Here is a 57671-nt window from a genome sequence, read left to right on the forward strand (position 1 = left end):
GGGATTAATAACCTCCTCCTCCGGCACCATATCCAGAAAGTATTTAAAAGACATATCATACCTGGAACGCTCTACGACATCAACATCCGATAGATCATAAATTGCTTTTAACAGCAGATATTTAAACATGCGGATAGGTGGAACTGCATTACGTCCGTTATCAAGACAATATTTATCAATTAACTCTTCATAAATAAATCCGAAGTTTACGAGTTCTTTTATCTGTCGGAGAAGATTATTCCTGGGAACCACCAATTCATATATTTTCATGTAGGAACTTAATACTAATTTTTGTTGTTGATCTACCATAAAAACACCGCCTTTATTTGATACATACATTATATCAAAAATAGACGGTAATATCTACTTTTTCAGTGGCCTCGAGAAAACCCCTAAAATGAAATTTTAAATTCCATCCCCACATTTGTGGGTGGAATTTACTCCTGCACAGTAAAGGTTTACTCTTTCATATATAAATGATATGGTTATCTTTCTTTCTGACAGCAGTAGAAAGAAGGATATCTATGAGTAAATATATTCCAGGAAACCAGAAGCACCTTTCCCTTGAAGACCGCATTTATATCGAAAATGAACTGAACAAAGGGGAATCATTTAAGAACATTGCCCGCTTTCTTTGCAAGGATCCAACGACCATTTCCAAAGAAGTAAAGGCTCACCGTCTATCAGACTGGTATCACAAAGGCACCTTCTATAATGCCCGTAACTTTTGTGTGAAACGTTTCCATTGTAAAAAAACGAATGCCTGCGGCAAGATCATCCTTTGTGGTGTAAAATGTACCTCCTGTCCTACCTGCAATCAGACATGCAGCGATTTTGTAAAGGAACAGTGCAAACGATTAGATAAAGCTCCCTATGGCTGCACAAAGAGGATCAATCATTGCACGATAGCCCATAAATATAGATACGATGCACGTTTTGCTGATAGAAAATACAGGGAAAAACTTTCCCGCTCCAGATCTGGTGTGAACATGACAAAACATGAAATGCACAAAAAGGATAGAATTATATCTCCCTTAATCGAACAGGGACAATCCCCCTACCAGATCATTACGAACCATCCCGAACTGGATATGTCTGTCCGATCCTTATATACCTATCTTGATCAGGGTCTGTTTACAGCCAGAAATATTGATTTGAAACGTAAGCCGGGGTTTAAACCTCGGAAATGCCACAAAACACAGATCACTAACAGAACTGTATTTGAAAACAGATTATACAGCGACTTTTGCGGGCTGCAATTATCCTCTTTTGTTGAAATGGATACGGTTCACTCGTCCAGAGAATCCAGCAAGACCCTGTTGACCTTCTTCTTTACCAAGGACAAGCTCTTTCTTGCCTTTCTCCTGAATCGTTGCACAAAAGGGGCTGTGCGGATCATCTTCGACCGCTTAGAAAAGCGGATGGGAACTTATGAATTTTTCTCTGTCTTCGAGCATATCTTGACCGACAGGGGCTCAGAGTTCGGAGATCCTGTCGCTCTGGAAACAGGAATAGACGATTTCCAGCGAGCCAGCATCTACTATTGTGATCCCATGCGTAGTGGACAGAAGGGTGGACTGGAACAGGCACACACGATGCTTCGCATGGTGCTCCCCAAAGGGACCAGTTTTGAATTTCTGACTCAGTGGGATGTAAATCTGATTGTGAATCACATCAACTCGACTCCACGAGAAAGTCTGAACGGCAGAACACCCTATGATGCTGCAGTAGAGACACTTGGAGAAGAAGCCTTAAACGCATTTCAGCTTAAGCGCATTGAGCCTGATCAGGTCAATCTAACACCTAAGCTGATTCGCATTAACCGTTAACAACCACCTAGAAATCTGCTGTCGGACTAGAAATTAAACTTTCACATTTTTTCAATGTGACCGGTGGAATTTAGTCTAGCACACTACCTTCCAGTGGTCTGTTTTTCATGTCCTGAAATCAACTTTTTTCTAAGAAGTTGCTCTTATTATAACAGAAATATGCGTTTTCGGCCTATAAAACTCCAAGAAAATCAGTAACTTTTAAATAGGTGTGGAATTTACTTCTGCACTGGAATTTACTTTTTCAAGTTAGCCCTCGAGAAAACCAGCTTTGTATCAATAAACTGCATCCCGGAAAGAGAAGGGGGCGGACCATGGCAGGCGTTTGGAAGGCGTATAGCAGATCTGAGCATTTACTTACCTTGCCGGAGTGTTTTTTGGCGGATAGTATTCGACTGGCTCCCATCGGATACTAAGCGGGCAGTGAGCTGCGAAATGCATCAGGATTTCGGAGCGAATGCCCGCGTGCCGCCAAAAAGCGCTCTGGGAAGGTTAGAAAATGCCAGTTCTGCGGTAAGCCTTCCAAACGCCTGCCATGGTCCGTCCCCTTCCTCAGCTAAACCCCAATTTAAGATAAAATTGTTCTCTGTAGTACTAGAACGTTCAGCTACGGAGAAATATATTCAAACATTTCTACCTCTTAACTTTAAACGTCAAAATCTCATAAGGCGCAATCTCTATCTGAAAGCTCTTTTCATTTACAGCTTCCAGTCTTTCTTCTTCCTCAAGCAGATTGCATCTGTAAATCTCACGCATTTCCTGTGGAAATTCCACTGTCACTTTTGTTCTCCGATTGTAGCATTCATACATGCGGACTACCACATCATCACTGTCTTGTGCAGGTTTTACGACTTCTACTATGACATTTTCTGCTGATACGGACACAGTGCTGTACTCCTTCGCCAGGTTTCCGCCTTCCAGCTTCTTTACATTTGCGGTCATGGGCTGGTTCAGCTGATATGCCTGTCTGGGTACATTTCCCTGACGCCAGCCATCTTGATGAGGATATAGGGAATATGTAAATAAGTGCTCTTCCTGATCGGCCTGTGGATTGGGATATATACCGGATTTAATCAGGGTAAATCCTACCGTTCCATCCTGTACATGGACTCCGTATTTACAATCATTCAAGAAGCCGATACCGTATCCGTCTTCCGAAATATCCATCCATTTCTGATAGCAGACTTCAAATCTTGCCTGATCCCAGGAAGTATTTTTTACCAGATCCCGTTTTATATTTCCATACTGGATTTCAAAGGTTCCTTCTTTGCTGTGTATTTCTACAGGGAACAGTGCTTTCAGCAAGGTCTGGCTCTCCTTCCAGTCCACTCTGGTCTTCATATCAATTCTCTTTGTGTGGGAATACAGGTAAATCGTCTGTTCAATAACAGAATCCTGATACTTCCATTCCAGTTCAATCGCATATCGCAGGGGACCTTTTTCACTGACTTCCATACGGATCAAATGATCCACTTCCCAGCTTCTCTCCTGATAGTAGTCATAGATATTCCAACCGTCAAAATCATGGGGTTTGTCCTCATATGCCATAAGTACATTTGCCCGGTGTCCTATCTGCAATAATTCCCGCCCTTCTTCTTTGTCATAAATAGAGGTAAACTGCCCTTTATCATTGAAGCAAAGGTGATACCACTTTGTTTCCACTTCACCATTTACCAGGGCGAACTCTGTAAATAGATTTGCCTGTGCCGCATTTTGCTCCGTAATATCTTGTTTCAATACCTGCGACGACTTTTTATCTTCTGCCATCTCTTCATCAACCGGTTCAAACACACAGTACCCCTTCGCAGGTACATCCGCTGCCAGGAATATCCTGGAACCGTCACTGTTTTCCTGGATGACAGACACGGTACCGCCAGTCTTAAAACTGCTTACTTTCCGGCTTACCGGTTCCGGTATCTCCAGAATGTCTGTATTTTGAAAACTATTCGGATTAAACACAGCGACGATTCCCCTGTCTCCTGCAATCTGATCTGTCATTGTCTGAAGCAGTTTTTCTTCCAGGGCCAGGAGTTTATCACCGAGGATTTCATATTCCCGCCTGGAATCCTCATATACTTCCGCAACGGAAGAACCGGGGAGAATATCGTGAAATTGATTCCTCATTAGAATTTCCCAGCATTCAAGGAGCGTTTCCCTGTCATTTGGAATGGAAAGCAGTGTATTTGCCATAACAGACCATAACTCACTTCTGCCCAGCAGAAATTCTGATTTCCGGTTAGACCTTTTATTTCTTCCCATGGAAGTATAGACACCTCTGTGGTATTCCAGGTACAGTTCGCCATACCACTGGGGCATCCTCTTTTTCCCTTTTACTTCCTGCTCCAGCTCCCGGAAGAACTCTATTGCGGAGGACTGTCTGGTTCTGGGGCATCCGGGAATTCCAAGAGCAAGCCTTCTCTGGGTTTCCAGCATTTCCTGCGTAGGCCCGCCGCCTCCATCCCCGTATCCATAAGACAGCAGTATCTGGCTGTTCAGCTCCTTTTGCTGATACCTCTGCCATGCTCCCTTTATCTGGGCAGGTGTAACATAGCCGTTATAATTTGTTGTAAAGGCAGAGTAATGTTCATTATTTGTTCTCACACTGCGGGTAGGCGAAGAATAGTCCCTGGCACAGATAAAATGTGTCAGCACCTTCGTTCCGTCAATCCCTTCCCAGTAAAACGTATCGTAAGGAATCTGGTTCGTCTCATTCCAGCTTATTTTCGTAGTCATAAAATAATCCAGTCCGCACTTTCTCATGATCTGCGGTAAGGAGGCGGAGTATCCGAATACATCCGGCAGCCACAGTATATGATTTTTCTTTCCGAACTCTTTTTCAAAAAAGCGAATGCCGTACAGACACTGCCGTACAAGGGATTCTCCGTTAGGTATATTACAGTCTGGTTCTACAAACATTCCGCCTTCTACTTCCCATCTGCCCTCTGCCACTCTTTGGCAGATTTTTTCATATACATCGGGAGCATCTTCCTTTACATACTGATAAAGCTGAGGCTGGCTGGACATAAATATATATTCAGGATACCGGTCCATCAGTTCCAGTACCGTAGAGAAACTTCTGACTGCCTTATCCCGGGTCACATCCAGCGTCCAGAGCCAGGCAATATCGATATGGGTATGTCCGACACAATGAACCACCGGGCTTACCCCACCGTTACAGCTGTGATACAGTTCCTCCATAATGCAGGCTTTAGCTGCTTTAATACCTTTGTGAAAATCCGAAGAATGGGGTTTTCTGAGATCCAGATGCCCACATGCTGATTCCAGGGCAGCGATAAGCTTCCGATAGTTTTCCTCGTCTTTTTCCAGAAGGCACGCCACCTGATATGCAACCCGCAGGTCATAGTACAGTTCTTCAACTTCTTTATCCACCTCACGGATTTCTCCACGAAGTAATATTGGCCTGTTCTGGTATTTCGTATAGCTTCTTAATTCCAGATCAAACACTTCCTCTTTCCGTCCATTTTCCGTTAAAACTGCCGTTCTGTGGTTCACATCCATCCCCTGAATCCGTTTCTGATTAACAAATAACTGAAACTGGGGATTTACGGCATCCCATTCTCCTTCTCTTCCGGTAGAGAGACAAAACTCCACATATTTTCCCTCAAAACAAGCCGGCAGAATAATTTTATGCCGAAGAACAGAATGAACACCATCTTCCCATTTCTTATCCACATCAAAATTCTCCAGCAGCACCGTATTGCAATACCGCATGACATTCAAATCTTCCAGTAATTTCCCCAATCGTTCTTCTCTGAAATCCATATATTTCCTCCTCATATTTATAAGTTTTTGCCAATGCCACATAAAGTAAAGAAACCCATCACCTGATCTGCAATGGCTTCCTTTACTCTTTTAATTTAGTAATAACATTTTCTCATTGTCATTACTCTTCAATTTCTATCACCGAAAACAATTTCAGCTCCGGCAGATAAATGGTCGTTCTGCCATCCTCTCTGGTGATTTTAAGTTCGGTATTCTTTTCTGCAATTGTTGCTTTGCTGATCTCTCCCGGTATCTTAATTTCAATATGAAACATCGGTGCTACCGGGGAAGTTTCCTGCTCATTAATCGCTGCATAATAGCGCTTATTATCTTTCTTCCACCCCAGTATTTCTACAAAGGATGGTGCGTTAGACTCAAATTCCAGGTCTTTGCACAGACTCTTTAAGATCCTGCCAACTGCGCGGCGGCTCATGTATGGTCTGGAATTCTCGATTGGAGCGGCAAACCAGAGAATTTGTCCCTCTCCAACTTTTTTCCTCACTGCCACAGGCCTGTCGGTATAGATTCCCGGAGGGTTGGAGTGAATGGATGAAAATTCACATTTACCGGTCATGGTATAAGGCAGAGTCAGCGTAGCCAGTGTCTCATAATCTCCTTTGAAATCCAGAATTTCCATTTTACTCTGTACATTCATTGGAGATTTCTTTGCAAATTCTCCAAAATATTCCTTTCCTGCTTCCGTAGAACTCATATATGTAACGTTGTGTTCCGTCAGTCCCTGATATTCTGCTTCCAGAAGCTCCAGTAAACGCTCATGTCCCACATGCCCGCTGAGATAAATGTTTCCGCCTCCGCGCACATACTCTTCGATATCCTCCATTTCCTCATCATGGATGACTGCCGCATCACAGATTACAAGGGCATCGCTTTCCAGCCCCTTTAACTTTTTGCTGGGGATAACGTCAAACGGAAGATTTTCTTCCCGCAGGATCCTGCCCATGTTGATATGGGTATCCATAAAACTTTTATTGCATTTTTCTCCTGTTACCGGATTACCGTTATCACTCCAGCTGCATTTTGACCTGCTTGGGAACCATACACTGATATTGGTAAGCATATCACCGCTCACATATTTTTCATAGTGGCGGCTTTCATCAAATACATTCTTAACCGGACCGGTATAGACTTCCTCACACAGTGTTCCGTCGGGGTTCGCACCATCACAGATGGAAAATGCCCCATTATGTGCCAGTGCTATGATGGTATGCAGCATAAACTCTTCTTCCGTCTTTGTGGTAGTATGATAGCTCAGTCCCGGATCACATCTGGAAGAAATAAATACAAACGGAAGAGCTTTGCTCAGATTGCGGTAATATTTACACATATACGTCTGCTGCATAAATCCTCCGTATAAGTCACCACCTACATAATCACTTGCCTCTGCCACCAGATCGGTGTGGGCATATTCCCATGGATCAGCCATCATGGACAGATTGTGTTCGATAGTAACCTGCGGTTTGAAAGATTTAATAACATTCGTTGAAAATGCTGCAAAATCACCCATCCACTCTTCACGGATACTCTGCCACTCCCGGAATGCCGGATCACCCCAGTCAATTACTCTGGGCATTTCTCTTCCCGTCTGCTCAAAATATTTCCTGCGGCAGCTTGGGCAGTAACATACTTCCGGGAAAAACGGCATATCCAGAAAAATTGTCTCAAAATCATACATTTCCGTCATTTCAGTCAGACAAGCTTTCACATAAGCTCTGTATTCCTCATTATTGGGGCATACAATACCATATCTGCCTTTTCTGCTCATGAAATCACTTGCCGGATCTGCTTCTTCTCTGGATGTTTTACCGTATCCATTTATCATACGCCATTCCGGGTGATTTTCATATGCCCAATTATCAAAAATTTGAGAAAAATATGCTTTTACGGCAATGTTGCGGCTATGGCATAATTCAATCATCTCTCCTACATAATCTCTGCCTCTTAGCCCTTTGTGCATCCTCCCGATTTTGGTGGGGTAATGTGCCAGCCCCGTATGCGGCCTGCATTTTACTACAATCTGCTGTGCGCCTGCATTTTTCAGCAGTTCTACTAACCCTTTCGGGTCCACATTGGACATAAATTCATCATTCCAGTCATCAATATGCATATCTAAAAAAATCCTTCTGTAATTACCTTCAAACCACATAAAAACCTCCTGTTATTTCATAATTTTTTTAAACTCAACCTTTCACTGCTCCTACCGTCATACCTTTCATAATCTGCTTAGAAAAAATCAGATATATAATCAATATCGGCAGAATGGAAACCAGCAGCGCTGCCATATAAAGCGGGTAATTAATATTATGTTCTGAGTTAAACATACGAATTCCAATTGATATTGTTCTTAATTTTTCATTATTCAATAAAACCAGCGCAAAGGGAAATTCATTCCATGCATTCATAAAAGAAGTAATAATCAGTATGGCAACTGTCGGAGAGCACATGGGGAAAACAATACGGCTCAGCAGGTGAAACGTGCTGCATCCCTCCATATAAGCTGCTTCATCCAGTTCTACGGGAATCGACTTGATATAATTTTCTGTCAGCATAACTGCGAAGGGCATGGAAAACGCCAGGTAAGGCAGGGTCAGCGTCCAGGGCTTGTCCAGCATACCCAGCGTTTTAAACTGTAAGAACACCGGGATCAGCAGCGACAGCATAGGAATTACCATTCCAGAAACAAACAACAGGTAAATTGCCTTTTTAAAGCGGAAATTATATCTGGATATGAAATACCCGGTTACCAGCGCACATACCACTGTTAAAACTACATTTATCACTCCTAATATGGCGGAATTCATAAAGCAATTCAGAAACCCGCTGGATTGTATGGCATCGATAAAGTTCTGTACATACAGACTGCGGGTCAGGCTGATGCTGTCCTGCATAAATTCATTGCTGGTCTTTAATGCTGAATTAATCATCCACAAAATCGGAAAAATGCAGGAAACTGAAAACAGCATGAATATGATATTGACGATCAGTTTCAATATTTTTACGGGAATATTTTTAATGTTCATATGATTTTCCCTCCATTAGCCGCTGTATTCCTATCGTTAATCCCATGGAAACCACCAGAATGACCACTGCCATCGCACTTGCATATCCCATTTTCATCTGCACAAAAGAGGTATTGTAATTATACAGCGACAATACACTGGTGGCTCTTCCAGGTCCTCCTCCTGTCATTACCATAATATGGTCAAATGCCTTGAAAGATCCGGCAAAACAAATCATCAGACAGATTTTCAGTGTATCCCATATCAATGGGATAGTAATATAGATACTTTTTTTGAATCCGGTTGCCCCGTCTATCTCAGCCACTTCCATAATATCCTTTGGAATAGTAGCAACTGCTCCCATAAGCAGTACCAGATAATATCCGATAAACTGCCAGATTACCGGTACTGCTACAGAGAACATGGCGATCTTAGGATCATCCAGCCAGGGTTTAATCCACTGTTCCAACCCAATAGACCTTAATATATGATTCAGAATACCAAAATCGTTGTTGTAAATCAGCTGCCACATAAGACCAATGACAACCGCCGCAATAATACTTGGAAAATACATAACTCTGCGGTGTAATTCTACAAATTTAACCCACTTCATGGTAAAGAACAGGGTAAAGAGAAACGCAATTCCTACCTGTCCAATCACCATAAGAAATGTAAATAAAATCGTATTTCGGAAAGACAGCCAGAATGTATCATCTTTAAATAGCGCAATATAATTTTCAAAACCAATAAATTTCTTTGCCGGACCTCCTGACCATTCAAAAAAGCTATAACCAAATGCGAACAGAGTAGGAATAATGATGATAAAAATATAGACGCCGACCGGAATGCTTAAGTAAGCCGCTAACTTTATGCCTGAGGGCATCAACGGATTCCTATATTTTCTTTTTTTCACATTGCCACCTCCAACTATTTTTTCGCACTTTCATGAGCTTCCTGTAATTTTGCAGCCAGTTCTTCTGCATTGATTGCTCCAATGGACATTTCCTGGTACCCTACATAACTGGCATCCATATATGCCGTTGATAACTGAACTTCCGGGCATCCCACAATTTTGTCGTGTGAATTATACATTTCCAGAAATTCTGCAAAAAACGGATTCAATTTACTTTCATCATAATCAATATTCTTAGCTGTTGCTAAAGAACCGCCTTCAATCAGAAGCGTCTGGATTTCCGGCGCGGACATTTCTTTCAAGAAATTAATTGCTGCTGCCTTCTGTGCATCCGTAACATTGGCACTGATGCTGATTCCCCAGCCCTGACCTCCGACGATCTGGTTTTTCAGGTCTTCTTTCCCTTTTACCGTCGGGAAGATTGTCATATCGGTAGTATCCAGTATTTCCTGAGGCGCTTCACTGATTAAATTGGATACGGACCAGGATCCTTCTATGTACATGGCTGCTTTCTTGTCATAATACAGCTGTCTTGCCTGATTTGGGTCCAGACTGTTTACATTTTCATTAAACAGACCCATCTGCATCAGCTCTTCCATATATTTAATCGCTGCTACTGAATCGGGATCCTCAAAAGAAGCACCATCATAATTTTTTACTTTGTCATACCAGTCACTTTCATTGAATTTCATCAGAATACCAGGCATTACCTGGGAAGCAATTGCATATTTTCCTTTATTTCCAGTAGCCAGCGGAATATATCCTTTCTCCTTTAACTTCTGAACAGCATCTTTAAATTCCACTTCATCTGCCGGGAAACTATCCATCCCGCACTCTTTAAAAATTTCTGTATTATAATAAATAACATGATTTGCGATACTGCACCTTGGAACTCCCAAAATCTGTTCTCCAAAAGTATAATCTCCAAACATACCGTCTGCAAAAGTATCTGCCCATTCCGACTCTTCTTTTAAAATCGGTGCCAAATCCAAGATCTGTCCATTTTCATAGAAAGAACTCATCATGGAAGGCAGCAGCATAGCTAAATCGGGAATTTCATTGGCGGCTGCCAGTGTTTTGATTTTCGTCTCATATCCCGCTTCCTGCCCTACAATTTCCTCTTTCAAGTCCACATCCGGATATTTTGCCTTAAAATTTTCTACAACCTGATGCATCATAATTGATTCAATATCCCCGTTTTTGATGCCTTCTTCCGTCCCCATATGCATGATGGTCAGTGATACCTTTTCTCCCGAAGAAGAGCCCCCTGTTTCACCTTTGCTTTCCTGAGTTCCCTGGGTACTTCCAGTATCCTTAGATGTATCGCCTCCCTGGCCTCCGCATCCCGCTAAAGTTCCACCAAGCAACGTCGCTGCCAATACAACCGCTAAGATTCTTTTTCTTCTCTCCATAATACCTCTCCTTATCCTTTTCTGTTTGTTTTTTACATCCTTAGTATAACGAATGAAACCCACTCCAAAAAACCATATAATCTATGAAAACATCCAATATTCTATTCTTTTATACGTTTAAAGCACATAAAATACCTATTTTTCTATTCCTTTGTCTATATTATACAATCACTTTTTCAATTAAGCAAAAAGATATGATCAGGTTTACAAATTTTTTAACCGTGGGTAGCTCAATTGTCAGAAAAGTATCATGTCATACTCATTAAGATTGACAAGTAAATTTTAAAGTGATAATATTTACTATATATAGGAAAAAGAAAGAGGTGAATCCATTGGATTCTGAAAATAAAGTTTATTATGAGTAAGCGACGGGAGGTTGAGTCTATGAAGAAAAAATATGTATTTCTCAATATCATAACTGTTTTATTTCCAATAATATTTTCTGGGCTTATTCCTATTTTTATATTGGATAAACTGGATCGATTAGCCCAAATGACCTATAATCCCTATCCAAGATATTTGGCGAATAGCATTAGCGGGATTATATTAGGATTATTGTTAGCTTTATTGTTCTTTCAGTATATTTCAAAAGCAAGTCATTTAGTTGTGGGATTCCTGATTGCTTTTATAGTGTCCTTGTTACAGGAAATTAATTTATACACCCTTATCGTTACATTCAATGGAAGTACAGGCTCGCCAACATTGATTCATATGTTTTTAGGTATGTACTTATTTTTACTTATATATTCAATATATAAAAAGAAACAGGAAACCAGATAGGGGTTCCTATACCCCATCAGAATTGTGCCCGTGCCGGGTACATATTAAAATACCGTCAGCCAATCGGCTGACGGTATACAAAAATTCAAATTATTAAAGATTTAGCTTACAGAAAGTTCGCAACATTTCCGGAATTCTCCCTCTACTCCTCATACTCCACTAACGGCTGTATCACCCTGGCTATTGTCCCTCCACACGGCGCCTCCTGAAAGAATAGCCCATAATTCTCCCCAAACTGCAGTTTAATCCTCTGGGCAATACTGCGGATAGCCATGCCCTTCTTTTCTTCACTCTTGATATCCGCCAGCATCTTCTTCATTTCTTCCATATCTGCCGTTTCACCGTCATCCTCTACTTCAAAGTAAAGCCTGTCATCCCGCTGGTAAATCCGGATATAGATATTGCCCTCTCTTCCGGTGGGCAGAACTCCATGCTGGATGGCATTTTCCACCAGCGGCTGTATTACAAACCTCATAGTCGCCCATTTTTTCACTCCCTCCTGGATCTCAATATGGAATTGGATCTGGTCTGACACGCGCAGTTCCTGAATGACAATGTAATTTTCCATATAGCGCACTTCTGTTTCCACAGAAATAAGCCGGTGTCCCGAATTCAGGGTCAGTCGGTATAAATCTGCAATAGCCAGTACCACTTTTCCTGTCTTCTCCGCTTTTTCCAGCCTGCTCATCCAATATGCCGTATCCAGATTATTATATAGAAAATGAGGATCTACCTGTGCCTGCAGTGCATTTAACTCAGCCTCGGTCTGCAGCACTTTTCCTGTCAGCACTTCATTGACCAGTTCATTCATGCGTTTTGTCATTGCATTGAACTGCCTGCTCAAAATCCCAATCTCGTCATTGCTCTCAAATTCCAGCTGAACGTTGTAATTATCTTCCTTTACTTCCACAATCTTATTCGTCAGCAGCCTCAGCGGCCTTAAAATACTTCTTGCAAAAATAAACGTAATCCAGAAACATAACATCGTACTGACTGCAATTCCCAACAGTAAAAGACTGCGTATCTTACGGTTTTCTGCCAATAATTTAGTAATATCAATACCACTCATAAGGGTCCATCCGGTATCCGATATATCAATTCCATAAACTAAAGTATTCTTTCCACTGTTAATAAAGGGCATCTTTTTAGCACTGCGCACATCCTTTATGTCAGATTCCACCATCTCTGTTTCCCCTGCATTTAGTAATATTTCCCCCTGGGAATCAACCAATGCAATATAACCAGGATACGTGTCTATATACTCCTGAAACTGTTTCTCCGTTTTTGAGACAGGAATATTAATCCACTGTGTTCCCAGTGTTTCTTTCAAATTCTCTGTATTTTGGATGCTCCTCAACAAAGTCAGGTATTCTGCATTCCCATTTTGATCCCTTTCCCCGGTTCCCGTCCATAGAATTTTCCCTTTCATCGCTTCAAGCTGCTTCTCTTGTTCTTCTCCCAGATCATAGGAAGTAAGCCCTCCGGCACTTAAGATCAGACCATTCTTCCCCTGTATAAAAATAGATTTCACAAAATGATTCTGTCCGGTATAAAACATCAGGCTTTTTGCCACCTGGTTCTGGTGGCGTACCCGCTCCTGTTCTGTCATGGATTCAGCCAGCAAGGTGGCACGTACGTCTTGATTTTGAATGATAAAAAGAGACAGGCTGTGGGCATAATCCGTCACATATGTTATATTTTCAGAGATATTATTGAGTATATAGAGAGAGGCCGCCTCCTGCTTCTCCCTCACAATTTCCAATGCCTTTTGATATAAAAGTGTTCCTATGATGGCCATTGGAATCATTGACATGGCAATTGCCAGTAAAAACACCTTAATATTCAAGCTTACAAACCTGGATTTTATCTTCTTCAAGTTATTTTTCCATCCTCTCGCAAGTCAATGTGATTTCTATATTCTTTTGGTGAGTATCCGGTATACTTCTTAAATACCAGGTTGAAATATTTGTAATTCTGGTAGCCTGACTTTTCCGAAACCTGATATATTTTTAAATCCAGATTTTTTAGCAGCTCTTTTGCCATATCGATCCGGAACTGGTTCAGATAATCGCTGAAATTCATTCCGGTCTGGGATTTAAATACCTGGCTGAAGTGATTTGGCGTGATATAAAGTTCCGCTACGATCTGGCTGATGCGGATTTCGTCCATATAATGTTTAGCTATGTACTGCATAGATTTCTGTATAATCAAATTATATTTCGCACCTTCTGTAGAATTTAACACCTGTACAGTTTCCCGGCATAGATTCAATATATACCGCTTTAAAGCCGAAAAGCTTCCGATGCCTTCCATCTCCCTTAAGCAGTCCCTGCTCTCCCCCGTCACTTCCAAAGGATTGATGGACATCTCTTCTAAATTAGAAGCCACAATCATCCAGATACGCACACATGCTGTTTTCACCTTTTCAAATTCTGTTTGTTTCTGATAGGCTTCTTCAAAAATGTTCTGAACAATCTCAAGCATTCTGTCCCCATCATACTGAAGCATCGCCTGTACCAGTTCATTTTCTTTCTTCTGGATATTCAGATAAGTTTTCCTCTCTTTTCCCATACTCTCATGATAGTGAATCATATACTCTCCCGGCATATAAGGTCTGCACCGCAGCGCCTGCAGTGCCTCCCGGTAAGATTGCCTTATCTCTTCTATCTTATCTTTACGATCTCCCAGAGATACCGTAATATAGAATCCCAACTCACCCTTTATTTGCTGATAAAGCCTGCTCAAAGCTTCTCTGTCCGCCTTTTCTTCCTGTCCCTGCTCCATCAGGATCACCACAAAATGCGTGCCATTGTCCCGGAACACCGTCTCCTGAGACGACAGTCCCAATATATTTCTTATGGACTCCTCTATGGATTCTTCCAGGCAGCGCCTTTCCTCCACAGAATGCTGTGTCAAAAGGAAAAAATCATCCACCGAAATCAGTAAAACCCGATAACAGGGACCTGCAAACTCAAGGCCCAGCTTTGAAAGCTGCCCTGTCACCTCTTCCCTTCTCGCCTGATCCGTCAATTTCTCACTGATCAAAGCATTCAGCAGCCTGCTGCGCACATAATCGTAATTTTCTTCCACAAAAGTCTGCTGAAAAATTTCCCGTTCCTGACGCGCCTTTTCTTTTTCTATTTCTTTTTTTAATTTTACAACTGTCTCCAGCAATTCATCGGCGTCAATTGGTTTCAGTAGATATTCAAAAACTCCAATCTGCAATGCCTGTTTCGCATAAGAGAAATCATCATAACCACTTAGAATTACAATTTTCATCCACGGGTAAGCACTGCGGATTCTCTTGGATAAGGACAGCCCATCTTCTCTCGGCATCCGAATATCCGTCAAAATAATTTCCGGCTGTAATTCTTTTACTAACTCAAACCCGCTGACTCCATTAGCTGCCTCACCGCAGATCTGAAATCCTTCCTTTTCCCAATCCAGGGAAAGAATAATGCCTTTTCGTACAATAAAATCATCTTCCACAACCAGTATCTTCATAATTTTTAATCCTTTCGGTCCGCTCAGAAACAGACTCCCCGGTTAGTCCACAGTCTCCATTGTAACGTTCCGGATGCTTTCCATCTCTGCATGTTCATATAAATTTACTATAAAACAATCATTTCATATTTGCAATATAAACATCCTTTTCCATGCCACTCTTATCTTTTGTGCTGCACTTCTTACCACGGCTATTGACGAACGGTTTATTCTTCATTATACTTTAAGAAATAAAAACACCACAAAGCGTGTTAAAGGCGGTGAATCTTATCATGATCGGAATCTATTTTAGCGGCACAGGCAATACCAGACATTGCGTAGAAAAATTTACAAAAGCATATGACCCTGAAGCAATCGTTTATTCGATTGAAGACATTCGGCTGCCAGAACTAATCCGCAGTGAAACAGAGATTGTATTTGGATATCCCACACAATACAGCAGCATGCCAAAAATACTGCGCGATTTTATGATCCAAAATCAGGAGCTATGGCAGGGAAAAAAAGTTTTCATTCTGACAACCATGAGAATGTTCAGTGGAGACGGAGCAGGTGTATTGGCAAGACTGCTGGAAACTTTTGGTGCAGCGGTAACCGGCGGTTTACACTTAAAAATGCCAGACAGTATCAGTGATGAAAAAGTTCTGAAAACTACATTAGAAAAGAACAGACAGCTTGTCACAGAATCAGAAGAAAAAATAAAGAAGGCAGTACAAAAATTACAGATGGGCAAACCTCCGCAAGAGGGATTAGGTGCTTTCAGCCATCTTGCCGGGTTGTTTGGTCAAAGGCTGTATTTTTACAATAAAACAAAACGATATACAGACAAGCTAACCATACATTCCAAAAAATGTATCGGATGCGGTAAATGTGTTAAGTTATGCCCTATGAAAAACATCGTTATGGAAAATGGCATTGCCAAATCGGGAGATCAGTGTACTATGTGCTATCGCTGCATTAATCATTGTCCAAAACAGGCAATTACATTATTAGGTCATCGTGTATATGAACAAGGCTGGATAGAAAAATATCTGCAAAAATAAAATACGGAGGAAAGTCTATATGCATACCTTACTCATTTTAAATCTGATCATGCTATTCATAATAAATTTGATTGATTCATGGTACGTGCGAATTTAAGTTACAGTTGTCAATTTTTCAATTTCTGATTTACCTTTACTAACTTGAGAATCCAAAAAAGCATATCTCCAAATAATATTAGTATGAAAGCCGGCAGAAACAGTGATGGTAATTCAATCACTAATTCTGTTTTCATTGTAAGATATCAACCTCTCCAGAAAAGTTATGATGCATAGGTACATTTTCTGGTATATTCGTCCAATTCACTATCAGATATATGGCTGTCCCTATTATCATAATAAGACACAACATATTTATAGCAATATCAAATTTACTATTCTTTATCTTCAACCCATCGCCTCCATAACTTCAAAATTATAGGTATATTCTACCATTTATCAATACCATTAGCAACGATATTATGTACTTACAAAAATACACAAAAAACTATTGACCTTCTCGTCGCGTCAACTTGTATGATAACTATAGATCAGATAGAAAAGGAGCAATAATATGGAAATCAAGAATATACGATCAGATGTAATTTACAAGAAAATGATATCTGTCCCTATGGAAAAAAAGAACGACATATATCGTTATGAAATGATGAAACCCTTTGAGAAAAAATGGGCTTGTTACTGCGTACCGCTCAAGGCGAAGCAGGAAAATGGTTATGACGTAATTATGGCAAGTAATATGTTAGGATATCTGAATCCTTCAGAAATAGATAAGAGCCAGGAAGAAAGCGTTCAGCTGCTGTCTGATGACGCATTTTGGAAAAGCTGCCAGCACTCCATAGAAGACGCACTTGGCCGGTTTGAACATGCCGGTATTGAATTACCGGTTCAGAAATATTTATATACTATTCTGCTTGCAGATCCCCAGAGTCCATATACCATACTTAGCGATGGCTATTCCGGCGACGGCGGCATACCTGGATACATTTTTGGTGCAATTACACCAAACGAATACACCATTGGGCGTATACCGGCTGCCCTCGCTCATGAGTGCAACCATAATGTGCGGTTTCAATTTGAGAAATGGCATGATGATATATCCCTGGCAGGTATGATGGTCACGGAGGGTTTGGCTGAAAACTATGCCACCTTCATCTACGGAGAAGAAAAACTGGGGCCCTGGGTCAGTAAAATAGATATGGACACTCTGGACAACTATATAAAACCACTCATCCGAGATGCCCTGGACGTGAAAGGAATGGATAACTTAACATCATATCTCTATGGGGATGAAATTGCAAAAATGCAGGGTTATTTTCCTGTGGGTCTGCCCTTTTGTGCCGGCTATGCATGTGGGTATTATATGATTAAGCATTATTTAGAAAAGACGTGTAAAACCATTATTGAAGCAACACTTATCCCTACCGATGAAATACTCAGAGAAATAGAGGATTTTTGGGAAGATTAAGGAATGTCAATTGTTATCAGGGCACAGGATTCCATTGTCCTGTACCAGCTTTGTATCAATAAACTGGATCCCATTGGATACTAAGCGGGCACTGAGCTGCGAAATGCATCAGGATTTCACAGCGAATGCCCGCATGCCCCAAAAAGCGCTCACCCCTTCTCTTTCCGAGCACCTAATTCTTTCAACAGTTATTCTAAAGTTTCTCGTATGAAACCAGTTCATCCACCGGGATACGTGTTTGGCTGTGCCGATTGGGATCCCCTTCTTCTTGGGCAGAATATCCAATCACCAGTATATTAATCGGCTCCAGGTTGGAAGGAATATGAAATTCTTCACGCAGGATATCCGGTTTAAAATAGCAAACCCAGACACTTCCCAGTCCAAGTTCAGTCGCCTGAAGCATCATATGGTCTGTCAGAATTGAAGCATCAATATCCCCTGTCTGCTTTTTATCAAATGGGCGAACCCATGCTTTATTGTGATCTGCACACACAATAATCGCCAACGGTGCATGAAATACATTTGCTGCCTTTTCAATCTTTGCCATACCTTCCGCTTCCTGAACAACCAGCAAATGAACAGGCTGAAGATTTGCCGCAGTCGGCGCTGCATGTGCTGCTTCCAGAATCTGATCCAGCTTTTCTTTTTCTACCTTCTGTTCTGTATAAGAACGCACAGAAGACCTTTTTTTCGCAATCTCAAGAAAACTCATAATTACCTCCTTTAATCAGGGTGTTAAATTGTAGTAAATAGTATCTGCCTGCAGGCAAAGGTTGATATATTTACCAACTTCAGCTATAATTATAGCATTAATATTCATTAGAACAAGTATGCACTTTTATGGTATATAGTACCCAAAAAGATAGTGTAAAAAATACAGAGGTGAAAAAATGAAATGTCCAGGCACATATAACTGTCCCGTGGAAGCCACACTAGAACTGATTGGCGGTAAATACAAAGCACTGATTTTGTTTCATTTGATAGAAGGGACCCTTCGTTTCAGCGAACTGCACCGGAACATTCCAAATGCTACTCCTAAAATGCTGACACAACAGCTTCGGGAGCTGGAACGTGACAACCTGATTTTGCGTACTGTCTATCCGGTTATCCCCCCTAAAGTAGAATATCAGCTTACAGACTTTGGAAAAAGTATTATTCCTGTTCTGGAATCTATGTGTGACTGGGGGAGCAACTATCTTAGCGGGCTTGATCTGACAGTTACTTCCGCGTCATCCGAAACAAAATAAAGCAAAATTCAAAAACCTGTTATTCTATAATCTGAGATTTTCTTTTCTTCTTTTTCTCTGCCTTTTCCTGCCTTTCTTCATACATTTCCCGTATCCAAATTTTAACCGGAGCTTTCCACTGCTCCTTCTTATTTGGGATGTTTTTTATCAGACTTTTCGGATTTAATCCCATTTCTTTTGCCATTCGTATCTCTTCTTCTGATATCCTGCATTTTTTCTTTGCCTCATCCCACAGCTCTTGTTTGTATGCCATTCCAATCCCCTTTCTGACCGTACATTTCTATTTCTTCTTAACTTTTTTTTGATTTTAAGGATAACAATTGTTGGTGTTATTATACCATTCATTTCCAGATAAAACAATTGAGAAGAAGACCGTCTTTTTATTTTGCAAAGAAAACTTTGCAAAACTTATTGACAAGTACGCTTGGCAGATGTATGATAGTAATGTAAAGAAAACTTGGCAACCTAATCAGGAGGTATTGTTATGAATAAAGAACAGATTTTAGCAAGAAGCAGAGCAGAAAAAACAGATGAAGGCATGCAGCAGGCAGAAAACAGAGGACGCAGAATAGGTATCAGCGCCTTTTGCCTTGTATTTATTTTTATAGCTATATTTAACGTATTTAATGGACAGCATAGTTACGCACCCTACGCAATGTTCTGGGCATTTGTTGCAGCCGAGGCATATCCGAAATACCGTTTCACTAAAAATAAGGCATACTTAATATCTACCGTTGCCGGTGCCATTGCTTCCATAGCTTCACTGGCAAGCTTTGTTATAAGTGTGTTGAGGTAAAAATATGGATGAAAAATTAGTACTAAAAAATAATCTGAAAGAAATACGGTCAGAACAAAAGCTCTCACAAAGCCAACTGGCGGAAATGGTGGGCGTATCCAGAAATACCATTAGTTCTATTGAAACAGGGCAGTTTAATCCAACTGCAAAATTAGCTTTGATTTTATGTATTGCATTGGATAAAAAATTCGAAGATCTCTTTTATTTTTAGCAGAGTGGACCGTCCCGCACAGAGATTAAGGTGCCGGATGGTCCATTTACATCCTCCCTTAATCCTGGAACGAATAGCCGGTAATGATATGCTTTGAGTATCTTCTGCAACTTCCAATGGGACGGGAATACTTTACCCATCCGCCATGGAAGCTTCTTACAATCTCCTTATATTTTTTACAGTTTGTAAAATCAACTTTCAAATAACATTGTTATATTGCTTTATCCGGTATTATCAGATATAATAAATGCAAGATAGCTTTATCATATTATATCTAAATTACTTTCTGAAAAGGAGTCCGAATATGGAGATGCCATTTATTGAAAAAGAATATGATATGTTTATAGAAACAATTGAAAACAGCGCAAACAAATGTATTTTTGATACCGATATCACTTTTCTTTACGGTAATATAAATTTTTATCAGAGTACTGGCTATACAAAGGAAGAATATTCATCCCTTTTCCCGAATCTCCGTCAGTATTATAGAAATCATACAGATGAATTTTATAAAATCAGAGATTCTTTAACTCATGCTCTTTCCCGGGGCAAAAAAGGTTTTTCTCTGGATTGCCGTTTGCCTGTTAAGAACGGCGGCTTCATTTGGATACGTATCACTGGAACTATCACAAAGGAAACCGTGGATGGACATCCGGTTTTTTATATGATCAACTCAGATATCAGCGATTTGGTTCGGTTGAAAGATGAAAAAACAGAGTATTTTGAGTGGCTGATGGATGAGTATATCGGGAATATCTATATAAGTGATATGGATACTTATGAATTATTATTTATAAACCGCACCGGCACTGAAACTATGAATACAACTTGTGAGGAAGTTATTGGGCGACCTTGTTATGAAGTAATTCAGGGAAGAACCTCACCATGCCCTTTCTGCACCAATGACAGATTACGGACAGATGAATTTTACGAATGGGAATTTTTCAATCCGGTACTCAACAGAACTTTTATGATTAAAAACCGTCAAATTAACTGGTACGGCCACAAGTCACGTATAGAACTGTCCTATGATATGTACAGTTCCGAGTTTAAGCTGGCTAAAAAAGAGCGTGAACGTGAAATTCTACTCCGGACTCTTCCGGGTGGATTTGCCCGTCTGGATGCCAGAGATTACAGAACCATTCTTTGGTATGATGCCGACTTCTTAAGGATGATCGGTTATACAAAAGAACAATTCGAAAAAGAATTGCATTCGACATGTGAATATTTGCATCCCGATGACTTAAAACGTATTGAGCACATGCTAAAAGAAATAGAGGGAACCGAACAGAGTATTATTATGGAAGCCCGGATTATCACACGCAGTGGAGAAACCAAAATCCTGACCGTTACTTTATGCTATGCAAATGGGGAAGACAGCTGGGATGGTATCCCTTCTTTCTACACTGTTGGCATTGATGTGACAAAAGACCGTCGGGAACAGGCACGCCAGCAAACAGCACTGGAAGAAGCCTACATGGCGGCACGGATTGCGAATTCAGCGAAAACTAAATTTCTGTCATCTATGTCCCATGACACTCGTACCCCACTGAATGCTATCATTGGCATGACTGCTATTGCAAGGGCAAATCTTATTGCACCTGAGAAAGTGAATGATTGTCTGAACAAAATTAACACCTCCAGTCAATATCTTTTAAGTCTGATTAATGAAATATTGGATATGTCTCAAATTGAATCCGGAAAAATTGACCTTCATCCCGAAGAAATCAGCCTTCCGAACCTAATACAAAATGTTTCAGATATGTGCAGATCGTTGCTGGAAGAAAAGCATCTGGAATTTGAGGTTTATGTTGGAAAAGTACTCCATGAAAAAATTATAACTGACGGTGACCGCCTGCATCAGGTTTTTATGAATCTGCTCTCCAACGGGATCAAATATACCCCTCCCGGCGGAACCATCAGTCTCAGTATTAATGAATATCAGCCTTTTAGCCAGAATCAGGCCCAATATGAATTTATAGTTACAGACAATGGCATTGGAATGACAAGTGAATATATTCCCCATATTTTTGAACCCTTTTCACGTGCTGAAGATTCTCGTATCAGCAAAGTTCCCGGTACCGGGCTGGGAATGTCTATCACCGAAAATATCGTAAAAATGATGGGCGGCTCCATTGAAGTAAAAAGTGAATTAGGTAAAGGAAGTAAGTTCACGGTTTCCATTCCTTTTCATCTGGCAGACAAAGAAGAATCAGTAAACCACGAGCTGGCAGGGCTGCCTGTTCTGATCATAGAAGACGAGCAAAAAAACTTGTGAGAATATTACAGTATTTTTAGAAAAGCTTGGGATGCAGGGATACTGGGCATCATCCTGTGCAGAAGCACTGGGCATCATTTCAGCCGCACATGCCCGTTCAGATGAATTTTCCGCAGTGCTTCTGAACTGGGAGATGCATGAAAGAAATGGCTTGGATACAGTACAAAATATACGCAGATGCCTGGGAGAAAGTATACCTATTATCATTATCACATCCTATAATAACCCAAATATAGAAGATGAGTTCTTGAAAGCAGGAGCAAACGCATTTATTACCAGACCACTCTTTATTTCAAAGATTATAGATGTTTTCCAGTTGTTCTGTTCTGATCATAAAACAGAAGATGATATTGTTGAAGAAGACACAAATATTACTTTGGAGGGAAAACGGATTTTGCTGGTAGAAGACAATGAACTGAATCGTGAAATTGCATTCGAGCTGCTTAGTATGCAGGGAATGCTTATTGAAACAGCCGAAAATGGCCTGGATGCCGTTCAAGCCTTCCGCTCTTCTAACCCAGGATATTATAACGCAATCCTGATGGATATTCAGATGCCCGTGATGGATGGCTATGAAGCAGCCGCAGCAATTCGTCTTCTGGACAGGGATGATGCAAAGACGGTACCCATCCTGGCAATGACCGCTAATGCCTTCATAACCGACATCAGCAAAGCTTACAGTGTCGGTATGAATGATTACATAACAAAGCCTATTGATGTGAATGGGTTAAATAGAACCCTGGAAAAATGGATCCATCAGACTGATAATCACTTCTTATGAAAATACCATTACAATGGGCCGGAAGTCTTATTTGACTTCCGGCTCTTATCATTCCTCTTTTCTTACCGCAATCTTTTGCAATACCCTCTTTTTCTATTGTGAACACATAAAATAAGCGTATTTTATTTAATAGTAACTTTTCTGGACGATGAATAAGATCCGTAAACCTTTGTTTTAGAAGTTGGCTGCATATATCCCCGGATTTTAAATGTATAAGTCTTGCCTTTCTTTAAACCTGATTTTGTATAGGAAGATTTATTTCCATTTTTAGTGGAGATCCTTGTGTATTTTCCATTTCCCGTTTTCATATAAACCTGTACCCTGTTAGAACTAATTTTCTTCCATGTAAGTTTCGCCTTATTTGATCCGCTTCTCGTTACCTTCAGCTTTGGTTTTACAGGTCTGGTGGCCGTAATAAACGTGGAAGAATGTGATCCTTTTCCTGCGCTGTTGTATGCTGCTACACGGTACTTATATTTTGTTCCGGATTTCTTTTTAGAATCGGTATAAGAAGCCGCTTTTGTTGTCTTAAGGCTACTCCATCTCTTCTTCTTATCATCATAACGGTATACCTTGTAGGATGTGGCACCAGATACCTTTTTCCATGATAACTTAATACTGTCTGTTGTCAGCTTAGCAGCCGTTATGCCGGTGACTTTTCCTGGTTTTTCGATTACTTTTTCCCATTTTGCAGTTAATGTGACATTTGATGTACAGATATCGTTGGATTTAACCATCTGATTACCCATGTACCATCCCACAAATTTATATCCGCTGCGCGTAGGGGTTGGAAGCACTCCATAAGGCTTTCCATTCTGCACTGTAATTGTGGACGGGTTTACCTGACCTCCTGCTGCGTTCAATGTTACTGTATGTTTTACCGGCTGAGGAATATCTTTTGGCGTGACCGTAACAAGGCAGCTTGCAGTCTTGTTGTTATCTTGTGTCGTAACTGTAATTTTTGCTGAACCTTGTGACATTGCCGTTACTTTCCCATTCACATCAACAATTGCCACCGATTTGTTGCTGCTATCCCATTTTACTGCCTGATTGGTTGCATTTTGAGGTGTTATGGCTGCCTTTAAGACTGTATTATTTCCTTCAATGAGAGTGAAATTTGTGGGATCAACTGTTATACCGGTCACATCTACATGGTTCTTAATCTTAATTTCTGCTGATGCTTTAACCTCAGTATCGGCTATTGTTCCCTGAATATGGAAGATTCCTGCTTCTTTCAGAACTTCTTCCGGGATTGTATCCCACTGTACTTCTTTTTCGGTCATTGTTCCATTATTCAATACTGCCGTGATGACAGACGGAAGCTTTGGCTGCACTCCTATATTAGTAGCTGCATAGACTGGTTTGCTGGAAACGATAAATGTCTTGCTTAAATCAGTTGCAAGAGCAACTTCAATTTCAGCCAGTCCCCGTTCCGGTTTCTCCCCATTTCCGCCATGATAATACTTCAGCTCCGGATCTATTGTGAATCTTAATTTCTGTGCACTGAGAGGTTTCTCTAACTTCACTAAGTTATCAGGCTGTCCCTCCCATTGAATGTCAGAAACAATCTGTTCGTGAACAAGGTTTCCAGTGCTGTCAAAAAATTCCAGCTTACCTTCACCGATTTCATTGACTTTATGACCACGGTCAATCAGATTCAGACTTGCGATCATCTGATCCTCCCCAAAATCCAGTTCTATCCATGGTGACTTATCTCCTCCACGAGCTGCCCATGCAGTCGATTTGTCTCCATCAACAGTCTTAACACCAATATATCGCTCATCCTGATTCGAACCATTTGGATCTCCGTTCTTGTCACGTACAGAAGAAACCGAAACCACAGCATTATCTGCTACATTGGTACCTAACTGGGTAAGGATCATTTTATTACTTTCCACCGTAACTCCATCCACTGTCACCTTTACCTGAATTGTCGATTCAGAGGATCGCGGAATACTATCCTTCATGGTGATTACAGATGACCCTTCCACAACTGACAAATTATCACTGTCCAGTATAAATGTAATCTCTGCGTCAGAAAGATCGGCCGGTTTTCCGTTATTATCCAATGCTTCAATCTCTGATACCACCGGTGATCCAACAGCTATCTTATTTTTATCCACAGAAAGATTCACCTGGGACAAATAATTAACTAATTGCAGATTTCCGTCAGCATCTACATCGATATATATCTGTTTTGATACCGTAATCCCATTTAGCGTTACATCTATGAAAATCTGGGCCCGTCCTTCCGATACGGACAGAGCCTGATTTGCCTTATTGATCTCTACTATTTCAGGATTAGTGCTCTGTATCTGAATCTTCGCCTTGCTCAGATCCATCTCTTCTCCGATTCCGGAAATACCCGTTAGATGGAAAGCTGCAGTCTTATCATCTAAAAGTTCTGTCTCTACCGCTACATCTCCCAGCCTTTTTCCCTGATCTATTCCCCGTACCCTTACTTCAAGCACATCCATCAAATCGTCTCTGGCACCGCCCGGGAAACTGATGCGCAGATATCTGCCTTTCTGATTGAGTGGGTATGTATACTTGTCTGAATTATAACGGTATTTTGTATCATTGTCCGGAACGGCTCCCTGTTCCACGGGTATCTCCCAGTTTTCTCCATCCTCACTCGTTTCTATCCGGATAGCACTTGGCGTGTTCCTATAATACCGGTCTTTGTTATTAAAATAAACACTCACATTTGACAGATCGCACACTGAATTTAAATCCATTGTCATGGCTGGATTCTCATCCTCTTTCGCCGGTGTCCATCTGGAGGTATTTCCACCGTCAGAACTGGTTAAAATGTTATCTGTAAGATCGGCTGGATTGCTGCCGCTTGTCACTTCTGGTACGATATTATTACTTAAAACAGTATTCGGTAATATTCTCAGATAATTTCTATTGGTCGTATAGGTTACTCCATCAACTGTAATATCAGCCCAGATTGCAACATTTTCCTCTTCTGAAACGCATCTGTTAAAAACTACTTCGTCATCTTTAACTGCCAGAAGGTCCAGATCTTCAACCTCATGTGCCTGCCAGTAGATATCCGGATCCGAGGTCTGTCCTCCTGCCTGGCCGCTGCAGACTCCATAATGCCATGTGATATTGTCATAAGAAAGGAGGTTCACTCCGCCCCCTTTTTGGGTGCGTCCTTCAAAAGTCACCGGCATATTGATGTCAGATGAAAATTTACCAAATGCCTCTTTTCCATCAGTCCGCAATACTACACCTATTAGTTCTTCATTTGAAGTGATACTTCCATCTTCTTTTACCTGAACATGATAAGTGTCGACTGCTGCCTCTCCCTCATACTCTGCTGTTACACGTATGGTTGTATTTCCAGGATGCCCGGCTGTTACCAGTCCATTCTGATCAACTGATGCAACCGATGCATCATCACTGCTATAGGTAAGATCTGCATCTGCGAATACATTGGTAAAGTTCTTCAGATAGGCTTCTGCACGCAACTGCAGTTCGGATTTGTTTTCCTGGCTGCTGAATAATTTCACACCAGTAAGCTTGAAACTGCGGGTGTCATTATCCGTGGTGATTTTGATAATGGTATCCACAGGATCTTCTTTGACCGAAGAAGTATCGATGGTGATGTAATTCTTTCCATCCTTTGACTCTACACTATAGGGCAGTGCTATTCCTTCATTAAGCCACTCCACATTGGTTACATTATAATCAAATGGCCCTGCATAGACACTCTCCTGACCGGTAAATCCTTTTTTTGCCCTGCCATTTCCAATTGTATTCTCTACCATATGCATATACACAAATTGGTCTCGGGCAACGGAATATCCCCATTCAGGCCCCTCCCCGTATTTTGCAGTCAGGAATGGCTCTTTATCGGTATTCTCATGGTAGCCTTCCTTTTTTTCATAAGTGTCAAAATAGTACGGCATTGTTCCAAACAGGGATTCGTGCAAGTCAGGCTTTCCATCATTGGCCATCCACAAGTTTACATTGTCACGTATTTCCAGGAAACGCTGTGCATTCAGTGGTCCCTGATAATATGCGTCTTTAATCCCACTACTATAATTCTTGCCAGCCCAGTCAACACCCCGGATAGCGATGATCATCTGATCGTAATTTGGCACCATACCATGTCCGATATTATTGATGATGAATTCTGCCCACAAACGCCAATCATCTCTTGTATGTCCTCCCGCATATCCTGACCAGGCATCCATCTCATCAATAATAGGGTGCGACCATGCCTCATCAACCGTATATTTATTCTGATTCCACATATTCGTTTCCCAATGACCCCCATGGGTATATGGCATTGCTCCGGTATACTCCGTCTCCAGAATTGTCAAATCATTATCGCTGACTTCATTTCGGTCGTTTGCCTGTATAAGGGTATAGTCATTGTAAGCACGCACAGCGCTCCACATAGCATCAGTATTTCCTTTTCCTTCCGGATTCCCGTCAAAGAACAGATACTTAGGATCATAACGAACCACAAGATCCTCCACATTCCGGAAAAATCCGCTGGAGTTGTTGACACGGGGATCTTTGGTCTGATTAGACCCCTCGGAAGCATAGTACAGACCAAACCTCATTCCATGACGTTCTACTGCTTCTTTTGCCTCCTGCAGCATGTCTTTTGGCTGAGCTACCCCTTCCTCATTTAGTTCCAGTGTGTTGGGATGCTGATTAACAGCTGCACCATTTGGGTCACCTGGATAGGCACCAGGCGCCGGCCAGTAATATACACCCTGTACCGCTTCCGTAGACAGCATCGTCATGCCTGCTTTTTTTGCACGTTCTGCCCAGGTATCAAATGAAAAATTTGGATCCCAAAACTGGGTATATGCTCCTGTATCATGGGACAATGCGGACATTTTCCCTTCTTCAAACCACTTGCTTGGACGCTCTTTTACGATTATTTTCGTCTCTTTTACTGCTGTCCGTTTATCCGCATCCGTCACCTGAACGGTAAATGAATACTCTCCTTGTGTTTCACAGAAACCATCGATAACCCCTTCTTTATCCATCGTCAGGCCATCCGGTAAATTACCCTCTGTGATCTCCCACTCATACCCCGGGCTGCCACCTGCCGCCTGGAACCGAAACCTTGAAGCCTGCGGTCCCTCTTTTGCATTCGTCCTGTGAATAGCTTTATTCCATACGTATGGGGATTCCACATATCCGTAAGGCATCTCATTCTCAGGATACAGATTTGCAGCAAGATCTGCATTACGATTTTCAAATGCTTCCCTGTCGATGTCCAATCCCTGAGTAACAATCTGAAGCGCTGAAACAGTATCGCCTTCCACCGAATACTCCAGATCGGGAATCTCATTTCCGGAAGCATCACTGATTCTGGCATAGAATCCCAGATAATATACCCTGTCATGTTTGATTTCAAACAAAACTTTATTCCAGCCTCTATTCAGCGTGATATCGGCTTTGTATTTGTCTTTCTCCGTTGACTCCACTGCATTTGTATTCTGATCCACCAGAGCATCGTTCACATAGACTTTATGCAGACCACTGGTCACAAACTGCAGTTGAGCATTCTGCTCTTTGGGACTGTATATGTAAGTATGTGCATAGGTATACTTGCCTTGAACATCCAGTCCTTGCTTTACGGTAAAATATCCATACAGATCCTGATAATCATCGGTATTACGGTTGAAAATACGGTCATCCAAGTACTGCCACTGCGTACCACTGCTGCTAAACTCTTCTCCCAGGGTTGGCCTGATGCCTTCCTTCTGCAAATTTTCTCTGTGTTCTTCCGTAGTCTCAAGCATCTCCACTGCCTGGACATCGGGAGTTTCATTTTGATCTTCTTCTGGTTCAACTCCGTTCTCTTCAATAGTATCACTGTTCCCGGCTGTTTCTTCCATGACCTCATCCGTTTCACTCTGGTTCTCTGTTTCTACCATGACTGCAGCGTCCTCTTTGCCGATAGTCCGTTCCGAATTAATTCCCGCTAATAAGGACGTATCACTCGGCCCAGCCACCAACCATGTATTAATAAATGGCGCGGTTCCAACTACAGTCATAGCGTGGGCCTTCAGCCCGATTGTTCCTGCATCGATAGAGGTGACTGTAACCATTGCCGCCAAGCCAATAGCAACAGCACGTCTCACCAATCTGGAACGTTTCTTTTTCACTTTCATTTTTTATCTCTCCTTTTTCCTTAAAATGTGGATACCGCATATCCATCCTGTATGTCATCCCCCATCCACTTGTACCGGATTCTAACACTCCACTTTTTCTTTTTCCACATCAATTTTTAATTTCCACATAGTTTTTTAAGGATTCTAACACTCTATTTTTTAACAATGACTCTATTTTTTAATACTTGTACCAGAATTGATTGGTATAAAGACAATAAAAGGCCGCAGACATAAATTGTCTACGGCCAATATGATAACTTATCTATTATCTAATTCTTAATAACACAACCGGATCCTTTTCTTAACTATCTCTGAAACTGCCTCCCTTCCTGCTCCCAGATATTTCTTAGGATCTATGTTATCCGGATTTTTCTCCATATTTAACTTCACTGCCTTTGTAAATACATTTCTTAAATCTGTTGCATAATTTACTTTGCAGATCCCATTTTTAATACATTCTTTTACGATCTCATCCGGCACGCCAGATGTTCCATGTAATACCAGGGGAATGTCAACTGCTGCTTTTATTTCTTTCAGGCGCTTTATATCCAGTTTAGGTTCCCCCTTATAAAATCCGTGCGCCGTACCGATTGCAACAGCCAGACTGTCCACCTTTGTTCTTTCAGCAAATTCAACCGCTTCTGCTGCATTGGTGAGCAATACGTATTCAGATGTTAAACCGTCTTCTTTTCCTCCGACACTGCCCAGCTCTGCTTCTACAGATACCCCAAGAATTTTACCCAGCTCGGAAACCCTGGAGGTTAAAGCAACATTATCCTCAAAATTTAATTGCGAGCCGTCAATCATCACGGAGGAATATCCTTCTTTCATTGCCCTGGCAGCTAATTCATAGGACGAACCGTGATCTAAATGCAGTGCGACGGGAACTCTTGTATTTCTGATTGCATTCCTGGCACATGCTGCGAAAAAGTCCAGTCCTGCATAATTTACACTGGAGGGGGTTGTCTGTAAAATTACGGGACAGTTTAATTCTTCTGCTGCCTGTATGACTCCCTGTACCGTCTCCATATTTTCCACATTAAACGCAGGAACAGCATATCCATTTTCCTGTGCCTTACAGAGAAGTTCTTTTACCGATGCAAATTCCATTTCATGATACCTCCATCTTTTGAATTTTTATCTGCTCTCTATATTTACAGAAACCTTCCTGGCTGCACATCTGGGTTCCCTTCAAAACTAAAGAGGCTGCAGAAGCTGCCATTCCGTAACGGAGCATTTCCTGTATAGGCAGCTTTTCTTCTAAGGCCGCACAGATTCCGGCAACCATAGAGTCTCCTGCACCCTGGATACCCTGGATTTCCAACAGAAGTCCCTGGGAATAAAATGCCTCTTGTTTATCACATATAACGGCTCCTTTTTCACCCAGTGATACACACACTACCTCCACTCCCTTTTCCAGTATCTCTCTTGCCAAACGCACTACTTCTTCTATTGATTTACACTTTTTACCAAACGCAGTCTCTAACTCAAATAAATTTGGTTTTATCAGGTATGGTTTCGCTTTGATTCCTTCTAATAGAAAATCTTTTTCTGCATCTAAAATAATTTTTACAGGATATACAGACAACTCTTCTAAAATCTCCCTGTAAATCGTAGTGTCTACTCCAACAGGAGCACTTCCGCCTATGACTACAAGACTGCTTCTTGCTGCATGTTCTTTTATTACAGACTTTAGTTTATAAATGTCTTCTTTTGTAACTTCACTTCCATATTCATTTAATTCTGTCAGTATATTCGTTTCCCGGTCTAATATCTTTGTGTTTGTCCGAAGCCGGCCTTCTACCCATACAAATTCAGATGTTATCCCATAATCATCTAACGTATTTTCTAAAACCTTGCCGTTTCCTTTATAATTGAATCCCAGACATTCCACGTCTTTGCCAATTCTTTTCACTGCAATGCCAACATTAATTGCTTTGCCCGACGCTTCCTCACAGGAATCCACGACACGGTTCAGCTGGCCATATTGGAATCCTGATACAAGAATGCTTTTATCAATGCAAGGATTTAGATTTACAGCAGTAATCATATTCGTTCTCCCCCTTTCCTATGCTTCATATATTCCATACTCTAAGACAGTATCTACAAATGCCTGAATGTTTTCTGCCGGTACATCAAATTGTGTATTATGTATGGGCGTAAATACGCATCCCCCTCCCGGCATTAAGATATCCAGCCTCTCTTTGACCTGATTTCTCACATCTGACGGTGATCCGCCGGGATATACCGTCTGGCTGTCCACACCGGCTCCCCAGAATACCAGATCATTTCCAAATTCTGCTTTCAGCTCTGCAGGATCCATACGATAGGAATTTGCCTGTATCGGGTTTAAAATATCACAACCGGCTTCTATAAAATAAGGTATTATATTTCGAATGGAACCACAGCTATGGAACATAGTCTTTACATCGGAATTCTCATGTACACAGTCACACATCTTTTTATAATTTGGCATATAAAGTTCCTGAAATACTGCGGGACTGAACAATTCTCCTGTCTGTGTTCCAAAATCAGTAGTTGAAATTAAAATGGTATCAATATAACTGCCAACTGCCTGAAGATACATTTCTATATTTTTCACTGCCATGTCACCTGCTGCTCCCAGTATTTCCTCTGCGTATTCCGGTTCGGATACCAAGATACACAGCCATTCCGTAAAAGGATGGCCTGCAAATATACCAGTGGTTCCCAGTTTCCCTTTTAAAGCTCCCCCATGTATGGAATAGTCTGTAGTCTCATACATCAGTTTTGCTCTCTTTTCTAAAATGCGCAGTTCTTCATCCGTATAAAGGGTAACTGATTTCTTAAACTGTTCTGTGTCCATCATGGTTATTTCCTTTGACAAATCCAACGGCGGATTAGCCAGCCGTTCAAAATAGCTGCCTGTTGATGCCATATTTGCCACATGCCTGCCATTTATATCAAACAATGCAATATCACCATTATTTTCGATTTCATATTGAAAATCCCCCGGCATTAAAATAGTATTTCCAGCCGTATTTTTCCAGGGCTTCCAGTCCGAATTGCGATATCCCCAGGTCTCATACAGATTTTCTAATTGAAGTACATCACTATGGAGCCATCTTCTGACGGGCTCTTCTACCCGCGCCAACATTTGAAACTGTTCATAACATCTTGGGAGCTCAGTATCAATCCCCAGGTACTTACCGATTTTAATATATTCATCCACATGTATTCCTGTTGTTTTAGTCCCTCCGATATCAATTGGAACACGGTCCGGCTCCTTATGCGCAATTGCCGCTCTTACACGTTCTCTGGATGTCATCATCATTTATTCTCCCCTCTCATTTGAATATACCTGCTCATAGCCTCAAAAATAATACTTACAGAAACTGCTCCCGGGTCAGGCAAGCCAATGGATAATTTACCATAAGATTCTGCCCTTCCTTTCTTCGCACAATATTTCTTACTGGCTTCTACGCCATTTTTTGCTGCAGTCCAGGCCTGCTTCACACCTTCTGACAGACTTAACTTATTTCTGCTGCATTCCTCCAGTGCCTGAACAGCCGGCTCATAACTATCGAGCATGGTCTTATCACCCACTTTTGCCTTGCCTCTGAGCTTGATATTATCCAATGACTTTTGCATCATTTTACTTAAGGTATCCAAATCCAGTACATTCGTCTGCGGAGCGGCACCATAGCCGCTAATGAACATAGTTCCAAATATCACTCCGGAAGCACCGCCCATGGCATCTAATAATGTCATACCGATTTCCTTGAAAAGTTCATTTACCGTATCGAATTCCATCTTGTCCAGTGCCTCATCAACAGCCCGAAATCCTATTGCCATTCCGATCCCATGATCACCGTCTCCGATGATTTTATCAATATCAGTCAACTGTTGTTCACTGGATATAATCTGCCGGGAAATAAACCGGAACATCTCTTTAACCTCTTTTATTTCCAGATAATCCTTCATTTTATCTCCTCCCCCTTCTATACCTTTGCCCGATAAGTATACATAGGCGTATAAGAATCCAGGTTATAATACTTTTTTAAATGAGGATCCAGTTTCATGAGCGTCACACTGATTCCTCCCATTCCGGGTGCTGTAAAGAAATTTCCCACTTCTGTTTTAAAAACCGTTATTTCTTTATGGCTTAAATACTGATGAAGGCTGTTACTGATTATGGAGAGTTCCATATTAGAAGTTGCTCCTTTGCCATTTACCAACAGAAGTACTTCATCTCCCCCGGTAAGATTCATATCTGCAATCAGGTAATCCAGAATCTTTTCTGCAAGCTGGTCTGCTGTGGGCATCTGCATTTTCAGAATACCCGGTTCCCCATTAAATCCCATACCAATTTCAACGGTTCCAGCTGGCATTTCATACATGGGCATTCCGGTTTCAGGGCGGTATCCCGGCCAGAAAGTAACAGAGACACTTCCAATCTGATCCCTGGCTCTGATGGCTGCCTGCTCCACTTCCTCTAAAGTCAGGCCGCAGGCTGCTGCTCCTGCCGCAGCTTTAATCACACACATAATACCGGCAATTCCCCTTCTGTTCTCCTGGTTTTCTTTGGGAGCATGTAAGATATCATCTTTTACAAATACTGCCCTGGCCTTAATTCCCTCATAACCGCATAATTCTACAGCGAGTTCATAATTGAGAACATCACCTATATAGTTTCCCGTAATCATAAGTACCCCATCCTCATGATACATCTGACGTATGGTCTTCAGCAATGCAGTTGCAGAAGGTGCTGCATAAATATTCCCGCTGACAATGGCATCTGCCATCCTTTCCCCTGCATATCCTATATACATTGGCTCGCAGCCTGCACCTCCACCTGCAATGACCATGACCCTGGGGGCTGTATTTTTAATACGAATCGCTTTTACACCCTCCACTTTTTCCAGCAGGTCACAATTGGAACGGATGTACCCCTCTATCATCTCCTCTACCATATCTTCCGGCCGGTTCTTTATTGTATTCATATGACATCTCCTCTTCATACAGGCTGTAACTTTCCTTCTTTATTCTGCCTTTATTTTTAATCGGTCCATAATTACTGCGAATGCAATAATGACTCCCATTGCCACCTTCTGCCAGTAGGAATTCACCTGCATTAAGCTTAATCCATTATTGATAATCCCTATGGCAATAATTCCGATAATCGTGTTCGGGATTCCTCCAGTACCTCCAACCAGACTGGTTCCTCCCATAACAGCTGCTGCAATGGCAAATTGTTCATATCCTTCAGCTGCTGCCGGCTGTCCAGTTCCTATTTTAGCCGAGAGGCAGATTCCTGCAAAAGCGGATAAACCTGCACAGATCATATAAACGGATGTTTTGATTTTATTAACACCGATTCCGCTTAATTTTGCTACCTCTTCATTGCTTCCAACTGCATAAATATGCCTGCCATATGCGGTCTTGCTGAGTATAATGTGGGATACCACCAGGACTATTACCGTCAGGATTACAATGAATGGAACGGGACCGACATATCCCTGCCCAATCCATAAAAAACTTTCCGGCAGCTCATATACGGGCTTGCTGTTGGTTAAGAGGTAACATACGCCTCTTGCTGCATTCATCATTGCTAACGTGGCAATAAAAGGTGCCACATTGAACTTGCAGATAATGACTGCGGATATTCCTCCAATTACAATGGCTACCGCAGCGGAAAGTAGGATACCAACGAGTAAAGTCATCCCTATATTCATTGCAGGCAGCTGTTTGCAAAGAAGAGCACCCAGAATACCATTTAAGGCACATACCGGTCCAACCGATAAATCAATCCCTCCCGTTAACAGAACAAACGTCATCCCGGTTGCTATAAATGCATTAATTGAAATCTGAATCAGCACATTAATTAAGTTTTCTTTAGAAGCAAATCGTGGCTCCACTATGAAAATGATGAGACACAAAATCAGGAGAAATCCAATCAGCGCATATTGTTTTGCTATTTTTCCCATGTTTATTTTATTCTTTCCCATTGTTCTACCTCATTAATTTAAGTATTATTGATATCATCATTGTCAGGATACTGCTGTACTGGCTAAATGCATGATAACTTCTTCTGTTAATTCATGGTTGTCCAGGCATCCGGTAATCCTGCCTTCACACATTACATAGATGCGGTCACAGATTCCCAGCAGCTCCGGCAATTCGGAAGAAACCACTAAGATGCTTCCACCGTCTTTTGTAAACTGATTCATCAACGTATAAATCTCAAATTTTGCCCCGACATCAATTCCCCTGGTAGGCTCATCCAGTAATAAAATCTTAGATCCAGCCAAAAGCCACTTGGCAATGACGATCTTCTGCTGGTTGCCGCCGCTTAAATTCTTAGAAACGGTATTACTGCCGGGCGTTTTTATCTTCAGCTTCTGAATATATTCCTCGCTGCTTTTATTTTCCCAATTGACATCTACAAATCCCATCTTCGTTTTCTTTTTTACACTGGGCAAGGTGATATTGTCCTTTACGGATTTCTTTAACATCACCCCTTGCATGCGCCTGTCTTCCGGAACTAAACCAATTCCCCTTTCGATTGCCTGCATCGGCTGTTCGATCCGCACCTCTTTCTGGTACAGCTTCATTATACCGTCTTCAAAAGGCTCTGCCCCGAAAATCCCTCTTAGTACTTCCGTTCTGCCGGCTCCAATTAATCCTGCAATCCCTACGATTTCCCCTTGTCCCACCTCAATACTTACGTTTTGAAATGCCTTATTCCTGGATACTTTGATTAATTCCAATACAGGTTTCTCAATCGTTTTACCGCTTCTGTCTATGTACGTTTTGATCTCTCTGCCAACCATCAGCGAGACTAACCCCTTTTCGTCTATATCCTGCATAGGGACGGTCTTGATATAACACCCATCCCGCAAAATGGATACTTTATCAGCAATTGTAAACAATTCCTTTAATCTGTGGGAAATGTAAATTATTGCCACCTTCTCTTCTTTTAACTTTTTAATAATGCGAAAAAGGGCTTCTACCTCCTGCTCTGAAATAGAAGAAGTAGGTTCATCCATAATGACCACCCTGGCATTTTGGGATATCGCTCTTGCTATTTCAACCATTTGTTTCTCAGCAGCACTTAATTTTTTTACCAGATCATTCGGTTTGATCTTCAGCCCCAGCATCGATAAAATATCCTGCGACTCTTTTTTCATCCGGGTTTTATCCAGAAATCCATTTTTCTGCTTCGGCTCTCTGCCCAGGTAAATATTCTCGGCAACCGTCAGATCCGGTATCACACTTAATTCCTGGTGTATTACGCTGATTCCACTGTCTAATGCCTGCTTCGCATTATCAAAATTACACGTTTTCCCCTCATAGATCATTTCGCCACTGTCTTTTTTATATACACCGCTGATAATTTTAATCAGCGTAGATTTCCCGGCTCCGTTTTCACCCAACAAAGCGTGTACCTCTCCTGCATAGAACTCCAGATTTACATCTGTCAGGGCCTTTACACCCGGAAATTCCTTTACAATATGTTTCATTTGAATCATCGGCTGTTTTTCCATCCCGTGTACCTCTTTGTATTTTCCATAACCTTATTTTATAAAGACCCGATCTGCAAATCGGGTCTTTCACTGCCTGTCTTTCACTGTTAATTCTTCTATTTTTGAAACTCACTGACATTTTTGCTATCGATAATATATGGCTCAATATATTTCTCTTTGGGAATTTCTTCTCCATGAATTACTTTGACTGCACTATCAATCATAGCCTGTCCTATCCCTTCCGGGTCCTGAGCCACATCAGCAATCCAAATACCGCCTTTTGCAATTTCATTGACTGCTTCCGGATTACCGTCGTAACCGATTACCTTAATCTCTTTTCCCGCACCATTAATAATAGTATAAGCGCTCATAGCTGCGGGATCCCCTACTGCAAATATCAAATCCAGGTCCGGATACTTTAACAGGAAATCCTGCGTAATGGCAGACGCTTTTTCTGCATCTCCCTGATAATTCTGCTCATCAACAACCTCTATATTTTCGCAGTTTGCTTCCAGATATTTCTTACATCCTTCTGCACGCAAAACACAATTTTCAACGTCATCATAAGTAATGATTGCAGCTTTTCCGCCCTCCGGCAAAGCCTTTTCGATGTATTTGCCTGCCAGTTCACCTCCCACATTCTCATCCGTACCAAAATGGCAGATAGAATCTCCATCCGATTTTGTAAATGCCGTTAACAATGGAATGCCCGCTTTGTTTGCCAGTTCCAGACAGCTATTGCTTCCCGCAGTAGATACCGGACAGATAATAATGGCATCCACCTTCTGTGTAATAAAATCCTGCACCTGTGACAATTGCTTTTCACTATCCGTATCTGCATCCATGAAAATGGCCTTTACTCCAAGTTCCTCGCACTTCTTCTCCATGGCTTCTTCTACCCTGTTATAAAACACATGGGTTCTGGTAAATATAGAGATACCTAACGTGATATCCTTGTTCTCCTTATCCTTCCCAGCCTGTGCCGCTGCCTCAGTTATGATTTCTTCCGCCTTTGTTTCTCCCACGGCATCTGCTGCTTCTGTTTTAGCGGCTTCTGTCTTATCTGTTTCCGCCTTATCCGTTCCTGCTGCTTTTGCCGCCTCTGTCTTTGCAGCCTCAGTACCTGCTTTGGTATCCTGTGTCTGCGTTCCGCCTGAACATCCGGACAATACCCCCGTCATCATAACTAATGCCAACCCAATTACACCTATTTTTCTTAAACTCATATCCTTCTCCTCCATCTTTCTGTACTTTTACATCATAGTTTCATCTGATGCCCCATTGTATTTCATTATTTCTTCTGCTTTGTATTTCATTATTGTTCCTATCTAACTATTTAACTTTCAATCTTAACAGCTTCCACATTCCCTCCTTTTTCTGTGATTTTAGCCATATAGGATTTGCCTATCCCATCATCCGTGATGATAAGATTCAAATCTTTAAACTTGCAGATGCAGTATAAAGAATTTGTTCTGAATTTACTGCTGTCCGCCAGCACATATTTTTTTCTCGCTGACTTAAGCATACATTGTTTTACCCGGCACTCTTGCATATTGGGTGTAGTTAACCCATGCTCGGCGCTGATATTATTCGAACCCAGGAACACCCGGTCCACAACCACATTTCCTAACATATCTTCTGTAAACATGCCTACACAGGAAAGAATCTGGGATCTGACAAATCCTCCTGCAAAAATCAATTCCACCTTTTCACACTCCATAAGTTCACTGGCTATGTTAAACGCATTGGTGATTACAGTAAGATGATTCTTCTCTCCGGTCCTGATTAGCTTTGCCAGTTCCTGAACTGTGGTGCCGGCATCCAGTATAATTGTCTCGTGCTCCTTGATTTCGTCATAAGCTCTTTTCGCTATTTCTCTTTTTTCAACTATTCTTTCTTTTTCTTTCGTTGCCTGGCTTTGTTCAAATGCTGTTTCTTTTACTTTTACAGCACCCCCGTGGGTACGGATAATTAATCCTGCATTCCCTAATTCATTTAAATCCTTTCGGATAGTAACCTCCGAAACCCCGAATAAATCACACAATTCATTCACTGTTACCGATAAATTCGCTTCTACCGCTTTAATTATTTTTTCCTTTCGTTCTTCAATAAACATAAACTCATCTCCCATTCCAGTACTTTCAAATCCTTACATTTAATTTCGTTGTATTACGTTTGTTTTTGTTTGACCTTATAATATACCTTTCGGTTTTATTTGTCAAGTAATATTTACTATATTTTATCTCTATTTTTATATTTTATTATGCATTTTTACCAAAACGAAACCTTTTTATCTTTCGTTTTATTTTTATATTCTGATGTTTCTCTTAAAAACCTACTATTATCGTTCATTAGGCTTTCGTTTAAATTCTCGTGATGTTTCGATATTCTTTTTAAAACCGGAACGAAACTTTATCGGCTAACATAGCATTTAGCAGGTACCTTTTCCTTTCTTTCAAAAAAAGCAGATGGATCAGCACGAAAAAGTACGCCATCTGCTTATGTCCGTTATATTGCATAACAAATAAAAGACCGTAGACAAAACATCATCTACGGCCAATATGTTATCTTTATAACCCTTATGAAAAAGTATCAAAGTTTCTTAGAAAACCAATTTACTCCAGTAAACGTCCACCTATACAAGACAATATTCTTTATATAAACTTTCTCTGGAGCCTTTATCCGTTACTGCTCTTTTTAAATCGATAGTACGATCATCATTCATTAAATATAATGTTAACTTAGCTAATAATTCTTCTCCTTCTATCCTTCCTTCTAATCTACCTTCACTTCTCATATCTTCAAATGCTTTACACATGTCATATTCCTCCTTATCTTCTACCTGTGCCTGTTCTATAATCTCTGTTAACTTTTCATTTTCGCCCAATAAGATGAAAATGATTTCTATCGTTTCTCTACTTAACCTGCTATATCTGACCTTATTTATCTTCACATGGGTTTTCATCCGGTTTTTATCATCTGCATACTTAATAATACCAAATACTTCTCTTAAATCAGTTTGAAAATATTCCAGATGTTCTATTTTTTTTACATCCAGAACGTGTATCCTATAATTTGGCAGGTATTGGCGTAAATTCTCCATTTCCTTAGGTATATCCAACATACTATGTAAATCCATGCAGCCATCCCAAGGTTTTTCACCAAAGTATACAATCAATGTAAAAACCGGCAGCAGTTTATCCTGTTTCTTCATGCCTGATAAAAATTCATCTGTACTGCCATAATCTCCTGTTTCTCTATATTTCTTTTTTAATTGCTGCACCTGATCTACATAATTCAAAGCATCATACAACATATTTCGAATTACCATTGCATAATGAATATGTTCCTGGTTCTCGCAGGCCAGGATCATAAAATTTGCGCCCGAAGCTGCCATTTTAATTATATCCCGGTTTCTTCGAACTACCCTTTTCCCAACTTCCTGATTACCCGGTATGCATTCCTGTGCGGAGTCCAATGGGGATAAATCTTCGAGATGTATGATTTGATTTCCCTCAAAACAAGCCCCATTATATAAGTCCGCAAAATGTTCCGGCTTTCCAAAAAATATCTTAGCTGCAATATCTCTTTCATGTGTCATAGATTCCTCCTTTTCATTCCGAATACAAAGACACAAAAATGAATGTAACGATTCTAAAGGGAAACGGTACGGAATATGTACCAAACGAAAAATAGAATTTTAAGAACTTTAGAAATAAGAGTTGATTCAATGAAATGTATCTATGTATTGCTTTTCTTTATTATACAATAAACCATTTTAAAATTCAAGCAGTATTTTTATATTTTGTGAAACGTGATTTCTATTTTAATTTCATTATATATTATATGTGATTTTTGTTCTTGCCAGTTCATAGGTTTATTGTCATAACAACTCTAAAGCCGTTATCATAAAACCGATTTGCATTCTTCCGGTTTCTGTGAAATTGTGGTCATAACTTACTTCCTTTTGTTATAATAAATTCTATGAGTTATAGCGCATATAACCTGCGCTATAACTCACATTTTATCGTATCGTATATTATTTTTTTATCTCAAGTAAAGGAATGGCGAAGTATTATATTACTGTTATATCAATCTCTGCTTTCTTACCATTAAAAGTTTTTGCCGTAATTGTTGTTTTTCCTTTCTTTTTTGCTGTTATTTTCCCAGTAGAGGACACAGATGCCACATTCTTCTTGCTTGAACTGTAACGCATTTTATAGCTGGCTGTCTTTGATGGGAAATTCACTTTTAATTGATATGTTCTGCCCTTTTTCAAAGTCTTTTTTGATACTTTCAGGGTGATTTTTTTAGGCGCTTTTCGTACTGTTACTTTGCAGGTTGCTTTCTTTCCATTCTTCGTCACAGCAGTTATCGTAGATTTTCCTGTTTTTTTGGCTGTGATTTTACCGGAAGCCGATACGGATACTACAGATTTTTTATCTGACTTCCATGTCACTTTCTGTGATGCCGTTAACGGAGAAACCACTGCCTTAAATGAAAATTTTTCCCCAACACCCAGCGTAATCAATGACTTATTCAATTTTACTTTAACAGGTGTTTTCGGATCTGGCTTTACAGGATTCTTTGTAAATTCTGCTGTCACTGTGAGATTATTCTTCAGCACATCACTTCTCTTCGCTGTTGTCACTCCATCGCTCCATCTGCGGAAACTATAGCCTGCTTTTGCCACGGCTGTTATTTCTTTCGTTGCGCTTCCTTCTTTCACTTTCTGCACTGATATACCACTGATGGATCCTCCTATGCCTGCCAGATAAGACGCTGTATATTCTTTTGCTTCCGGCTCTTCGTTCATTACAAATTCTGCAGTAACTGTCAGATCCTTTTTCATTACATCACTTCTCTTTGCCGTTGTCACTCCATCGCTCCATCTGCGGAAACTATAGCCTGCTTTTGCCACGGCTGTTACTTCTTTCGTTGCGCTTCCTTCTTTCACTTTCTGCACTGACATACCACTAATGGTTCCACCTTCACCTGCCAGATAAGACACTGTATATTCTTTTATTTCCGGCTCTGCGTTCTTTACAAATTCCGCAGTAACTGTCAGATCTTTTTTCAGCACATCACTTCTCTTCGCCGTTAGCACTCCATCGCTCCATCTGTGGAATATATAGCCTTCTTTTGCCTCGGCTGTTACTTCTTTTGTTGCGTTTCCTTCTTTCACTTTCTGTACTGACAGTCCAGTAATGGTTCCGCCTTCGCCCGGAAGATAGACAGCTGTATATTCTTTTATTTCCGGCTCTGCGTCCTTTACAAATTCAGCAATAACTGTCAGGTCTTTTTTCAGCACATCACTTCTCTTCGCCGTTGTCACTCCATCGCTCCATCTATAGAAACTGTAACCTTCCTTTGCCACGGCTGTTACTTCCTTCGTTGCAGTTCCTTCTTTCACTTTCTGCACTGACAGCCCACTGATAGCTCCGCCTTCGCCTGCCAGGTAAGATGCCGTATATTCTGTTACTTCCGGCTCTTCTGCCTGTTCATTTTTTATCTCCTCTGCGCTTAATGCTCTATTGTAGATTTTCACATTGTCATAGGAACCTTTAAAATATGGATCCGGATAAAATGATTTACCCAGGTATGCATTCAGGTTCTCGCCCAGTTCACTGATATTACGGACACCCACTCCACTTGTTTCTCCTGCCTTTTCTCCATCTACATAGAGATACATTTTGTGATTTTCCATTACTACAGATACACGCATCCACTTATTCAGAAATTCATTTCCTTTTAGCTTAACTTCTTTTTCCAAAAAATTTCCTCTGGCCGTAATGGCATTTCGAATTTCATTGGGTCTTACTTTCAGGAACATATATTTATTAATATCCTTCCCAATAGCGAAGTCAAAATGGTACTCCTGGGTAGACTCGGCCTTAATATCCATTGATATTGTCAAATTATCCAGGCCATCAAAAAGCCCCGTTGGAAGCTGTGCATAAGTTCCTTCTGAACCATCCAGATACAACACATTGCTGCCCTTTTCTGCATCATACCTATATGCAGCCTTGCCAAAAAGCTGTCCGTCATTATTTTGCGCTTTGTCTTTTACTATACCTTCTTCGACCTTTTCTTCAAAATCATAGTTTAAAATAGCCTCGGTTTTTTCTTCAGCATATTTTTCATTATTGACTCCCCATTTTGCCACAAGGTTATCATATTCTTCCTGTGTAATAGGTATCACAGAACCATGTTTTGCACCATCCGTTAAGGTATAAGTGTTATCCGCTGCAACTTTCACACTATTTGGTTCATCCAGGTTATTTGTAAAGAACGGAACATATCCTCTTGCTGTCGGAAATCCATATTCGTCTACCAGGATACACCACTCATTACGGTCAGAGAACTTAAACATAGTAGGACCTTCGTAGGTACCCCGGAAAGTCTCCAGACATCCCGGCGCAGTATTTTCAATGTGCTGGAATTCCATGCCTCTTGCTGTAAAATCTCTGCCTCCGATATTATAAACAGGCGGCTCTGTATAATCCAGTAACTTTGGTGAGGATTGCAAATATACATACCCTTTGGCAGATTCCTTCAATAGCCGGTAGTAACTGTCTCCCTCCTTATATATATCTGCATCAATAGTATTAATACCAGGATCTGAATAGAGTTCCGCTTCTGTAAAGGTTACAAAATCTCTGGTCTTGGATACAAAAATATACCCGTGTCCGCTGTCTCCAGTCAGGCCAGTCAGCGGGCTGGACCAAAATACCAGATATTCACCGGTTGTTTCATCATAAATTGCAGCCGGTGCCCATGCACATCCGGCCCCTATGCCAGAAGCCACATCTGCCGTCCTGCTCTCTGTCCAGTTGACTAAGTCAGTTGACTCCCATATTACCAATGCATTGCTGCCTATACTTGCCATCAAACCCCAATTACCGCCATATTTAGGATGGTGGATATCAAGATCTGTTCCAATCAGATAAAATTTATCTCCTTCCGGTGAACGGACGATGTAAGGATCTCTTACGCCCAAATCTCCCACGGCAGACTCAAGAATCGGAGCGTTATCATTTAACGCCGTCCATTGCAGCCCATCCTTACTTACACCAAAATAAATTTGCTGTAGGCTGGTCCCTACCACAAGCTCATTAAAATGGACATAAAGATATGCTGCATATTCTTTTTGAGCCGCTTTTTTCTTTACGGTCAGGTCAAACTCTTTCGTATCACTGATGTCTCCCAAAGTAATCGTAGCTGTAAGCTTTACCTGTTTGTCCTTCTCACCTCTGGTGACCACGCCTGCCGGAGTTTCAGCATATTCTTCATTTTCAACAGCTTTATCCGTTATTACATTTGTATCCGAACTTTCCCAGGTAATGGATGCCCCATTTAACTCTGTTGCAAGCGTAATATTTTCTACAATCGGATCTGCATTGTCTATGGTTAATTGTTCGATTGCTTCTGCGACTATAGCGGCATTTGAGATCACCATGAAATGAAAATCTCTCGTTTTTTCTATGCTTCCATAAATTACGGATGCTGTTAATGTTACCTCAGTATCTTCCGCTGGTTTTGTTACAATTCCTGTTTCCGATATGATCTGGGGATGTGAACTTGTCCAATTAATAGCTGCTCCATTCTTGCCGGTTGCCGGAAGATCCAGATCCCCTTTTGCTTCTCCTTCTTCCAGTGATAATTCAGAGATATCCATCTCCGCTTTTTCTTCGTCAGAGAGTCCCTGCTGCTCCGCATAGTTTCTCCATACCTGATCAGCATCCAGAGCATTATCATATACGCGGAAATAGGCGATGCTGCCTACAAATCCGGGATCCGGATCAAACAGGGATTTTCCCAAATATCCAATGCAATTATCTTTTTTTGCATTGTTTATAATAGTCTGTACAGAATATCCATGACTGATACTGCCTGACAGTGTTCCATTTATATAGAGATCCGCTGTGCTATTGTCATGAAATACCATTGTCGCCCAAGTATCTGCACCGGGTGTAACCACATTATTTTTCATAACAAACTTTTCCCCTGCCGGTTTCTGTTTGAGGGCAAACACGGTATTTCCTTCACTGCGCATAGGATTCAAAAATACATAATCCGCAGTATCTCTGGCACCCAGATTATATACCCAGGCATATGCCTTCTGGCTGGTATTAAATTTCAAATCGATTGTAAAACTTTCGTCGTCACCAAATGTACCTTCCGGGAATTCTATATACTGACTCTTATTTCCGGTAAAAATAAGATTTCCCTCATTGATATCCCCTTGTCCCATGGATACCATATTTGCATTATGCCCGCCTGCCTTATCCTCTAATTTTCCATCTTCGGTCAGCGTCATCTCATAATTTGTAATTAACTGGACAGCCTCATTGGCAGATGCCTGACTTTCCTGCTCCTCTGCCTCCACTTGCATACTTCCCGGTATCGAAGTCAAAATCATAGTTGCTGTTAATATCGCCGGTATTACCCTCTTCACCCATTTTTTCATTGGTTTATCTCCTTCATAAATCAATTTAAATACCTTTTTGGGACAAGCACTTCTATATCATGCCTGTCCCTAATCAGACTACCTCACTTTAACAACGCACTTTGCTCTCTTACCATTGCTGCTCTTTACTGTGATTGTAATTTCTCCTTTCTTTAACCCTTTTACCACACCTTTGGAGCTGACAGAAGCAATCTTCCTGTCAGAACATGTCCACTTTAGCTTTTGTATGGTAGTGATTGGATTTCTCGTTACTTTCAAAGTCAGTCTCTTTCCTCGTTTCAGGCTCACTTTCTTACTTATTTTTAAACTCTTGGTTGCAACCTCTTTCTTTTGAACATGCACCTTTACTTTCGCTGTTCCACCCTTTGTACTGGTAACCGTGATTGTTGCCGTACCTTTTTTCTTTCCGGTAATCTGCAGGATGCCTTTTTTCAATTTTACACTGGCTATTTTTTTATCGCTGCTCTTTGCTGATTTTAACTTATCTCCTTTGATTGAAGAAGATTTTATTTTAACAGCACTTGTTGTTTGTTTGATACGCAAAGGGATTGAAGCTGCATTTAATTTTATCTTCGATTTCGTAACCGGTTTTACATCCGGCTTTGGAACTGGTTTTGGGTCCGGTTTGGGCGTTGGCTTCGGGTCTGGTTTTGGTGTTGGCGGTATCACTGTTTTTGCCTTTACTGTTATTGCACATGAGGCTGATTTTTCGCCGGCTTTTACCGTAATCATTGCTTCTCCTGCCTTTAAGGCTTTTACTGTTCCATTTTCTACCGCAGCAATATCCGGTTTGCTGCTGATCCATTCCACACTCGGATCTGTTGCATCCTCCGGTGAAACCTGCGCATTTAAGGTAATACTCTCACCGATTTCCATAACTGCACTCTGTCTGTCTAAGGAAATATCACTTACTTTAATTTCTTTTTGGTATGGTACCTTGATTACAGAAAAAGACATAGCCGGAACCAGATATTTTATCTGTGAATTTACAATACTCTGTGTAGTTTCAACCGGTTTAATCCACTCATCACCAATTCTGTTTTCTCCACCAGCTTCTCCGCTCAGACAGATTATCTCCGCCTGATCAGATGCTAATTGGCATGGATAAGTAAGGGTGATATCCTTATCAACGTTGTCATGATTTACCAATTTCAGATATATGTACTCATCATCTTTGGAACAAACCTGGTAAATGTCATTTTGATATGGTTTTAAATTCCCAGAAAAATCATTGGATTTATCCACTGTATCTGATACATACCCGGCTTCTATTTTACCGTTTACACCATAATTAAAGGTAACTTTCATTTCATCATTTACAAGAACCGGAGTAAAATCTCCATAAAAACTATTGCCAATAACTACCTTTCCACGTCCGCTTCTTGCACGCTCAACAGCCGTCATTTTATTATCCCAGCCGCCAATATTGTACCAGAAATAATTCTCGGTATCTTTTGCTCCTGCCCCTACCAGGAATCCTTCTCTTCCGGCAGTTTTCACTACGGTTGCTTCCACTACATAATCGTACCACTCCGGATTATTAATCGCCTGTGGAATCCATACTGCATTCATACCGCTTCCCTGTGAAAATGACATCTTCCCATTTGCGATATTAAAGCTGCCGGTAGATCCCGGTACTGCCTTCCAGGTCATCCCTGCTGCCCCGTTTGCAGTAAAGTTATCGTCCAGCAATACCTTACCATCTTCCCTGGTTACTTTTACATGAGATACATAGCCTTCCGATAACCAGGTTCCAATAATTGGGCTTCCTGTATTCTGAGAATAATTTTCGCCCTGCTTTTCAAGTGTGGTATTGACCACTTGGGTACCATAATTTTGTGCAAACATCTGCTGTGTATAATAGTTCGGTGTTGCAAAACTGTCATATTCATCAAAATGTATCATATTCTGTGACCAGTTAGTGCTTCCGATTTTTTCAAACAATGGTGCATAAGATGCATGGCGGACAATATCTCCATTTCTTTCAATACCGGTCATATACGCTGCATCACAAATAGCAGATTCTAAATTATTATTGCGGTTGTCCTGAAGATGAGTTGCATACTCTCCAAGGAATACGTCACTTCCTCCATTTTCTTTTCTGGCATAGTAGTCGTAACGGTCGTCAGAATTCAGCATGAATTCCTTCGACTGATAATAGTGCTCATCTACCAGGGTTTCTCCCGGATTTTTTTCATTAAGCCAATCCCACGCAAAACGATAACTCTCATCTTCTGCAGCCGGACCGGAAGAAGAAATTATGGTAATCTTTCTGTCCGGATAGTTGGCACTAACATAACTTTCCACATAGTTTTTAATGTACTCAAAATTATTGAGGTATTTTTCTTTCCAATTTTCATTTCCGATCCCGATGTAGTTTAAATTAAATGTATCTTCATGTCCATTTTCTGCTCTTTTTTCTGCCCACTCGCGCTGCGTAGGATCACTGCTCGATACGCTTCCCCAGCAGTAGTCAATTAAATTTGTCGCATGCTGTGCAAATTTATCCAGTTCTTCTCCTTGTGCCGCCGGTGCATTATCCCCATTTGCGAACTGACAGAAGACACCTGCACTTAAAATTGGAAATGGTTCTGCCCCTAAATCTTCACATAATTTCAAAATTTCGTGGTAACCAAATCCATAGGACTGCATATACCCATATGTATTGGTGTAAGAGCCATTGTCACTTGCCCACTGGTTTCCAATTGCTTTCCTTTCCTCTAAAGGCCCAATGGAATTCTCCCAGTTATAGTAACTCTCTCTGCCCGCATTTCCCTCAATGATGCAGCCTCCCGGGAATCGGATGAAACTTGGATTCAACCCCTGTAGCTTTTCAACCAGATCTTTTCTGATTCCTTTTCCATATGCATAGTTGGTATCACCATATCCATAGGTATTCTGCGGACTTAAAGAAACCATATCCATATTCAGCACAGCTCTGTCTTCTGCACCGCTGATAGAAAGAACCAGCTTGCCTTTCTGGGTCTTCTTTGATTCCAGAGTTGCCGTTGCTTTATGCCATGTTCCATCGTTTACCAGATCAATAACTGCTTCCTCTGTCAGATCTTTGCCTGTTTCACTGATTACTTTTACCTTCAACGTTCCGGCATAATCACTATCAGCCTTAGTCCAGACAGAAAAGTCGAAGGGTTCCCCCTTCACCATTGGCATTGCAGCAGAATTCGGGTTATTCATTGGAGCAAACCCGCCATTTTGCAGAATCATGTTTCCGGTAATCTGTGCATAATTTGTATTCTTATCGTTTAATCCGCCATTCTGGGATACTACGAAACGGTTATCCGCATCGCTGACCCAGTGTAATTTCCAAGAGTACTGATTTCCTCTTCCAGGTTCGGATATACTGATTGTATTGAAATAATTTTCAAAAGAATAATTCTTTACCATTTCCGGATACAGTCCACCGTCTGCTGCACTATTGATATCCTCAAAGAATAATCCAATCATCTGCTGGCTGATATCCGCTCCCTGATCGTATGGATCCACAACCATAGAATAAACGGTATCTCCATTTGGAATGACCGTGATATCAAAGTTTTTTGCATCACTTTCGGATCCGCTGGTCAATCTTGCTGTCAGATGTACCGTAGTTGTTTCTGCCGGGTTTATTACCGTACCATCTGCCGCAATAATGTCCGTACGATCACTTTCCCATTCTACTTTTACGCTGCCATCTAAAAGGGTATCCGTGAGCGTTATCTTTTCAACAAAGGAACAATTCACCTTACCATTCCTGATCTCAGGTATTGTCAGTTCTTTCTTTGCTCTATTCAATAAATCTCCTGATGAAGTACCTCCGTAGTAGAGATCCGCAATTTCCTGCTCCGAAAGTGCCGTATTATATATTCGCAGGTCTTTAACTCCACCTTTATAAAACATATCTTTATATGGCGACTTACCAATGTAAGATACCAGATTTGATCCAAAATCGGAAACAGTCAGATTCAACGGATATGTTTTATATTTTACTCCGTTTAAGTATCCTGTGATATTATCCGGTGTAATAACAATGGAATAAAGCTCCCAGTCACTGCTGGTAGCCGGTCCATCAGATGGATTGCCGGAAGCTCCCAGACCGATTTCCGTACTAAAAGGCGCAGATGCATTATAAGAATTTGTCATAACTGCCTTCATGACTCCCTTCGGATTCATGGGATCCAAAATAAAATACTGGGTCGGCATGTCCTTATTAACACTATTTGCCTCTGTTCCAAAATAAAACCCCCCATAATTTCCTGCACCTGTTTTATTCTGCAGCCATAATGAAACTGTCAGGGTATCCTGACCATCAAACAATCCTCTCGGCAGTTCAACATAACCTGCCCCACTTCCATAATTTCCTCCCGGAAATGCCAGAATACTGTCTTTTGCTGTCAGCTTGTTACCTCTGGCTACAGCATCATGATTACTGCCTGATACATCTTTAATTGTAGTACCATTTGGCACATTGTCAGACAGCTCTTTAAAATCATAATGAGCTATCAGACCGGACACCGCTTTTTCCTCTGTCTGCGCAAATGCTGTAGCCGGCACACCAGTCGCCATGACACAGAAAGCCAATGCAAAACTCAAAACTCTTTTTGCCTTTTTTTTGAATCCTTTTGTCCTTTTTTCCTCCATAAGACTATCCCTCTCTTTATAATAGTTTTCCAGATAGATACAACACAGAGTTTATATTTATCTTATTTAAATAATATCACTCTCTTATTATATATGATACGGAGTATTTTATGATTTTTGTTTGAATTTTTATCAGAATATGTTATTTTTTATGTTTTCAAATGATTTCCTGACTATTTCCAAGACGAAAGAAAATATATTAGAAGTGGGAAAATGAAACTCAATTATTATCATTATAACCTACTTGAAAAGTTTATGTATTTATAAAAATCACTCATCTTTGTACACTTTTATGATTTGTTTTGAATCTCTTCGATGCTGAATTGAAGGATAATTACCAGGCACAAAAGTAGTCGGGCAGTGATAACACCTCACCGTGCTAAATCTACCCGACTTCATGATAATTATCATTTTACAGTTATCTATTGTATTCCGACATTTCCACTGTTTACTCCACCGTTCTCCTTATCAAGAGGCAGCCAGTCCAGGACTTTTTTAATATACCGATTCCAAAAATCCCACTCATGGCCTCCCGGTCCCTCTTCATAACAGCAGGTAATTCCCTTTATTTTCAGAAACTCTGCAAATTCCTGATTCTTTGCCCGCAGAAAATCTTCCGTTCCACAGCACAGATACACTTCCGGTATATCAATTCCTGATACTGCAGCCCGCTCTGCAAGTGCAAAGTAATCACCGTCACTGCCTTCTCGCTGCTCTTGCTCTCCAAATACTGTCCGGTAAAAATTCTTACCGAAAACCGTCTGTGCCAAATCCTGCTTATCATTACATATATCATCAAAAATAAGTGCACTTGACAATCCGGCTATCCTTCCAAATGTACTGTGGTATTTCAAACCATTGATAATTGCCCCATAGCCTCCCATCGACAGTCCGCCAATAAAAGTGTCCTCTCTTCTGGATGAGAGCGGAAATAATTCTCTCATTTTTTCCGGAAGTTCTCTTCCGATAAACTCTCCGAAACGTTCTCCATTTGCCTTGCAATCCACATAAAAATGATTCTCACCAGATGGCATAATCACTGCCAGATTCTTTTCTTCCGCCCAACGCTGTATACAGGTTCCGCTGATCCAGTCTGTATAACTCCCAAAAATACCATGGAGCAGATATAAAGTCTGAAAAGGCTTTTTCTCCCCTGGCGCCTCTCCGGGCATATAGATCTTATCAAAGGGTATAACTGCATTAATCGTTACCGTCCGCATCAGACATTGTGACATAAAATTTACTTGTATAAGTGCCATACTTCATCCTCCTATTAAACAATACAACTTTTCCGGGACTTACCTGAAATACAAAGTATTACATTATCCCCATTTTTCCTGCATCAACCCGTATATTTCCTCATTCTGCATATGATTTTCCATATTTGTAACAAGGCATACGCGCCTGTCCGATTCCGGATATAAAAATTCTCTTTGCCATTGATAAAAATGCGGCCCATCACCAAGATTTCTCAAATGACTCATGAGCATATCCAGCACCCAGGCAGTTTGTTTCATATCAGTCAAACAGTCATTCTCATAAAATCCATTCCATTTTCCACTTTCCGTAATTCGCATACTGTCATTCGCCATACGGTAACTGTCCCTTGCCTTCCCCGTCAGATAAAAAGCCTTTGCATAGTTTCCTTTCTCCGACTCGGAAAATGCCTGGCAGACATTTACTCCCCCCTCATAACAATAAAAATAAATCTCAGCCTGTAAAAGAATAGTATGTTCAAAGAATGTTCTGGCATGTCCCGACAGCTTCATACGCGTGACCTGGCATTTTTCCAGATATTCCCCATAAGAAATCCTTGCTTTTTTACACAGTCTTTCATACCAGTTCATCTGTTGTTGCAGGGAATCTGCTTTTACTGCCCATCTAAGTTCATCCACGGGATTTCCGGTGTTTTTCATCCATTGGCTTACAAGCATACGGGTTGTGTAATTGGCGAATTGCTCTCCCGCATGTTCATCCTCCTGATCTCCGTATGGCAGGGCATATTCTGCATACTCCCGGATACGTTCTTCAATTTCCAAATTTTCTGCTGACTGACAGTAATATTTTTTCACATATTCATGCCGGTGATCAGCAGCCTCTGTTTTTCCGTACTTCCACATAGCAGCCAGAAAATCCAGCACATATGTATGAGGTTTCACATTCGAGCAATTAATAATCCAGTAATCATCCACACCACGGTCCAAAGCCTGCTGAAGTTCTTTTTTTACAAATTCCATGGAATTCACAAACATTGTCATATGATTTGCTGCCTGCAGATCGTAAAAAGATGCATGATAATAGATTCCATGGCATCCTGTCAGCTTTCCCGGATTATCCGGTAAAGCCATTATACGCGGGTTATGATTATTCTGACGTCTGGATACCATTTTTCCATAGCCGTTATCAGCCCAGATTTTAATCACGTCTGTTGGCATATTCATAAAACCTTTCTGATAAAGTTCCATGGTTTCTCCATAGAGATTTGTACAACACAATGCTTTTGGATCTTCCGCCCTGACCAGATCGTACTGCAAACGAATTAAAGAACTGATTAAAGCCCCCCGTTCTGCTTCTGTTACATACCTGGAATCATGCTCCCAGAACGGGCAGTCCCCCTGACCTCGAAAGCCGAGATTCCACACGACTTTCTGCCCTCTCTGATTTTCTATTGCTTCCTTCCAAAGCCCCTGAAACAATTCCGGATACTCATCATAGGATGGATTCAGATTTGGATAACGTCTTGCAAACATTTCTGCACCCAGCGGCTCTGCATGATGATGTGTAATGTAAAGCCCCATTTGAGATGCCAGATGACAATAAATTCCAGAGTTTTTATCTGTTCCTGGTATTACCATATTTCCGCCAAGGCGAAGCAGTGCTTCGAATACCATTTCCCATGGCTTTGCTTTATCCCGGTCAATCTGCCATCCCTGCAGCAAAACCTCATCATTGATGAACCACCCTCTCAGCTTCACCCGGAAAGGTTCTGAAGCATAAGCAAAACCTTCTTCTATATTTATGAAAGGCTTCGGTTCCAAGCGCTGTTCATTCCAGAACCAGAAGTTTTCCACACCAAGGAAACGACGGCTGATCTCATAAATTCCATAAACAAATCCAAGCGTATCTCCAGCCTGCAGTACCAGATTTCCTTCCTTTTCCTTTAAATAGAATTGTTCCTCTTCCATATGCCTTTCTGTCAGTATAACCTCGCCTGACTGTTCATCAGAAGGGAGAAATACATCCTGTATATCTCTTTTGAGGTTATCAATGGCATGGTAAATAGCCGTATCCACCTTAGAACAGTTAATCTTTGTGTTTCTGTTGAAGAACATTGTCTCACTCTCCTTTATGATTCTTCCATAACTCAATTTATTTACGCTGTGATAGGTAATAAGAATATCTGTTTGTACCTGACCGGTTTTGCCAATTTATACTCAAGCACGATTGGTTCTGATCACAGGCGCCCTTAATATTCCCATAGGCTTAAGCTGATACTCCTCTGCCCAGGAATTGCCTTCAGTTCTCCAGGAATCCGCACCAACCCATGCTAAATCATCGCCAATCAGATGTACCTGTCCAAATCCATTAAACCGGTTTCCCAGACAAGTAATCTCCAGGGTATTTTTTCCAACAGGTACATCGGTAATCAAGATTTCATCAGGCAGAAATGCAATGTACCCCTTTTTTACTCCATTTAAAGATACTCTGAGTGCCGCGCCAGCATAATATGGCACCCCCACGAGCATATCTTGTCCGCCGTTATCTACTTCCATTTTATAAGTAAGATTTCCTGTATAGAACGGAAATCCCTGTTCTCCATAATTTCCAAAGTATAATGTTTTCAGTTTCTTACACAATTTCTTTTCCGGTCCCATAACCTGTACGCCAAATTCTCCAAGTAGATACATCCACTCCAGATTTGTACGTTTTCCAAATTGCATGTGCAGTACCAGTTCATTTTCTCCGGCTTTTACATCCGTTAGGGGAATTGTCTGAATACATTCATCTACATAGTAACCATCTGGATTCCTGTCTATTTTATTTCCATTCAGCTCTCCTTGGGTATATGCAGCTTCTTCCAGTGCCAGACGGCACCCACTCACAGCTTCTTCTGAGAAAAACCGGAATTTCAGATGCAGTACATGATCTCTGATATCCGCTTCCTGATCCACATATGGCTGAGCTACAAACTCGCTGCGCTTTTCATATCCCAGCTGTTCCCTTAAACGATTATCAATACTTAGCATGTCGGACTCTTCATGATATGTTCCATTATCTAACACATAATTACATCTGTCCAGCAAAAAGACATTCGGTTCCTCATTTTCATAACGTACAGGTTGCGCCGCTAAGACACAATTGCAAACCTTTGTTTAAAGCGAATTGCCATTCCTCAATCAAAAAATATTTTTTCTCATCTGACATTTAAGGACCGTTCCGTTGCCATGTCTCAAGTATGCTCTATCAACATAAATGATTATTTCTATTATAAATGCTTGCTTATGTATTTTCTATGTGCATATTTTTACAACAGTTGCTCCAGATTACCTCTTTATTACTTAATTTTCAGATCACTTTATTCTGCCGTGATTCACCTGCACAAACGCCAAAAGCCTGAGAAAGTTAAAAGACTCCTCCTCAGGCTCATTTCTTAATATTGATATACTTTTATTTATTCTTCAAAAACACTTTTGCCACACTTGCAAATTCTTTTGCATTTGTCAACATAGACGGGTGCGCACCATCCGGAAATAAATGCAGTTTTCCATCTGGTATTTTTCTTAACATGCTCTGGTATACCTCTTCAATATCCATAATAGCTGCGTATTCATCATCTTTAAGACTGACAGACATCATAACCGGCACTTTAAGCTGGGTTAAATCTTTATGAAAAAAATTTTTAATAAACCTGTCATGTCTGATTATAACTTCTGTATCATTATCTACAACATTTTCCCAATCCTCGCCATGACAATATTCCCAAAGCATACATACAAACTCTCGCGTTTTCGATTTATTTCGTTCCTCAGATATAGTACTTGTCCATGCGTTAAGGGGGGTTTCTCCTTCCAGGCTGTCTGCTATCACTTTGTTAACTAACTCTTCATGCTCTAAAGCGACATTTAACGCAGTTAATGCACCGCCACTTGTACCAATTAAATTAACTTTACCATAGTCGTTGAGAGTTATGAGCTGTACAACCTGCATGGCTTGGTCATACCAAAAGTCGATCGGAAACTGTTCCAGCCTGTCAGAGTTTCCATGCCCCAAAAAGTCGATTAGAATCACTTTGAAATCCGCTTTGTATAAATCAATAATTTGAGTAAACATTTTTGATGATAGGGTATTACCATGCAGCAATATTAATGGGAAGCCTGAACCAACTTCTTCATAGAAAATATTCCTATCTCCATACTTAAAATAGGCCATTTATTTGTTCCTCCTATTCGATTTTTTATTTTCATTATATCAGTAAAAGTATGGATACAAAACCTCACGTTCTTTCTTAAAACAAAAATGTGCCACTGTTATCATGGCACATTTCTAATTATATATTATTCTGTTTAATGATCCTTTGTATGCTTTTTGTTGTCAAAAAGTATTTCTCTGATAATCGCTGGACACTCATTCCATTTTGAAAATCTAAGTACATTTGATGGTTGCGGGAAGCCAGCAATTCTTTAGTATCTGTATTTTCTCCCCAATGTTTTTTGTTAGCTTTCTTTTTGGGAATATAAATCACTTTGCCCTCCACATATTTCTGCACTTGTTCTAAAAGCTCTTTCGGCAATAAATTAATTGAGTTTTGATAGCTCATTCTGCATCCTCCTGATTCCACTGATTTCAAATCTTTTTGGATTAACAAAGGCTATTATTACTCACGATATACAATATATTTAGCTGTTACGTGCAGTAGCCTTTGCTATGCACAAATTCTCATTCCCATAAGATACCCCTCTTTCTTTATGTTAAAAATATTTTAGCATATTTACTAACAACTGTCTTTATTTTTTATTTAAGAATTAACACCAAAATTAAACAATTCAGATAACCTTTCCACCCCTTACCTGAAGATTTATTTCCTTCTTTTTAATAGACTTTCCTATGGTATACAAATTTTGGACAAAAGTAAGCCATTGAATATGCGTATATGAATATTCAATGGCTTACTTTTATTTTATATTTATCATTGACAGTAAATGTACTTTTGTCGTAGAAGTCGAATAGATAAACAAGGTCTTTCAGTGCCTTGTTATTTTTATGCCTATATAAGAATACGAGGCACAGGAAGGAGAAATCAAAAATGAAAGCAAGTAATCAATTAACAATACTTAATATAGAAGAACATACCTACGAAGACATCTGTACCCACGACACCACAACCGGACTCATCGAATGTACTCACGCACAGGATCAGGGATGTGTCAGGGTTACAGAAATACAGGGGAAGTCGGAGCAGGTGCAGAGTACGCTGGGGAAGAATTTACTGGATTTAACTAAGTTAACTCCAAAAGTCGGAAATGACATCGGTATATCATCCTATAACGTCAAAGATGCATTCTCACTCACATTAAGCTGCACAAGCCCAAAAATGTATTCACTTATCTTTTTTGAACTTAACGGATTGACAGTTGGAAAAACATATAAGCCGTCTTCGGTTTAAACTGGGAAAAATACTGGAATAAATTTGGATGAAGCAACTGATAAAAATTTTGAGAATAGAACTCTTTCAGGAGTATCAGCTATAACAATAAAGCAGGTTACTTCTATCGGATAAAGTTTTATGCAAATATTTTTGGCACCAGTTCCACAGAAACTTACACAAATACTTACACGAATATCCAGTTGGAAGAAGGTTCCACACCAACAACCTACGAACCATTTACTCTCAACAGCCCAATTATCCAAGCGTTATTAATTATTGCGCATTTGCAACCAAATAGCAGCATTTACGAATATATTATGCCACTGTATGGTAGCATAACCAAGAGGTGAATTTATGTTCTTTAGAAGAATAGGTGATTTTAGAATTGATCATGATGAAACACAGGAGCAAATAGCTGAATTGCTAATGTGTCAAAGAGAGGTTTACAGACGATATGAGCAAGATATCAGGGAAATTCCGGTGTGGGCAGCTATAAAATTGGCAGAGCATTATAATTGCAGTGTGGATTATCTTTTGGGTGTCTCGGATATAAAGAGACCATTTGGGGAGTAGGTGAAATTTAAAGGGCACGTGCGCAAGCGCTCTATTCACAAACAAGAATAGGGACGTATCATTTACGCCCCTTACTTCTTCATAATTCTATTAATTAAAATAGAGGTATACAAACATATACGTCTACTGTTACCGCTTATCATTTGTTTGCATATCTGTACTTTCCGTCCTCACCTGCTTCATATACTTCTTCAAAATCTTTCTGTTCTCCTAAATTAGTAAAGATCATTTTCATTTTAGGTGGTAGTGGCTCTAATAATATACAACTTTTCTGTGTATACATATTTTTAATTGTAATTTCCGATTGTTGGTATACTGGCTGAATATAATATTTTACAATTGCACCACTTGGTAATTCATGCATACTCAACCCATCAGCTGCATTAATCTCATATATTGATTTAAGTGAAAGCGATGAGATAATGTAAGATGGAATACCTTTATTTTTAGAATCATCATAGGTGTATTCTCCAATTGTAAAAGCCGATTCTCCATCTTCCTTTATTGTGATTTCTCTTTGGAATTCCCAATCTCCATATGTTATTGATAGTGCTTCTTTTTTTGCCACTTTCCAAAACAATCCACTAATTATTATCAAAATAATTACCACCACTATTATAACTATTAATAAAGT

General features: G+C 40.6%; 41 protein-coding genes (1 of these 41 running past the window's edge). 11 read left to right on the forward strand and 30 right to left on the reverse strand.

All coding sequences use genetic code 11. The features are described from left to right. The coding region (locus RHS_RS05270) for a transposase (RefSeq protein WP_047832538.1) at positions 1–309 on the reverse strand (309 nt) is incomplete at its 3' end. A gap of 215 nt (positions 310–524) precedes the next feature. Here RHS_RS05270 and RHS_RS05275 point away from each other — a divergent pair. Then, entirely contained in the window at positions 525–1829 is a 1305-nt protein-coding gene (locus RHS_RS05275; RefSeq protein WP_047832539.1) for an IS30 family transposase, read from the forward strand. Positions 1830–2462: 633 nt separating this feature from the next. Here RHS_RS05275 and RHS_RS05280 read toward each other — a convergent pair. The 5 genes from RHS_RS05280 to RHS_RS05300 form a co-directional block, all read right to left on the reverse strand. Then, positions 2463–5612 carry a glycoside hydrolase family 38 C-terminal domain-containing protein gene (locus RHS_RS05280; protein WP_047832540.1) on the reverse strand — a complete coding sequence of 1050 codons (3150 nt, stop codon included), beginning with the start codon at positions 5610–5612 and terminating at the stop codon, positions 2463–2465. Between the two features lie 121 nt (positions 5613–5733). Beyond that, complete coding sequence (locus RHS_RS05285; RefSeq protein WP_047832541.1) at positions 5734–7776, reverse strand: alpha-amylase family protein; 2043 nt, start codon at positions 7774–7776, stop codon at positions 5734–5736. A gap of 34 nt (positions 7777–7810) precedes the next feature. Continuing rightward, positions 7811–8650 carry a carbohydrate ABC transporter permease gene (locus RHS_RS05290; RefSeq protein ID WP_027292591.1) on the reverse strand — a complete coding sequence of 280 codons (840 nt, stop codon included), beginning with the start codon at positions 8648–8650 and terminating at the stop codon, positions 7811–7813. Beyond that, positions 8640–9542 carry a carbohydrate ABC transporter permease gene (locus RHS_RS05295; protein ID WP_242849038.1) on the reverse strand — a complete coding sequence of 301 codons (903 nt, stop codon included), beginning with the start codon at positions 9540–9542 and terminating at the stop codon, positions 8640–8642. The genes RHS_RS05290 and RHS_RS05295 overlap by 11 nt, the downstream gene beginning before the upstream one ends. A gap of 14 nt (positions 9543–9556) precedes the next feature. Beyond that, entirely contained in the window at positions 9557–10954 is a 1398-nt protein-coding gene (locus RHS_RS05300) for an ABC transporter substrate-binding protein (protein WP_047832542.1), read from the reverse strand. A 384-nt stretch (positions 10955–11338) separates the two neighbouring features. Between RHS_RS05300 and RHS_RS05305 the strand changes: the two genes are divergently transcribed. Next, positions 11339–11734, forward strand: a complete 396-nt coding sequence (locus RHS_RS05305) for a hypothetical protein (RefSeq protein ID WP_027292588.1) — start codon at positions 11339–11341, stop codon at positions 11732–11734. A gap of 142 nt (positions 11735–11876) precedes the next feature. Here RHS_RS05305 and RHS_RS30205 read toward each other — a convergent pair whose 3' ends face one another. Together RHS_RS30205 and RHS_RS30210 are read right to left on the reverse strand one after the other, a co-directional pair. Continuing rightward, positions 11877–13610 carry a sensor histidine kinase gene (locus RHS_RS30205; RefSeq protein WP_052377662.1) on the reverse strand — a complete coding sequence of 578 codons (1734 nt, stop codon included), beginning with the start codon at positions 13608–13610 and terminating at the stop codon, positions 11877–11879. Then, on the reverse strand, positions 13607–15238 hold the full coding sequence (locus RHS_RS30210; RefSeq protein WP_395021411.1) for a response regulator: 1632 nt from the start codon (positions 15236–15238) through the stop codon (positions 13607–13609). Before RHS_RS30210 ends, RHS_RS30205 begins: the two co-directional genes overlap by 4 nt. Before the next feature lie 272 nt (positions 15239–15510). Between RHS_RS30210 and RHS_RS05320 the strand changes: the two genes are divergently transcribed. Beyond that, positions 15511–16278 carry an EFR1 family ferrodoxin gene (locus RHS_RS05320; RefSeq protein WP_027292586.1) on the forward strand — a complete coding sequence of 256 codons (768 nt, stop codon included), beginning with the start codon at positions 15511–15513 and terminating at the stop codon, positions 16276–16278. Positions 16279–16507: 229 nt separating this feature from the next. On the opposite strand, the gene RHS_RS30215 is transcribed toward RHS_RS05320, so the two are convergent. Beyond that, positions 16508–16627: a DUF1648 domain-containing protein gene (locus RHS_RS30215; protein ID WP_395021440.1), complete on the reverse strand. Its 120-nt coding sequence runs from the start codon at positions 16625–16627 to the stop codon at positions 16508–16510. A 201-nt stretch (positions 16628–16828) separates the two neighbouring features. Between RHS_RS30215 and RHS_RS05325 the strand changes: the two genes are divergently transcribed. Then, entirely contained in the window at positions 16829–17740 is a 912-nt protein-coding gene (locus RHS_RS05325; RefSeq protein ID WP_047832543.1) for a DUF2268 domain-containing protein, read from the forward strand. 193 nt (positions 17741–17933) lie between these two features. Here the strand turns inward: RHS_RS05325 and RHS_RS05330 are convergent, their stop codons facing one another. Further along, positions 17934–18452, reverse strand: a complete 519-nt coding sequence (locus RHS_RS05330) for a nitroreductase family protein (protein ID WP_027292584.1) — start codon at positions 18450–18452, stop codon at positions 17934–17936. A 178-nt stretch (positions 18453–18630) separates the two neighbouring features. Here RHS_RS05330 and RHS_RS05335 point away from each other — a divergent pair, with 178 nt between their 5' ends. After that, complete coding sequence (locus tag RHS_RS05335; protein WP_027292583.1) at positions 18631–18987, forward strand: helix-turn-helix domain-containing protein; 357 nt, start codon at positions 18631–18633, stop codon at positions 18985–18987. 19 nt (positions 18988–19006) lie between these two features. On the opposite strand, the gene RHS_RS05340 is transcribed toward RHS_RS05335, so the two are convergent. After that, entirely contained in the window at positions 19007–19240 is a 234-nt protein-coding gene (locus tag RHS_RS05340; protein ID WP_027292582.1) for a hypothetical protein, read from the reverse strand. A gap of 231 nt (positions 19241–19471) precedes the next feature. Here RHS_RS05340 and RHS_RS05345 point away from each other — a divergent pair, with 231 nt between their 5' ends. The 4 genes from RHS_RS05345 (at position 19472) to RHS_RS30220 (ending at position 23053) form a co-directional block, all read left to right on the forward strand. Continuing rightward, the gene (locus RHS_RS05345) at positions 19472–19783 is read left to right on the forward strand and encodes a DUF6442 family protein (RefSeq protein ID WP_027292581.1); all 312 of its coding nucleotides are present in this window, start codon (positions 19472–19474) and stop codon (positions 19781–19783) included. A 4-nt stretch (positions 19784–19787) separates the two neighbouring features. Then, positions 19788–19994 (forward strand): helix-turn-helix transcriptional regulator, encoded by a 207-nt coding sequence (locus tag RHS_RS05350; RefSeq protein WP_027292580.1) that lies wholly within the window; start codon positions 19788–19790, stop codon positions 19992–19994. Between the two features lie 304 nt (positions 19995–20298). Then, positions 20299–22272, forward strand: a complete 1974-nt coding sequence (locus tag RHS_RS05355; protein ID WP_395021416.1) for an ATP-binding protein — start codon at positions 20299–20301, stop codon at positions 22270–22272. A gap of 31 nt (positions 22273–22303) precedes the next feature. Next, positions 22304–23053 carry a response regulator gene (locus RHS_RS30220; protein WP_395021419.1) on the forward strand — a complete coding sequence of 250 codons (750 nt, stop codon included), beginning with the start codon at positions 22304–22306 and terminating at the stop codon, positions 23051–23053. A 122-nt stretch (positions 23054–23175) separates the two neighbouring features. On the opposite strand, the gene RHS_RS05360 is transcribed toward RHS_RS30220, so the two are convergent. The 18 genes from RHS_RS05360 to RHS_RS05445 all read right to left on the reverse strand — a co-directional run bounded on the left by RHS_RS05360 (position 23176) and on the right by RHS_RS05445 (position 55636). Next, positions 23176–29205: an Ig-like domain-containing protein gene (locus RHS_RS05360; protein ID WP_395021423.1), complete on the reverse strand. Its 6030-nt coding sequence runs from the start codon at positions 29203–29205 to the stop codon at positions 23176–23178. A 276-nt stretch (positions 29206–29481) separates the two neighbouring features. Next, the gene (locus RHS_RS05365) at positions 29482–30315 is read right to left on the reverse strand and encodes a class II fructose-bisphosphate aldolase (RefSeq protein WP_047832544.1); all 834 of its coding nucleotides are present in this window, start codon (positions 30313–30315) and stop codon (positions 29482–29484) included. Position 30316: 1 nt separating this feature from the next. Next, complete coding sequence (locus RHS_RS05370) at positions 30317–31255, reverse strand: 1-phosphofructokinase family hexose kinase (RefSeq protein WP_047832545.1); 939 nt, start codon at positions 31253–31255, stop codon at positions 30317–30319. An 18-nt stretch (positions 31256–31273) separates the two neighbouring features. Then, positions 31274–32518, reverse strand: coding sequence for a uroporphyrinogen decarboxylase family protein (locus RHS_RS30225; protein WP_081820110.1), 1245 nt, complete (start codon positions 32516–32518; stop codon positions 31274–31276). Then, positions 32515–33168: a dihydroxyacetone kinase subunit DhaL gene (dhaL, locus tag RHS_RS05380; RefSeq protein ID WP_044296461.1), complete on the reverse strand. Its 654-nt coding sequence runs from the start codon at positions 33166–33168 to the stop codon at positions 32515–32517. Before dhaL ends, RHS_RS30225 begins: the two co-directional genes overlap by 4 nt. Positions 33169–33185: 17 nt before the next feature. Next, positions 33186–34187, reverse strand: coding sequence for a dihydroxyacetone kinase subunit DhaK (locus tag RHS_RS05385; RefSeq protein WP_047832546.1), 1002 nt, complete (start codon positions 34185–34187; stop codon positions 33186–33188). A 39-nt stretch (positions 34188–34226) separates the two neighbouring features. Then, a complete protein-coding gene (locus tag RHS_RS05390; RefSeq protein ID WP_027292574.1) occupies positions 34227–35192 on the reverse strand; it encodes an ABC transporter permease in 966 nt (321 codons plus the stop codon). A gap of 42 nt (positions 35193–35234) precedes the next feature. Next, positions 35235–36731, reverse strand: coding sequence for a sugar ABC transporter ATP-binding protein (locus RHS_RS05395; protein ID WP_197041621.1), 1497 nt, complete (start codon positions 36729–36731; stop codon positions 35235–35237). A gap of 95 nt (positions 36732–36826) precedes the next feature. Further along, a complete protein-coding gene (locus RHS_RS05400; RefSeq protein WP_395021429.1) occupies positions 36827–37936 on the reverse strand; it encodes a substrate-binding domain-containing protein in 1110 nt (369 codons plus the stop codon). Between the two features lie 110 nt (positions 37937–38046). Further along, positions 38047–38826, reverse strand: coding sequence for a DeoR/GlpR family DNA-binding transcription regulator (locus tag RHS_RS05405; protein ID WP_027292571.1), 780 nt, complete (start codon positions 38824–38826; stop codon positions 38047–38049). Positions 38827–39345: 519 nt separating this feature from the next. Continuing rightward, on the reverse strand, positions 39346–40311 hold the full coding sequence (locus RHS_RS05410; protein WP_047832547.1) for an Rpn family recombination-promoting nuclease/putative transposase: 966 nt from the start codon (positions 40309–40311) through the stop codon (positions 39346–39348). Positions 40312–40785: 474 nt separating this feature from the next. Then, the gene (locus tag RHS_RS30230; protein WP_395021432.1) at positions 40786–45180 is read right to left on the reverse strand and encodes a LamG-like jellyroll fold domain-containing protein; all 4395 of its coding nucleotides are present in this window, start codon (positions 45178–45180) and stop codon (positions 40786–40788) included. A 78-nt stretch (positions 45181–45258) separates the two neighbouring features. After that, positions 45259–49818 (reverse strand): alpha-L-arabinofuranosidase C-terminal domain-containing protein, encoded by a 4560-nt coding sequence (locus tag RHS_RS05420; protein ID WP_047832548.1) that lies wholly within the window; start codon positions 49816–49818, stop codon positions 45259–45261. Positions 49819–50240: 422 nt separating this feature from the next. Further along, positions 50241–51077: an alpha/beta hydrolase-fold protein gene (locus tag RHS_RS05425; protein ID WP_047832549.1), complete on the reverse strand. Its 837-nt coding sequence runs from the start codon at positions 51075–51077 to the stop codon at positions 50241–50243. Between the two features lie 63 nt (positions 51078–51140). Then, complete coding sequence (locus RHS_RS05430) at positions 51141–53150, reverse strand: glycosyl hydrolase 115 family protein (RefSeq protein ID WP_047832550.1); 2010 nt, start codon at positions 53148–53150, stop codon at positions 51141–51143. A gap of 102 nt (positions 53151–53252) precedes the next feature. Next, entirely contained in the window at positions 53253–54065 is an 813-nt protein-coding gene (locus tag RHS_RS05435) for a hypothetical protein (protein WP_156042773.1), read from the reverse strand. 421 nt (positions 54066–54486) lie between these two features. After that, positions 54487–55248 carry an alpha/beta fold hydrolase gene (locus RHS_RS05440; RefSeq protein ID WP_047832551.1) on the reverse strand — a complete coding sequence of 254 codons (762 nt, stop codon included), beginning with the start codon at positions 55246–55248 and terminating at the stop codon, positions 54487–54489. 118 nt (positions 55249–55366) lie between these two features. Continuing rightward, positions 55367–55636: a CD3324 family protein gene (locus RHS_RS05445; RefSeq protein ID WP_044296470.1), complete on the reverse strand. Its 270-nt coding sequence runs from the start codon at positions 55634–55636 to the stop codon at positions 55367–55369. A 486-nt stretch (positions 55637–56122) separates the two neighbouring features. Between RHS_RS05445 and RHS_RS05450 the strand changes: the two genes are divergently transcribed. Next, positions 56123–56482, forward strand: coding sequence for a hypothetical protein (locus RHS_RS05450; RefSeq protein ID WP_027292561.1), 360 nt, complete (start codon positions 56123–56125; stop codon positions 56480–56482). A 336-nt stretch (positions 56483–56818) separates the two neighbouring features. Beyond that, positions 56819–57037 carry a helix-turn-helix domain-containing protein gene (locus RHS_RS05455; protein ID WP_047832552.1) on the forward strand — a complete coding sequence of 73 codons (219 nt, stop codon included), beginning with the start codon at positions 56819–56821 and terminating at the stop codon, positions 57035–57037. Positions 57038–57176: 139 nt separating this feature from the next. On the opposite strand, the gene RHS_RS05460 is transcribed toward RHS_RS05455, so the two are convergent. Further along, positions 57177–57671 carry the 3' portion of a hypothetical protein gene (locus RHS_RS05460; RefSeq protein ID WP_138002892.1) on the reverse strand. 12 nt of this gene lie beyond the right edge of the window, so only the last 495 of its 507 coding nucleotides appear in the window; its start codon lies beyond the right edge, outside the window; its stop codon occupies positions 57177–57179.

The organism is Robinsoniella sp. RHS, assembly GCF_001029355.1.
Taxonomy (GTDB): domain Bacteria; phylum Bacillota; class Clostridia; order Lachnospirales; family Lachnospiraceae; genus Robinsoniella; species Robinsoniella peoriensis.

Bases quoted from the DNA above. Each gene is read 5' to 3' on its own strand.
- RHS_RS05275 (WP_047832539.1), top strand. From the start codon at position 525: ATGAGTAAATATATTCCAGGAAACCAGAAGCACCTTTCCCTTGAAGAC.
- RHS_RS05280 (WP_047832540.1), bottom strand. From the start codon at position 5,612: ATGGATTTCAGAGAAGAACGATTGGGGAAATTACTGGAAGATTTGAAT.
- RHS_RS05285 (WP_047832541.1), bottom strand. From the start codon at position 7,776: ATGTGGTTTGAAGGTAATTACAGAAGGATTTTTTTAGATATGCATATT.
- RHS_RS05290 (WP_027292591.1), bottom strand. From the start codon at position 8,650: ATGAACATTAAAAATATTCCCGTAAAAATATTGAAACTGATCGTCAAT.
- RHS_RS05300 (WP_047832542.1), bottom strand. From the start codon at position 10,954: ATGGAGAGAAGAAAAAGAATCTTAGCGGTTGTATTGGCAGCGACGTTG.
- RHS_RS05305 (WP_027292588.1), top strand. From the start codon at position 11,339: ATGAAGAAAAAATATGTATTTCTCAATATCATAACTGTTTTATTTCCA.
- RHS_RS30210 (WP_395021411.1), bottom strand. From the start codon at position 15,238: ATGAAGATACTGGTTGTGGAAGATGATTTTATTGTACGAAAAGGCATT.
- RHS_RS05320 (WP_027292586.1), top strand. From the start codon at position 15,511: ATGATCGGAATCTATTTTAGCGGCACAGGCAATACCAGACATTGCGTA.
- RHS_RS30215 (WP_395021440.1), bottom strand. From the start codon at position 16,627: ATGTTGTGTCTTATTATGATAATAGGGACAGCCATATATCTGATAGTG.
- RHS_RS05325 (WP_047832543.1), top strand. From the start codon at position 16,829: ATGGAAATCAAGAATATACGATCAGATGTAATTTACAAGAAAATGATA.
- RHS_RS05330 (WP_027292584.1), bottom strand. From the start codon at position 18,452: ATGAGTTTTCTTGAGATTGCGAAAAAAAGGTCTTCTGTGCGTTCTTAT.
- RHS_RS05335 (WP_027292583.1), top strand. From the start codon at position 18,631: ATGAAATGTCCAGGCACATATAACTGTCCCGTGGAAGCCACACTAGAA.
- RHS_RS05340 (WP_027292582.1), bottom strand. From the start codon at position 19,240: ATGGCATACAAACAAGAGCTGTGGGATGAGGCAAAGAAAAAATGCAGG.
- RHS_RS05345 (WP_027292581.1), top strand. From the start codon at position 19,472: ATGAATAAAGAACAGATTTTAGCAAGAAGCAGAGCAGAAAAAACAGAT.
- RHS_RS05350 (WP_027292580.1), top strand. From the start codon at position 19,788: ATGGATGAAAAATTAGTACTAAAAAATAATCTGAAAGAAATACGGTCA.
- RHS_RS05355 (WP_395021416.1), top strand. From the start codon at position 20,299: ATGGAGATGCCATTTATTGAAAAAGAATATGATATGTTTATAGAAACA.
- RHS_RS30220 (WP_395021419.1), top strand. From the start codon at position 22,304: ATGCAGGGATACTGGGCATCATCCTGTGCAGAAGCACTGGGCATCATT.
- RHS_RS05360 (WP_395021423.1), bottom strand. From the start codon at position 29,205: ATGAAAGTGAAAAAGAAACGTTCCAGATTGGTGAGACGTGCTGTTGCT.
- RHS_RS05365 (WP_047832544.1), bottom strand. From the start codon at position 30,315: ATGGAATTTGCATCGGTAAAAGAACTTCTCTGTAAGGCACAGGAAAAT.
- RHS_RS05370 (WP_047832545.1), bottom strand. From the start codon at position 31,255: ATGATTACTGCTGTAAATCTAAATCCTTGCATTGATAAAAGCATTCTT.
- RHS_RS30225 (WP_081820110.1), bottom strand. From the start codon at position 32,518: ATGATGATGACATCCAGAGAACGTGTAAGAGCGGCAATTGCGCATAAG.
- dhaL (WP_044296461.1), bottom strand. From the start codon at position 33,168: ATGAAGGATTATCTGGAAATAAAAGAGGTTAAAGAGATGTTCCGGTTT.
- RHS_RS05385 (WP_047832546.1), bottom strand. From the start codon at position 34,187: ATGAATACAATAAAGAACCGGCCGGAAGATATGGTAGAGGAGATGATA.
- RHS_RS05390 (WP_027292574.1), bottom strand. From the start codon at position 35,192: ATGGGAAAGAATAAAATAAACATGGGAAAAATAGCAAAACAATATGCG.
- RHS_RS05395 (WP_197041621.1), bottom strand. From the start codon at position 36,731: ATGGAAAAACAGCCGATGATTCAAATGAAACATATTGTAAAGGAATTT.
- RHS_RS05400 (WP_395021429.1), bottom strand. From the start codon at position 37,936: ATGAGTTTAAGAAAAATAGGTGTAATTGGGTTGGCATTAGTTATGATG.
- RHS_RS05405 (WP_027292571.1), bottom strand. From the start codon at position 38,826: ATGTTTATTGAAGAACGAAAGGAAAAAATAATTAAAGCGGTAGAAGCG.
- RHS_RS05410 (WP_047832547.1), bottom strand. From the start codon at position 40,311: ATGACACATGAAAGAGATATTGCAGCTAAGATATTTTTTGGAAAGCCG.
- RHS_RS30230 (WP_395021432.1), bottom strand. From the start codon at position 45,180: ATGAAAAAATGGGTGAAGAGGGTAATACCGGCGATATTAACAGCAACT.
- RHS_RS05420 (WP_047832548.1), bottom strand. From the start codon at position 49,818: ATGGAGGAAAAAAGGACAAAAGGATTCAAAAAAAAGGCAAAAAGAGTT.
- RHS_RS05425 (WP_047832549.1), bottom strand. From the start codon at position 51,077: ATGGCACTTATACAAGTAAATTTTATGTCACAATGTCTGATGCGGACG.
- RHS_RS05430 (WP_047832550.1), bottom strand. From the start codon at position 53,150: ATGTTCTTCAACAGAAACACAAAGATTAACTGTTCTAAGGTGGATACG.
- RHS_RS05435 (WP_156042773.1), bottom strand. From the start codon at position 54,065: ATGCTAAGTATTGATAATCGTTTAAGGGAACAGCTGGGATATGAAAAG.
- RHS_RS05440 (WP_047832551.1), bottom strand. From the start codon at position 55,248: ATGGCCTATTTTAAGTATGGAGATAGGAATATTTTCTATGAAGAAGTT.
- RHS_RS05445 (WP_044296470.1), bottom strand. From the start codon at position 55,636: ATGAGCTATCAAAACTCAATTAATTTATTGCCGAAAGAGCTTTTAGAA.
- RHS_RS05450 (WP_027292561.1), top strand. From the start codon at position 56,123: ATGAAAGCAAGTAATCAATTAACAATACTTAATATAGAAGAACATACC.
- RHS_RS05455 (WP_047832552.1), top strand. From the start codon at position 56,819: ATGTTCTTTAGAAGAATAGGTGATTTTAGAATTGATCATGATGAAACA.